The sequence below is a fragment of the Kitasatospora sp. NPDC052896 genome (genome assembly GCF_044547075.1).
GTDB lineage: Bacteria > Actinomycetota > Actinomycetes > Streptomycetales > Streptomycetaceae > Kitasatospora.
Genome location: NZ_JBITZU010000001.1, coordinates 758,851 through 814,534, shown reverse-complemented (window position 1 = coordinate 814,534; position 55,684 = coordinate 758,851). Strand labels below are relative to the sequence as shown.

The window sequence follows — 55,684 nt, the reverse complement described above, 5'->3', positions numbered from 1 at the left end:
CCGCGGTGATGATCAGAGCCGGTGGGAGACCGGCCAGTTGGTGCGGTTCGGCGCGCAGCGGAGCCGCGGTCGGCTCGTCCCGCAACGCCGGGTCCGGCACGTACTGCTGCCACAACCACCGCAGGTAGTCGGCGCTCTGGAAGTACCCTCGCGCGAACTGCCGGTAGGAGGGGGTGTCGCAGTCCGCCGACAGGGGCGGGTAGAACAGCACCTGCTGGACGAAGGAGAACTCGCCGTGCTCCTTGGCCAGCAGGGTCAGGGCGGCGGCCAGGTTTCCCCCGGCGCTGTCGCCGACCACGGCCATCCGGGCCCCGTCCAGGTCCGCCGCGGCACCGTGGCGGGTGACCCAGCGGGCCACGGAGCGCGCCTGCTGGAGGGCGGCGGGGTAGGGCGCCTCCGGGGCCCGGTCGTACTCGACGAAGACCACGGCCGAGCCGGTCCCCGCCGCGAGTTCGCGCAGCAGCCGGTCGTGGCTGGTCGCGCTGCCGGCGATCCAGCCGCCGCCGTGCAGGTAGAGGATGACCGGCAGGGGGCCCGGCAGTGGTTCGGCGGGCCGGATGACGCGCACCCGTACCGGTGCGCCGGGGCCGGGCACGGTCAGGTCCTCGACCTCGGCCCCGGGGCGTCTCACGTCCGCGCCGGACTGCGCCCGTTCCAGGCGGGCGCGGATCTCCGACACGGGCAGTAGGCGCTGGTCGGGCCCGGCGGCGGCCCGGTCGGCGAGTTCCTGCGCGGCCGGGTCGAGGACCGGCGGCGGCAGGTCGGGCACGTCGGACATGGCGGCTCCTCCGAACACTTGGTGGCGGCGGCCGGCGCGGGTGCGGCTCCGCGCCGGGCCGCCGGCCGTGGGTCAGTCCTGCGGCAGCTGCAGCGGGATGAGCGGGACGATCGACTCCTCCACGACCAGGCCCGCCGCGACCGCGGGCAGGGTGGCGAAGATCTCGCGGGCGGCCTCCACCGACTCGGCGTCCACGATCAGGGCCGCGCCGACGAGGTCCGTGCGGTGGTAGCCGTGCACGATCACGCCGGCCTCGACGAGCTCCTTGGCGCGGGCCAGCTCGGCGTCGATGACCTTGGCGAAGTCCGCCTCGGTGGCGTGCGCGGCTGCCGCGAAGGTGGCGAGAACGCTGGTCTTGGGCTGGTCGGACATGGTGATCACTCCTGGTGGTCTCGGGCGGGGGTCGCGTGACGAGGGGGCGTGGACGCCCGCCCCGTGCGGTGTGACCTCATCCTGCGAAATCCGACAGCCATCAGTCCAAGGAATGTTTTCTATCAAACCCATATGCTGAACACATGGCTACTCTGCGACAGCTCGAATACCTCGTGACCATCGTGGACGAGGGCTCGTTCACCCGCGCCGCCGAGTGCCTGCACATCACCCAGCCCGGGCTGTCCCACCAGTTCCAGGCCCTGGAACGAGAACTCGGCGGGCCCCTGCTGGAGCGCCTGCCGCGCGGCGTGCGGCTCACTCCGGCCGGCCGCGCCATGATCCCGCACGCCCGCGCCGCCCTCGCCGACGCCGAGCGCGCCACCAGCGCCGCCCGTCGGGCCACCGGCGTCACCGACGGCGAACTCCACCTCGCCACGCTCTACTCGATCAGCTTCGGCGTGCTCCCCTCCGCACTCGGGATCTGGCGCGGCGAGCACCCGGGCGTGCGGGTCCGCCTGTTCGAACACCGGCGTACGGACGACCTGATCGCCGCCATGACCGCGGGCCAGGCCGACATCGCCCTCGGTCCGCCGCCCACCGGCTGGGAGGGCCCCACCCGCTACATCGGCACCGAGGAGTTCCTGGTCGTCACCCACTCCGGCGACCCGGCGGCCGCCTCGGAGCACGCGCCACGGATCCGCCTGACCGACCTGGCGGACCGCGAGTGGGTCCACTTCACCCCGGACAGCGGGCTCGCCGACATCCTCGACCAGGCGTGCGCCACCGCCGGATTCCGCCCGCGGATCGCCGTACGCACCGAGCAGGCCCCCGCGGCGGCCAACTACGCGGCGGCGGGACTCGGCCCCACCCTCGTCCCCGCCAACACCATCCCGCCGCACTTCGGCGGCATACTCCTGCGCCCCGACCCCCCGGTCAGCCGCCCCCTCACCGCATACACCCGGACCAGCCCCGACCCCATCGCCACCGCCTTCATGGAGACCCTCGCCGAGCAGGTGCTCCTGACGCCGCCCCACGTCCACAACCGCCTGCGCCAGGCGGCCCGCCCGGCCTAGCACCGCGCGGGGGCGAGGTCTTGCCCGTCGTCGGCGACGCCCCTTCGCTGGCTTCCTTCGCGTGGACGGCGGTCAGGTCGGCGTGTGCGGCCATGGCAGGTGATGCGCTGGTACCGGCCTGATTGCGGGGCTGTGGCAAGGAGCGTGCGGATCCTGATGCCGCGATCTCACGCGCTCTCATATGAGTGGTAGGGAGGAGCGCGCCCAACCATTCAGAGGCCGAAAGTAGTTGACGGCTCCCGCCCCGGCGCGGGCGGCTTCGTCTTCAGCCCCCTGGACGCGCCAGTGCGCCCTTGACGGTGCCGTGCCGCTGGGCAATGGTCATGCAAACAAGCGCAACTGGCCTGCCGCGCGAGGTCGTTATGGCACTACGGTTCACGGGCATCGGTCCGAACACGCCGAATGGTCGGATGATCCCGACTCGGAGGAAGGAAGATGGCCGTCTACGGGCCGGCCGCGAAGGACATCATCACCGCAGCCATCGACACCCTCGGGTGAAACCCCGCAATCGGGTGCAAGTGCGTTGAAGGGGAGCATCGTTGCTTCCTACCGTCATCGCCATGGCGGACACTGCGGCGCTCGCGCAGCCGCAGCCCCCCGACGGGCTGCCGCTCGCAGACACCCGACCTACGACCAACTGCACGAACGAGCCTGCATCGAGTGCGCCAGCACCGAGGCTCCAGCGGTCTGTACGGCGTGCGGCCGGCGGAGCGGGTACCGGCTGAGCTCCTCCGCCGGACCGCCACCGGTCGGGGAGCGGCCGCACGGTGCCGCCGGGGCGGCCACCTGACGGCGGGGGCGCGAACGGAACTCCGCTGCTCCCCGCCGTCACCTCCCCGCGCCGTCGGCCATGCCCAACCCGACTCGTACCGCGCGCTCCACGGGGGAGTGGGCACCGTCGCGGCGGTCCAGGTCGAGCAGGCCGGTCGGCATCAGCGGGGGCTGGGCGATGAACCTGGCGGCGCTGCCGAGGTTGGGCTGGGCGGCGTGGATCAGGAACGGGTGGCACAGGTAGACGTCGCCGGCCCGGCCGGTGGCGAGTGCGGTCGGCCGATCCGGAGCGTCGAGCCGGCCCGCGGCGTCCATGGTCCCGCAGAGGTCGAAGAGGTCCCTGCCGCGCTCGCCGGCGGCCTCCAGGAAGGGTGGGACGTCGAGGTGCGAGCCGACCTTGATCCGGGTCGGTCCGTGGGCGGCGTCGACGTCGGAGAAGAGGAACAGCATCAACAGCGCCCGGTCACGGGACCGGAGGTTGACCCGGTAACCGGCCTCGCCCTCGGGGGTGTAACTGCCGTCCAGGTGCCAGCCGGTGTCGCCCGGGTCGTCAGGATGCGGGAACCGGATGGGGAAGGTGCCCAGGCCGGTGCGGGGCACCCAGCGGCCCGTGCCGACGAGTTGGTCGAAGGCGCCGTGCAGGCGGGCGGTGGTCGCCGCCCGCTGGAACGGCTCGTCCCCGTAGCCGTCGAGCCTGATGACCGGCTGGGTCCAGGTCGTGGGGTCGTCGGGATCGAGCCCGGTCTCGCGCCACAGGAACGCCCGGCACTCCTCCGCCAGCGCGCGTGGGAACGCCTCCGGGAGACGGACGAAGCCATCGGTGACGAACCGCTCGATCTCGTCCGCTGTCAGCACTTCACGCATGCCGGTGATTCTCGGCGGGCTGCCGGGAGCCGGCAACCGAAATTCCCGCAGCCGGCCCGGGCCCGGGCGCTAGGCTCCTCCGCCGGACGACCACAGGATGGGGAGAGAGCACGTGCCACAGGCGAGACCGCTGCCGAACGTCACCGATGAGCGCCTCTGCTGGCTCGTCGTGCGTGACGAACTCCACAAGAAGAGCAGCAAGTTGGGCGTCTTCGGGTGGATCACGATCCTCGGCGGCGGACGGCGGGGCGGGGCCGCGCTCGGCGGGGACCTCAGGCGCGAGCAGGCGTCCGGCAGGATGGGCGACTACGCGCTCGCCGTGGACGACGCCGCGAGCACCCTCTCCGCCGACGAGCGCGGGCACCTGCGGGCCACCGGACAGGTCCCCGAGTGGTTCATGGCCGACGTCGAACGTCGCTACCAGGAGATCCACCGACGGCGTTGATCGCGACGGGCGCAGAATGAGTCGCATGACGACGAATCAGTCAGGCGACCCCGACGCCACCACCGCCGACGCCTGGGCCGCCCTCGGCGGTGCGCCCGGGCTGGCGGACGGAGTGGCCTACCACGGACCAGGCGGTGCGCTGCCCTCCCGCCTCCCGGTGCGCGAGCTGGCCCGGGCGACGGTCGGGGTGTGCTCGCTGGCGGCGGCCGAGCTGCTGGCCCGGCGCAACGCCGGCTCGGTGCCCGTCGTGCGGGTGGACGAGGGTGCGGTGGCCACGGCGTTCGTCAGTGAGCGGCACCTGCGGATCGAAGGCGCCCCGGTGACCACCTTCGCGCCGCTCTCCGGCTTCTGGCCGACCGCGGACGGTTGGGTCCGCACCCACGCCAACTACCCCCACCACCGCGCCCGCCTGCTGGCCGCCCTCGGCCTCCCGGACCTGGGCGAGCAGGGCGACGAGGAGAAGACGGCGCGGCGGCTGGCCGCCGAACTGGCCGGCCGTCGGGCCGTCGAGATCCAGGAGACCGCCTACCCGGCCGGCGCGCTCGCCGTCGCCGTGGTGCCGCCGCCCGCCCCGGGTCCGACGCACCCGCTGGTGGAGCGCCACCCCGCCCCCGCCGCCGCCCGCCCGCTGCCGCCCGCCGGGCTGCCCGCCGCCGGCGTCCGGGTGCTCGACCTGACCCGGGTGATCGCCGGGCCGGTGGCGACCCGGACGTTGGCCCTGCTCGGCGCGGACGTCCTGCGGATCGACTCGCCGCGCCTGCCCGAGAGCGCCGACGCCCACGCGGACACCGGCTTCGGCAAGCGCTCGACCCGCCTCGACCTCGAACTCCCCGCCGACCGTGCGGTGTTCGAGCAGCTGCTGGAGACGGCGGACGTCGTGGTCAGCGGCTACCGCCCCGGTGCGCTGGACCGGCTCGGCCTGGGCGCCGACGAACTGCTTGCTCGACGACCGGAGTTGGTGGTGGCGCAGCTCAACGCCTGGGGCTGGCACGGCCCGTGGGCCACCCGACGCGGCTTCGATAGCCTGGTACAGGCCGGCGTCGGGATCGCCGCCCTGGAGGCCGGCCCGGACGGCCGCCCGGGGGTGCTGCCCGCCCAGGCGCTCGACCACGGCACCGGCTACCTGCTGGCCGCCGCCGTCCTGCGCGCGCTCACCGACCGCCAGGAGACCGGTGCCGGCGCCCGGCTCCGCCTCTCGCTCGCCGGCACCGCCGAGTGGCTGCGCGAGCGGATCGAGCCGGTGGGCGGCCGGCCGTCCGGTCGGGCGGACGAACCGTACGACCCCGCGCGCTGGCTGGCCGAGACCCGGACGCCCTACGGCCTCCAGCGGTACGCCCTGCCGCCGATCGGCTACCCGGGCGCCCCCGCCGCCTGGGCGCACGGCCCGGGTCGCTGGGGTGTCGACCGCGCGGAGTGGAAGACGCGGTAGCAGGCCCCGCCGTCCGCGCCCGGGCTCGGCGCCGGGCAAACCCTTTGCCCGGCGCCGAGCCCGGTCCTACGCTCGCCGGATGACCGAGCGATCCACCGACCACCTCCACCACGTGCTGACCGAGCGTCTGGAGCTGCGTGCCGTCCGCCTCGACGACCTCGACCCGCTCCACGCGATCAACTCCGACCCGGACGGTTGGCGCCACCTCCCCGAGGGCCGGCACGCCGAACCGGCGGTCACCCGGGACTGGATCGAACGGGCCCGGGCCCGTTGGGCGGACGGGCTGAGCTACTGGGTCGCCCGGCTGCGCACCGACGGCACGGTGGTCGGCGTCGGCGGGGTCCAGCTCACCGGGCGCGGCTACTGGAACCTCTTCTACCGGCTGGCCACCGCGCACTGGGGGAACGGCTACGCCACCGAGCTCTCCCGAGCCGCGCTGGCCGCCGCGCACGAACACTCCCCGGAGGTCCCGGTGGTGGCCTGGATCCACCAGCACAACGCGGGCTCCCGGGCGGTGGCCGAGCGGCTCGGGCTGATCGACCACGGCGTGCGGCTGGACCCGTTCCACCGCGACATGCTGTACCAGTACGCGGACCGCGCGATACCGATCGTGGACTGACCACCCGCCAACACCCGTGCGGCCCGGGCCGGATGGGGCGTGGCGGCTGGGAGTTTCCGGTGAACCCGCTGCCGGGCTCCCAGCTTGGTCCGCTAGGGTCCGCCCGAACTGTCAGCCGCACCGGTCGCCCCGGCGCGGCTGAGACACCGTCGCGCTTCGCCGGGTCCCGGGCCGGGCGCACACCCTCGTGAGGTGCTCACCCCATGCGTCGCAGTCTCGCCCTCGCGGCCGTCACCACCCTCGCCTCCTCGGTCGTGCTGACGGGGGCCCAGGGTGCGCTGGCCGTGACCGGCACCTCGCCGTCGGCCAAGCCGTCGAACGCGCGGCACGTCGCGCCCACCGCCGCTCCGTCGCTGTCGGCCGACGCCACGCCGGGCCCCGACGCCTCGCCGACCGCGGCCGACGCGGGCACGCCGGTGACCGCCGAGCCGACGCTCAAGGTCCAGGGGCTGGCCCGGCAGGTCACCGCCGGCGGCGGCGCCACCGAGTTCAGCGTCTCGCTCACCAACCAGACCGGCTCCGACCTGGTCTTCTACCCGACGGTCGGGCTGGCGACCCGGGACGGCCAGCTGGACCTCAGCACGCTGAGCCTGGACTACCGGTACCGCAAGGGCGGCTGGCGGCCGGCCACGATCTCCCCCAACGACTCCGAGCTGCTGGTGCTCGACTCGCTGGACGACAGCGGCGAGCCGGCCGGGTCCGGCCTGCAGTTCGTCCCGGCCGGGCAGTCCATCACCATCCAGCTCCGGCTGAAGCTGCCCGCGGACGCCCGGACCGGTCCGGCCGCCGCCTCCTTCGTGGCCTACTGGGCGCCGGTGGACGCCCAGAAGCAGCCGACCCAGGCCGGTGAGCTGACCTCGAGCAGGCCGGACTTCTTCTGCATCCTGCCGCCCCACAAGCCGCACCCGCACCCGACCGGCACCCCGACCGGCACCGGCAAGCCCTCGCCCTCGCCCTCCGCGAGCACCTCGGCCCCGGCCAGCCCGTCACCGACCGTGACCGGTTCGACCGGTCCGACCGGCCCGGCCAGCCCCTCGCCGACCCAGAGCGACTCCACCCCGCCGTCGGCGAGCCCCAGCGCGAGCGGCAGCACGAGTGGCGCGCCGACCACGACCGCGCCCGGCACCCCGGCGCCGTCCTCCTCGTCCAGCACCGACCAGCCGGTGCCGTTCCCGGTCACCCCGCCGAAGTCGACCCCGCTGCCGATCGCCTCGGGTGCGGTGCAGAGCGCCAAGGCCGCGGCACCCGGCAACGACCAGCAGAGCCTGGCCTTCACCGGTGGTGGCGGGGACGCGATGCCGCTCACCATCGGCGGCGCGGCGGCGCTGGTGATCGGTGCGGGCACCCTGGTGGCGCTGCGCCGCCGCAGGGCTGGTGACCACGCCTGACGGCCACCCCGCTGACCTGCTGTCTCCTCTACGTTGGCCGGCCGAAGGCCCGACGTCGGCCTGTCGTTCCTGTTGATCGCATAGGATGTTCGGCCGAGGGGGCCGGTGCGGGGAAGAGGAACAGGTGCGCGAAGCCAGCGAAGAGGAGGCGACGACCGACTACGGTGCTGACACCGGTCGGATCGCGAGTCTGCCCGTCCGCCGTCATCATGCGCTGCTCACTCTCTGGACGATCATCTGGTTCGTGATCGTGGAGCCGAGCGGCGGCGTCTCCTGGCACTACCTGCGCCAGGGCGAGCAGCTGCTCTTCGCCAACCAGCCGGACGGCGGCCTCTCGCTCTACGCGCACCACCCCGAGCTGCAGATCGGCCCGGTCAGCCTGGCCGCGGCCAGGCTCTTCTCGCCGTTCCCGGACAAGATCGGCCAGATCCTGGCCGAGGGCACGATGTCCGCGCTCGGCCTGATCATGCTGGTGCTGGTCGGCCGGACGGCTGCCTGGTACTACCGCGGCACCGGGACCAACCACCGCCGGCTGCAGCAGCGGATCCTGATCGCCGGCCTGGCCTTCATCCCGATGTGGGTGGAGGTCTCGGTCCGCTTCGCGCACCTCGACGACGTGCTGGCGCTCTTCTTCACCACGCTCGCGGTGCACGCCCTGGTCCGCAACAAACCGACCGCGGTGGGCATCTACCTGGCGCTCGCGGTCGACTCCAAACCGTGGGCGATCTCCTTCGTGCCGCTGATCCTGGCCCTGCCGCGGCCGGTCTGGCTGCGCACCTTCCTCTGGATGAGCGGGCTGGTCGCGGCCGCCTGGCTGCCGTTCTACCTGGGCAACCTGGGTTCGATGGCGGCGGCCAAGTTCACCATCCCCAACCAGCCGGCCTCCTCGCTGCGCTGGCTGGGCGTCTCGGACCCGTCCACGCCGGTGTGGGACCGGCCCGCCCAGTTCGCGATCGGGATGGGCCTGGGCACCCTGGCGGTGCGCCGCGGGCGCTGGCCGGCCGTGGTGCTGGTCGGCGCCAACGCCCGGATCCTGCTCGATCCGAGCGTGTACACCTACTACACCGCCTCCATCCTGCTCGGCACACTGCTCTGGGACGCGGTCGGCCAGCGCCGGCTGGTGCCCTGGTGGAGCTGGATCGCCCTGTTCTCGCTCTACGGCGGCACGCTCTTCATCCCGTCCGACGCGGCGCGCGGGTTCGTCCGGCTGGCCTTCGTGGTGATCTCCACCGCGTACGTGCTGCTCTGGCCCAGCAAACCGCCGCGTCGCGGCCGGGGGAGTACGGGGGGCCGGGGCGGTGGCCGCCGGCGCGGCCTGCCGAGGGCACGGGACGAGCACACGCTGGCCACCACGCCCGGCTGAGGTCCGGCACGGCCGCCGCTTGACCCTCACGTGACGTCAGGGTCGAGGGTGGTGCTCGAGCAAGGAGGGAGCACCCCGATGAGCGGTTCCACCGGCCTCCGGACGGCCGGCTACTCGGTCGGCGAGGTCGCCCGGGTGGCCAAGGTCACCGTGCGGACCCTGCACCACTACGACCGGATCGGTCTGCTGTGCCCCGGCGGGCGCACCACGGCCGGCTACCGCCGGTACGACGACGCCGATCTGGGCCGGTTGCAGCGGATCCTGTTCTACCGCGAACTCGGGTTCTCCCTGGAAGAGGTCGCGGCCATCCTCGACGACCCGGGCACCAGCCCCATCGAGCACCTCAGACGCCAGCGTCGGCTGCTGCGGGAGCGGATCGGTCGCCTGGAGGAGTTGGCCGCGGCCGTCGAACGCGCCATGGAGGCAGAGAAGATGGGCATTCAGCTGACGCCGGAGGAGAAGTTCGAGGTCTTCGGCCCGGACTACCAGGAGAGCTGGGAGGGCGAGGCCGAGCAGCGCTGGGGCGGGACCGCGGCCTGGCAGGAGTCGCAGCGCCGCACCGGCCGCTACACCAAGGAGGACTGGCAGCGGATCCAGGCCGAGACGGACGCCCTCACCGGGCGGATGGCCGCCGCCGTCGCCGCCGGCGTGGCACCCGACAGCGGTCCGGCGATGGACCTCGCCGAGGCCCACCGGCAGCAGATCAGCGAGTACTACTACGACTGCGGCCACTCGATGCACCGCTGCTTGGCGGGGATGTACGTGGGCGACCCGCGGTTCACCGCGAACCTCGAGAAGAGCGCGCCCGGCCTGGCCCGCTGGCTGCACGACGCCGTCGTCGCCAACGCCGACCGGGCCGAGGCCGCCGGCTCGGCGCGGTAGCTTCGGGCCGCCCGAGTACTCAGGCCCCGGGCCCTCGGGCCGCCCGGGTCCTCAGGCCACCCCGCGGCCGAAGGTGCGCCGGTAGGCCGTGGGCGAGGTGCGCATGGTGCGGCCGAAGTGGTGTCGGAAGGTGGCGGCGCTCTCGAAGCCGACCGCGGCGGCGATCTCCTCGACCGTGCCGTCCAACGACTCCAACAGCGGCAGGCTGGCCGCGATGCGCTGGGTGACGACCCAGCGCATCGGGCTGGTCCCGTTCCGCGCGGTGAAGTGCCGCAGGTAGGAGCGGTCGGACATGCGCGCGGCACGGGCCAGCAGCGAGATGGTCAGCGGTGCGGAGAGGTGGTCCAGCGCCCACTGCATGCTGCGGGCGATCCCGTCGTCCTCCTCCTCGACCGGCTTGACTGCGGCCTCGATGAACTGGGCCTGCCCGCCGTCCCGGTGCGGCGGCACGACGAACCGGCGGGCCACCGTGTTGGCGACCCGGGCGCCGTGGTCGCGCCGGATCAGGTGCAGGCAGAGGTCGATGCCGGCCGCGCTGCCCGCACTGGTCAGCAGGTCGCCGCCGTCCACGTACAGCACGTCCGGGTTGACCCGGACCAGCGGGTGCCGCTGCTGGAGGAGTTGTGCGTAACGCCAGTGCGTGGTGGCCTCCCGGCCGTCCAACAGGCCGGCGGCGGCCAGCGCGAAGGCGCCGGAGCAGATCGAGACGATCCGGGCGCCGCGCTCGTGCGCCGTGCGGAGCGCCGCGACCAGGCCCGGGGAGACCTCGCCGCCGAACGGGTTCGGCACCCCGGCCACGATCACCGTGTCGGCGGCGGCGAGTTCGTCCAGACCGTGCTGGGCGACCAGCGAAAGGCCACCCAGGGCGGCCAGTTGGGCACCGGGTCGGTCGGCGCAGACCTTGAGGCCGTACCAGGGGGTGGCCAGCAGTCCGGCCAGTTCGGGCCGGGCCAGCGCGAACACCTCTACCACCACGCCGAGTTCGAACGGCGCCATGCCGTCGAAGGCGTACACCGCGACGGTGTGCACCGGCTCGGGGCGGCGTCCGATCGTCACCGGGACGGGCTGTGGGCTGCGCGGTTCGGCCATCGGTCCCCCTGAGGCACTTGGCGGGATGTTGGCGAGTGTAGTCGTTCCCGCCACTGTCCCGGCCGGGCGGCCGGGCCGGATGATCAGGGCATGGCCGGAGCGTGCCGGCAACCGCCCTCCAGGAGAACGAAGATGACCACCGTCAGCGCCAACTCGCCCGTTACCGCGATCCCTTCGCTCGCCCCCGAGCGCGCCTTCGCCTTCTTCGCCGAGCGGCTCGGCTGTCAGGCCGACCCGGCCGACGTCTGGTACGCGCTGCGCGACGGACGGCGGGACTTCACGCTGCTCGACGTCCGCGCGGAGGGCGCCCACCGCCGCACCCACCTGCCGGGCGCGCTCAGCCTGCCGCTCGCCGGGCTCACCGCCGCGAAGGTGGCCGAACTCCCGCCCGGCCTGCTGGTGGTGTACTGCTGGGGGCCGGCCTGCAACGGCTCGACCAAGGCCGCGATGCGGCTCGCCGCGCTCGGCCGGGAGGTCAAGGAGATGATCGGCGGCCTGGAGTACTGGATCCGCGAGGGCTGGCCGACCGAGGGCCGCCGCCCGGTCGACCCGAGGGCCGCCACCCCGGCCGACCTCGGCCTGGTCTGCTGAAGCCCGCTCCGCCGAGGCCCGGTGCGTTGCGGATTGGCCTACTGGGGCCATCAACGGCGCTGCCGCCCACGGGAGTTCACCCGTGGGCAGCAGCGGTCGCGAACTCAGGCGGTCAGGCCGGCCATCCAGGCCTCGACCTCCTCGGCGCGGCGCGGCAGCGCGGCCGAGAGGTTCTCGTTGCCGTCGGCGGTGACCAGGATGTCGTCCTCGATCCGCACCCCGATGCCGCGGTACTCCTCGGGCACCGTGAGGTCGTCCTGCTGGAAGTACAGTCCGGGCTCGACGGTGAGGCACATCCCGGGCTCCAGCAGCGCGTCCACGTAGTCCTCGCGGCGGGCCTGCGCGCAGTCGTGCACGTCGAGGCCGAGCATGTGACCGGTGCCGTGCAGGGTCCAGCGGCGCTGCAGACCGAGCTCCAGCACCTTCTCCACGTCGTACACCGCCGGGTCCAACAGGCCCCAGGCCAGCAGGTGTTCGGCCAGCACGCGCTGCGCGGCGTCGTGGAAGTCGCGGAACCGCGCACCCGGCTTGACCGCCGCGATGCCCGCCTCCTGCGCCTCGTACACCGCGTCGTAGATCCTGCGCTGCAGCGGGCTGAAGCCGCCGTTGATCGGCAGCGTGCGGGTGACGTCCGCGGTGTAGAGCGTGTGCGTCTCCACTCCGGCGTCCAGCAGCAGGAGTTCGCCCGGGCGGACGTCGCCGTCGTTGCGCACCCAGTGCAGCGTGGTGGCGTGCGGGCCGGCGGCGCAGATCGAGCCGTAGCCGATGTCGTTGCCCTCGACCCGGGCGCGGCGCCAGAAGGTGCCCTCGATCCAGCGCTCCGAGGTGGCCACGGCTTGGCCCAGCTCGCGCACCACGTCGGTGAACCCGTTCACCGTGGAGGAGCAGGCGGCGCGCAGCTGGCCGATCTCCCAGTCGTCCTTGACCAGCCGCAGGCCGCTCAGGAAGGTCTTCAGCTGCTCGTCCCGCTCGGCGCTGGTGAACGCCTCGACGGCGGCCTCCAGACCGGCGTCGTAACCGCGCACGATCCGGGTCGGCACCGCCGGGTCGGCGGCGGCCAGCTCCTCGGCGGCCTTGCGGACGTCCCGGGCCGCCAGCCCGAGCAGCTGCTCGGCCTCGGCCAGGCTGTTGCGCCGGCCGACCCACAGCTCGCCGTGGCCGTCCAGCCAGAACTCGCCGTTCTCCCGGTTGGAGCGCGGCAGCAGGTAGATCGTCTCGGTGTGGCCGCCGTCACGCGGCTCCAGCACCAGCACGGCGTCCTCGCTCTGGTCGCCGGTGAGGTGCACGTACTCGCTGGCCGCGCGGAAGGAGTACTCGGTGTCGTTGGAGCGGGTGCGCAGGTTGCCCGCCGGCACGATGATCCGCTCGCCGGGGAACGCGGCGCTCAGCGCGGCCCGCCGCCGGGCGGCGTACGGGGCCTGCTCGACGGGCCGCAGGTCGCGCAGCTCGGTGTCGGCCCAGCCGGACTTCATCGAGGCGGCGAGCTCGTCGGACACCTCGGAGTAGAGCCCGTTCTTGCGGCCCTTGATGGGCTGCTCCTCCTGGCCCTCCTCGATGCCGGCCCCCTCGGGGTTGTCGGCCGCTGCCGGGGTACGGTCCTCGGTCACGTACGTCGCCTCCTTGCGAGTCTCGCCGCCCCGGACGCATCGGATCGCGACGCGGTTGGGCGGCCGTCGGTCCCATGGTACGGGCGCCCGATCAACCGTTCGGAGACTACCGAAACCCGCCGTCCGCTACTCGAAGCGGACGGCGAGCAGGACCAGGTCGTCGGTCGCGTGGCCGGCCGGCCCGTCACCGGCGTCCAGGCAGCTGGTCAGCAGGTGGGCGCAGAGCCGGTCGGGGTCGCCGCGCAGCTCGCGCGGGGCGTCCGCGGCGGTCTTGCGCAGCCGGGCCTGCCCGGCGTGCAGGGTCGGGCCGCAGCGTCGGGCCAGGCCCTCGGTGTAGAGCAGCAGCAGGTCGCCGCGGTCGGCGGTCAGCTCGACGCCCGGTGCCTCCCAGCAGCTCAGCATGCCGAGCGGCGCGGAGAGCGAGGTCTCCACGAAGCCGGCGCCGTAGCGGGTGACCAGCACCGGCGGGCAGTGCCCGGCCCCGGCCAGGGTGACCCGCCGCTCGGTGGGTTCCACCCAGGCGTAGACCGCGGTCGCGGTGCGGGCCGGCTCGGTGGTCTTCAGCAGCAGCTCCAGGTCACCGAGCACCGAGACCGGGTCCTCGCCCTCCAGCACCGCGTAGGCCCGCAGCGCCGCCCGGACCCGGCCCATCGCGGTGGCCGCGCCCGGGGCCGAGCCGGGACCGGCGCCCGGGCCGTCCCCGGAGACGCTGCCGACGGTCAGCCCGATCGTGCCGTCCGGCAGCGCGATCGCGTCGTACCAGTCGCTGCCGGCCGAGAGGTCGAGACCGGCGGGCACCCAGCGGGCGGCCAGCCGCACCCCGGCGACCTCGGGCAGCCGGTCCGGCAGCAGGCCACGGCGCAGCGCGTCGCTGGCCCGCCGGCGGCGCTCCGCGAGCAGCCGGCCGGCCAGCAGCGGGGCGGCGAACGAGCAGTACCTGCGGGCGAGTTCCTGCTGCTCGGCGGTGGGCTCGGCGGGGCCGTCGAAGAACCAGACGGCGGCGCCGAGCGGGCCGTCCTCGGCGGTCGCCAGCGGCAGCGCGTAGCAGGCACCGAGGCCGAGGGCGGCCGCCACCTCGCGGAACCGCGGACCGAGGGCCGGCTCGGCGGCCAGGTCCGGGTGGAGCAGCTGGCGCGGGCGGCCGAACGGGCGCAGCAGTCCGGCGAACGGCCCGTCCTCCATCGGCACGGTCTCCAGCGTGCCGAGCGCCGCCTGGTCCAGGCCCAGCCCGACCATCGGCCCGTAGCCGGCCCGGTCCGGCCCGTCGAGGTCGTCCGAGCCGTCCGGGCCGCCGTACGGGCCGCGGCCCGCGCCACCCGCGCCGCCGTCGGTGCGCTCCCGGGCGACCGGCACCAGCAGCGCCCGCCGGGCGCCCAGCAGGTCGGCGCCGGACTCCAGCAGCGCGGTCAGCGTGCCGGCCAGGTCGCGGGCCTGGGCGAGTCGCTCGGTGTGCCGGCACAGCCAGTCGAGCGCGGCCAGCCGGTCCGCGGGCCGGTAGGCGGTGGCGGGCTGCGGCGGCTCCAGCAGGGTGGCCAGCCCGCCCGGCCCGGCTGGCGCGGGCTCGGCGCCGCCCTCGGCCTCGGCGGGGTCGCCCGGCCCGGGGCCAGTGCTGCGGTCGGCGGCGGACGGAAGGTTGTCACTCATGCCGCAACTCCCAGCACTGGTACGTGTCGCCCGGCACCCGGGACCCGGGTACGGGGTCCTGCCAAACCGCTCATAGTGCCCCACTTCTACACAGGACGGTCGGGACATGTCCAGGATCGGCCCCCTGCCGGATGGCTGGTTCTGCGTCGGCCCGGTGCGGCCCGTCCGGGAGTGGAGCACCCGGCCAGCGGGCAGAAGCCAACCAGAGCAGAAGCCAACGGAGTGGTGCCGGCAACAGAGCGGCGCCGGCCAACGGAGCAGCGCCGAACAGGCCGCCGGACCCTGCCCGGATCCTAGGGGTCCCCCCGCCGGCGACCTCGCTGACCAGAAGTCACTCACTCGTACGGTGGAACCGGTGGACGCCGGAGCGCGTCCATCCGGTCGCATGAGGGATTCTCGTTCCACGGTCGTGCCCAAGGCCTGCCCGGTGCGCGGCCGACGTGGTACCCCCGGGCCCGGTCGGCGCCCGAGCGGTCGCTCTGAGCAGGCCTGCGGCTCCCCGGCCGTGTCAGGTCAGGTCTCGATGGTCTCGATGGTCTTGATCCACCCGGTCGCGGAGAGGAACGATCGTGATGCGTGAGAAGCCCGGAAAGCACCGCAGGACCCGGCAGGCGCTGCTGCAGGCGGCGCTGACCTGTGCCGAGCGGTGGCGCTGGCCGGTGGTGCCGGGAGCGGTGGTGGTGGAGCGGGCGGCGGCCGGCGCGCCGCCGGAGGTCTCCTGCTCCTGCGGCAACCCGCTGTGCGCCGTGCCCGGCGCGCACCCGGCCGACCAGCCGTTGTTGGCGGCCACCACCGAGGCGCGGATGGTGCGTTGGTGGTGGGAGCAGCACAGCCCGCAGGCGCCGGTGCTGGTGCCGACCGGGCGGGTGGTGTCGGCGGTGAGCCTGCCGGCCGCGGCCGGGGCGCGGCTGCTGGCGTACTTCGACGCGCTGCGGGTGCCGACCGGCCCGGTGCTGGCCACCCCGACCCGGTACGCGCTGCTGGTGGCACCGTTCTCCTACCCCGAGCTGGCCGAGCTGCTGGCGGCCCAGGAGCCCACGCTGCGGCCGGGCGGTGCGCCGGGCGAGGTGCCGACCTCGGTGCGCTACCACGGGCCGGACGGCTATCTGGTGCTGCCGCCCTCGCGGATCGGGACGGGCGGCGCGGCGGCGGTGCGCTGGGTGCGGCGACCGGTGGCGCGGCCGGAGGGGGGCGTTCGGCTGCCGCGGGTGGCGAGCCTGCTGGAGGCGCTGGTGGCGGCCGGAACGGCGGCGCCGGACGACAGCCGGCTGGCCTACTGAGGGGGTGTCCGGCGGCCTTGTCGGGCGGCTCGACGGGCGACCCGGCCCCGGAAATGGAAGATCCGGCCGCTGGCGACGGGGGATGCACCAGCGACCGGACTGTTTAGACAGTAACAAGGATTGGCGCTGTAGCCAATTTCCCTGCACGGCCCGACGCCCCGGAACCCGGGTTATCGGGCCGGAATGTGATCGGAGTCATACTGCGGCCGGTCAAACGATCTTGCCGGCCCAGTACCGTTCAGTTCAGGGTGACCTGACGGTTCACCAGATTCGCCCGGGCCCGCCGCTCGTCGCCGGAGAGCTCCGTGCGCACCGCCAGGGCGCCGGCCAGCCGCTCGGCGAAGGCCGCCGCGGGCTTCTCGCAGTCGGCGGCCGACATCTGCGTCGGCAGGTCCCAGACCGGCACGGTCAGCCCGTGCGCGCGGAACGAGCCGACCAGCTTGGTGCCCTCGCCGAGCGAGGCCTCGCCGGCCGCCGAGAGCCGGGCCAGCGCGTCCAGCAGTTGCTCCTCCGGCACGGTCATCACCCAGCGCAGGTGGTTCTTGTCCGGGGTGCCGCACCAGTAGGCCGAGTCCACGCCGGTCAGCTTCTCGGTGGGGATCGCCGAGGCGTTGGCACGCTCCAGCGAGGCGGCCACCTCGCCGGTGGCGGACTCCGCGTCCTCCAGCCAGAACTCGAAGCCGGTGTGCACGGCCGGCGTGAACTCGGCCTTCGGGTCGAGGAGTTCCTGCAGTCGACGGCCGGGCGCGGCCCGCCGGGTCGGCACCGGGCTGCCGGGCTCGGTGACCAGCGCCTGCTCCAGGGCGTCCGCCAGGTCACGGCTCAGGTCGCCGGAGGAGGACTGGGTCTGCAGGCCGAGCAGGATCGAGCCGTCCGGGCGGCGCAGCGCCGGCCAGGCGAGCGGGAGCACGGTCGCCAGCGTGACCGACGGCACCTCGCCCTCGGCGCTCTCCAGCACGCCGGCGGCCAGGGTCAGCTCGACCGTGGCCGCCGGCACCAGCTCACGCAGCGCCACCCAGTCGGCCTCGCCCGGCAGTCCCTCGAACGGACGGTGCACCAGCTCCTGGACGGCGTGCGCCGCCTCCCGGCCGTGGCAGGCCTTGTAGCGGCGGCCGGAGCCGCAGGGGCAGGCCTCGCGGGCCCCGACCACCGGGACGCTGCCGGCGGACGCGCCGGGACGGCTGGGCTGGGACGACTTCTTGGCGGCCTTCTTGGCCATGGTGCGGCTCTCCCGGGAACGGTGGTGTCTTTTGTCTCCCGGGCAGCCTACTGAGGTTTCCCCCGCCCGCCGTGCCCTCGAGGACTCCCCGCGGCCCCCGTGTTCCACCACGGTCCGTCAGGCCGACCGGGCGTGCTCGGTGTACGCGGACAGCGCGGCCCAGACCGTCACCTCGCCCGGCGCGTCCCGCACCCCCCAGTCGGCGGCCAGCCGGCCGACGATGCTCAGCCCCCGGCCGCCCTTCGCGGTGAGCGAGGGCCGGGCCGGCTGCGGCCGGGTGGCCGCGCCGCCGTCGGTGACCTCCAGGGTCAGCCGCCCGTCCGGGTGCACCTGCCAGCGCACCAGGACCCCGCCCTGGTCCTCCGGCGCGCTGGGGGCGCGGTGGGCCGAGTGGGCGCCCCGGGCGTCCGCTGCCCGCCGTGCCGCACGCCGGACCGCGTGCCGGGCCCCGACCGGCGCGCCGACCAGCAGCGCGTCCAGTTCGGCCGCCTCCGCCGCCTGCGCCGCGGCGTCCGTCTCGTTCGGTTCGGATTCCGCGGAGTTCCGCAAATCATCCGACCGCTCCAGGAATTCCTCCCCGACCCCCCCGTCGAGATCCAGCAACGGAGCAAGCGGCCGCGCATAGCGGCAGGAATTGCTGAGCAGTTCGGAAAGGATCAGAACCGCGTCATCGATGACGGTGTCGGGCACCTCCCGGTCGCCCAGATCCCGCCTCAGGCGGCGCCGTGCGGCCCCGACACTGGCCGGACCGTGCGGCACCGCCATGGTCGATGAAGTCGGCACTTCGCGCGCCACCATCAACGCCACCCCCGGACCTCCTTCAGCGTTTGCCGAGGGATGGATGCCCCGGGGGAATGGGCCGGAAACAGACGGCACCGATCGTGGCCGGTCAATTGTCGAGTTACCTCGAGGGCGGCGACACGCTGTGCGCAAGTGGTGATTAACTGATTACGCTGCGTCGATCAGGGGAGCGGGATTGCGCACGCCGGGTCCGCCGCGCCACCCCCGCCCGCGCCCCGCGTACGCCAATTCGCGGCACGGGAGCCCTGCCGGAGCGGCTCGGCGGCGGGCTCCGCCGAACGACTCAGCGGCCGAGCTGGGCCAGCACCTCGCGCGGCCGGTTGGTGATGATCGCCTCCACCCCGAGGTCCAGGCAGAGCTCGACGTCCTTCGGCTCGTCCACCGTCCACACGTGCACCCGGTGGCCGGCCGCTCGCAGCCGGGGCACCAGGTCGGGCTGCCGGCGGACCAGCTCGATGCCCGGTCCGGCGATCGCGGCACCCGCCGGCAGGCCCGCGCCGGGCCACAGCCGCAGCGGCAGGGTGTGCTCGAAGAGGAAGACCCGCGGGTAGTCGGGGGCCGCGGCCCTGACCCGGCCCAGCGCGGTCGCCGAGAAGCTCATGATCCGGGCGTGCGGGCGCTCGTCGTCGCTCGGCGCGGCCGCGATCCCGTACCGGTCCAGGGCGCTCAGCAGCTTGGCCTCGACCCGGCCGGCGAAGCGCACCGGGTGCTTGGTCTCGATCGCCAGATCCACCCGGCGCCCGCAGTCGGCGACCAGCTCCAGCAGGCTCTCCAGCCGCAGCAGCGGCTGCCGGGCCGGGCCGCCCGCGGCGTCCGCCTTCCACGAGCCGAAGTCGTACGCGGACAGCTGGGCCAGGGTCTGCCCGGAGACCGTGCCGCGGCCGTTCGAGACCCGGGTGACGGTCCGGTCGTGAACGCAGACCAGGTGGCCGTCGGCGGTCACCCGGACGTCGCACTCGACCGCGTCCGCGCCCTCCGTCAGGGCCCGCTGGTACGCCGCCAGGGTGTGCTCGGGCAGGGCGGCGGAGGAACCCCGGTGGGCCACCACCTGGACCGCGGAGGGGGTGCGGGAGGGGTCGGTGCGGGAGAGGTCGGGAGTTGTCACGGCCCCAACACTAGGACGTCCGGGTGGATCGAATGCAACGGCCGTGCGAACCACGGGCGCCGGCGGGCCCTACCGCGCGGCGGGGCGGACCAGCAGGTTGAGCAGCCAGGTGGCCAGGCCGGCGACCAGGAAGGAGAAGAGCGAGGCCGAGGACCACTGCTGCGGGGTGAAGTGGGTCAGCGACTGGAGGTCCGTCCAGATCCCGGTCCACCAGCCGGCGATCGCGGTGGGCGCCAGGAACTGGTAGACCGCGAAGCCGAGCGCCCACGGCAGCAGCATCAGCGGCCGGGCCGGGGAGTCCTGCGAGAGGTCCCAGCCGCGCCGGCCGTGGCCCAGGAAGAAGTCCACCGCCAGCACCGCGAGCAACGGCACGAAGACCGAGCCGATCAGGCCGAGGAAGTTGTAGTACGAGTCGGTGAACTGCTTGATCTGCAGCGCCAGCACGGTCACCAGCACGCCGATCCCGCCGGTCAGCAGCCGCCGGTCCACCCGGGGGAAGAGGTTGTGCACCGACATCGCGGTCGAGTAGACGTTCGCGAAGGACTGGTCCGCCTCGCGCAGCACCAGCACCAGCAGGAACGCCCAGCCGGCCGCCACCCCGGTGAAGGAGTCCAGCAGGTTGTCGGCGTTGCCGTGCGACTGCAGCAGTGCGATCAGGCCGAGCAGGTAGCACCAGACCTGGGCCACCGTGTAGCCGGAGAAGGTGCCCCAGAACGAGGCGCGCGGGGTGCGCGAGTGCCGGGTGTAGTCGGCGGCCAGCGGGACGAAGGAGACCGAGACGGCGATGATCGCGTCCGTCGCCTTCAGGAAACCGTGCCAGTTTCCCGCGCCCGGATCCGGGAAACCCTTGCGGCCGAGCTGGACGGTGAAGTAGACCATCGCCACGCCGACCGCGATCGCCACGTACTTGCGCAGCGCCGCGATCGAGCCCAGCGGCCAGATCGTCAGCACCGTGGTGAGCACCCCGGCGAGCAGCACGAAGAGCCAGCGCCAGCCCTGGGTGCCGGAGACCGTCTGGGCGCCCCAGGCGATCACGGTCAGCTCGTACACGCCCCAGCCGACGCACTGCAGGACGTTCAGCACGGTCGGCAGGTACGACAGCCGGGTGCCGAACAGCCCGCGCAGCACGGCCATCGCGGGCGCCCCGGTCCGGGCGCCGATGAGCGCGGCGACCGCGAGCATCGCGGTGCCGATCACCGTGCCGGCCACGATCGCGGTGGTCGCGGCGGCGAACGACAGCTCGCTGCCCGGCTGGCCGAGCACGGTCGCGGCGCTGGTGAAGCCGATCAGGCTGATGCCCAGGTTCGCCCAGAGCGCGAACTGGTCGCGGAAGCCCAGGGTGCGCGGCGGCGCGGTGTCCAGCACCAACGGGGCCTCGGCACGGGCCGGCCCGTCGCCGTCGGGGCGATCCAGCGTCGCCGTGCCCGAGGACGGGGGTGGCGTCGAGGACGGGGAAGGCGTCGCAGCCGTCATGGCAGACTCCCTACGCCGGCATTACCCGGACAGGTTCCGGCGGTCAGCGCTCCCTCGCCCGCACCGGCTCACTCGCCATGGCGTACGGTCGACCAGCGCACTCTCAGCCTGGTGGGTCCAAGCTCCCGCGTGTCAGATGTGGCAGTCAGGGTAGCCCGGCGTGTGGATTACGCCAAAGCGGGGAGGCGCGCCGTCCCGGATCGCGGAACTTCTGTCGGGGGAGCCCGGCCGGGCGCTGGTGCTGTCGGGTTGACCTAAGGATTCTTAACAGTTCTTCAGGCAGCTCCTTACGGCAACCAGATCGGGCATAGGAAAAACTATGGGCCAAGGTCCTGTCAGCTATGGAGGTCGTCCGTGAGCACCGAGCACGAGAGTGGCTCCACCGGGCCGCAGGGGGAGCAGCTCTCCAGCGGTACCGGTGAGCCGGGGGGCACGCCGTCGGTAGGTGAGTCGCAGCCGACCCTCGCGTTCGCCAAGCTGAGCGGCGAGGAGCCCACACCGGCGCCCGCCGCGCCCGCCGCCCCTGTTGCCCCCGCTCCTGCCGCCCCCGCCGACGCCGAGCCGACCACGGAGCTGCCGGCCGCCGCGCCCGCCCCGGCTCCGGCTCCCGCGCCGAAGTACCTGGACGCTCCGCCGCCGGTGCTGCCCGCCCCGCCGGCCGCTCCGCCGGCCCCCACCCTTGCCGAACCGCCGGCCAACCCGTACGCCGCGCCGACGCCGCCGGTCGCCCCCGGTGCGCCGGCCGGTGCCGCCGCGCACGCCGAGCACCACCCGTTCGGCGCCGGTCACCCGGTCGGCGGCTGGGGCGCCGGCCCGGGCGAGCCCGGCGCGCCGGGCGGCCCCGGCTACCCCGGTGGCTACCCGGGCGACTACGGCACCCCCGGCCAGCCGCCGAAGAAGCGCGGCGGGCTGATCGCCCTGGTCGCCGCCGTCGCGCTGGTCGCGGGCGTGCTGGGCGGCGTGGTCGGCGCCGCGGTCAACGGCGACTCGTCCGGCCCGTTCAGCTCCGGCAGCAGCCACAGCAGCACCACGACCACCGTCAGCGACAACACCAAGGCGCTCAACCGGGCCCCCGACTCGATCGCCGGGATCGCCGCCAAGGCGCTGCCCAGCACCGTCACCATCAAGGCCGACGGCAGCCAGGAGTCCGGCACCGGCACCGGGTTCGTCTTCGACACCCAGGGCCACATCATCACCAACAACCACGTGGTGGCCCCGGCCCAGGGCGGCGGCAAGCTGACCGTCAAGTTCTCCGACGGCTCCGAGTACTCCGCCTCGGTGGTCGGCCAGGCCAAGGGCTACGACATCGCGGTGATCAAGCTGGACAACCCGCCGGCCGGCAAGCTCGTCCCGCTCCCGCTGGGCGACTCCGACCAGGTCGCGGTCGGCGACGCCGCGATCGCCATCGGCGCGCCGTACGACCTGGAGTCCACCGTCACCTCCGGCATCATCAGCGCCAAGAACCGCCCGGTCGCCTCCGGCGACGAGAGCGGCGTGCAGACCTCGTACATGAACGCGCTGCAGACCGACGCCTCGATCAACCCGGGCAACTCCGGCGGCCCGCTGCTCAACGCGAGCGGCCAGGTGATCGGCATCAACTCGGCGATCCAGTCGAACTCCAACGGCTCCGGCCAGGCCGGCAGCATCGGCCTGGGCTTCGCGATCCCGATCAACCAGGCCAAGCGGGTGGCCCAGATGCTGATCCAGACCGGCACCCCCGTCTACCCCGTCCTCGGCGTGCTGCGCAACGACCAGTACAACGGCGACGGCGCCCAGATCTCGCCCACCGCCATCCAGGGCACCCCGGCGGTCACCCCCGGCGGCCCGGCCGACAAGGCCGGCCTCAAGCCCGGCGACGTGATCACCAAGCTCGGCGGGGTGCTGATCGACAACGGTCCGGCCCTGGTCAGCGAGATCTGGACGCACGCCCCGGGCGACCAGGTCCCGGTCCAGTACACCCGCAACGGCCAGACCATGACCACCACGGTCACCCTCGGCAGCCGCACCGGAGACCAGAACTGACCCCACCCCCCAAACTGGTGCCCCACACCCCCTCCGACCCGTTAGGCTGACCTCCGCCTGGAGAGCTGCCCGAGCGGCCTAAGGGAACAGTCTTGAAAACTGTCGTGCGGTGACCCCGTACCGTGGGTTCGAATCCCACGCTCTCCGCTGGTGGGGAAAGCCCAGATCAGGGCGGGTATCGGCTACATGCCGATACCCGCCCTTTTCGATTCCGTCCCACGCTGTCCCACCTGAATGCCGTGGTGACCCAGTACGTGTGGAACACCCGTGGAACGGATCGAGGGTCTACACGGGCGGTTCCTCGCCGTCCAGGAATCGCTCAATCAGAGTGTTCGCGCGCTCCTGGCGACCGTTGATGATCTTCGCGTAGAACCGGAGGAGGACGGCGACGCTGTGTCCGGCTCGGCGGGCCACCTCGGTCTGGTCGACCCCAGCGGCCAGCCAGCCGGACACGGCGGTGTGCCTGCACGAGTACGGCACGCTGGCGAGCGCGGTGGTCACCTCCTCCGGCGCCAGCGCGAGCTTGCGGGCCTCCTTCCACACGGCTGCGGTTTCCTTGGTCAGCAGCCGGCCGCCCTCGGTCGCACGGAACAGCCGGCCATCCGGTGCGGTCCCGAACTCAGCGACGTGTTCGCGCAACAGCTGAACCAGTACCGGAGGGATCGGAACCTCCCTGGTGGCCTTCCGCGCCCGGCGCTTCAAACTCCGCTCCTCGTGCGACTGCCCGTCGTCGGTCCACCGAGAACCGACCCGGGGAGAGCTGCTGCCGAGGACCAGCTGACCCCACCCGGTCTCCGGCAGGGCGCAGTCAGCGAGGCGGAGGTTCGTCCCCTCGGCCGGGCGCGTCGCGGCGTACAGGATGCACCCGTAGAACGCTTTCAGGTGCCGGCCCCGGTCCGAGACCTTCGCGGCGGCTTCCAGCAATGCCTGGCCCTGTTGCGGGCTCGGCACCCACCGGAAGTCGATTTCGTCGTCAGTCTCCGGTGGCGTCCAGTCGATGAATTGCAGCGGGTTACCGGGCAGGCGGCGGCGCTCCACCGCGTACCGCAGCGCGTTGTTGAACACCATCCGCTTGCGGTTGATGGTGTTCTCAGCCGCGACCTTGCCGTTCAGCAGCCGGGCGATGGCGTCCAGGGCGATACGGACGGTTTCGGAGTCCTCCAGCCGGCCCAGTTCGATGGATTTCGTGGTGATCCAGGCGAGCGCGGTGGTGATCTCCTCAGGCGGTTCCGGCTGGTGCTCCGAGAAGTTGAACGCCCAGCAGGAGAGCGCACGGCGGAGTACCCGCCGATCCGGCTGCCCCCGGCGATCGGTCACCAGCACCTCGGTGATCGTGGCGAGTGCATCGGCACGTGTGGCGCGGTTCTTCGCCGATGACCTCGGCCACTTTGCCTCGGCGTACTGCTTGGCGTGGGCGAACCACGTCACCTGGTTGAGCTTCCGCAGCTCGGAAGCGGGCAAGCCGGTGTCCACGTCGAACGGCTCGCCTTTGCGCTGAGCCGTCATCAGCTCGGACCGCCGGCCGTCCGCGAGCGCGTTCGTGGCGAACGTCTTGGAATGCGGCTTCTGGCCTACTCGCCAGCGGAGCTGATGGGGCTTCCGCCCGCGGCCGAGGTCGCGCAGGCCGTAGATCTGTACTTCGAAGGTGAGCAATCGGGCTCCAGAAATGGAGGGAGCCCCGGTGTTGGCCGGGGCTCCGAGAGGGGATGTGGCGAGGTCAGGCGACGGGGTCCAGCTCCTGCGCGGCCCACCAGTCGTCGAGGGCGCTCCGGCGGATCCGGATCTGGTTGTTGGGGAGCTTCATGATCTTCGGTCCCTTGCCCCGGGCGACCATGCGGTAGAAGGCGGAGCGGGACATGTCGATCTCTTCGAGGACGGCGCCAAGCTTGAGCTTCGGGTCCTGCGTGGGCATGGTGCTTGCTCCTCCCGGGTCAGCAGGTGGGGTGTTTGCGGGCGCCGACGGCGGCGAGCACAGCGCTCAGCGGGGTGTGGCAGACCGTGCAGAGGGGGTGCGGTCCGGAGATTGGCTGCAAAACAGCGTCCGCAGCGTCCGCAGCGTCCGCATGGGGGTTGCGGTGCTGGTCAGGGGTGGTGTGGGGTGCGGACGCTGTGGCGGGCTCAGCGTCCGCATTAGCGTCCGCAGCGTCCGCAATCGGGGGGTGCGGACGCTGTGGGGGGTCGTTGCGGACGCTGTCGGGTGGGTCAGCGTCCGCAAGAGTGGGCTGGTCAGCGGTGGTTGCGGACGCTGCGGACGCTGCGGACGCTGAAATCCCGCTGTCTCTGATGACGGTGAGGGTGATGAGCTTGGTCCGCTTGCGGTCGGTGGCGCGGCGGGTGTCGTCGTACCCGATCCCGACCGACCGCAGGATCGGGGCGATCCGTTTCAGGTGGCCGCTGACCCGGGTTGCGTCCTTGGGCCACTTCGGGTGGAACCCGTCCGGTGGGGGCACGAGTTCGAGCAGCCGCGTGGCGCTGCCGGTCCAGGTCGCCTGTTGCTCGGCGAACGCGGCCACGGCCGAGCCGAACGGGTCTCCGTCCAGGGCGTCCGCGTTCACGTCCGCCGCACCGACCGTGTACGAGTGCAGGGTGTTCCAGCCCTGGATCTTGTCTACGGCGGCCAGTACACGGGCGAAGTCCGCCATGCGCGGCATCCGGTCCAGTCGGAGCCCGGGCAGGACCTTCAGGACCTTGGCGAGTAGGTCCAGCAGGGCACCGATGATCGCCGGGCGAGCTTTGCGGAACGCGGTGTCTAGTTCCTCCTCGCTGCGGCGGTTCTCTTCGTCGATGAGCTGCAGGTCGAGCAGGAGCATGCGTTCGGCGAGGTCTCCGGCGAGTGCTCCGGCGTCGATGGTGGTCATGGCCAGCACTCGTCGGAAGGTGAGCACGACGACGTCGTCGTCGGTGTACAGGGCTCGGTCCACGATGCCGTCGCCGGTCACGGCCTTGCACAGGGTGTCGGACAGCCAGGGCTGGATGTTGGAGACGTTGTCCAGGCACAGGGCCCAGGAGTTGAAGGCCTGGGTGGCCCACGCCTTCACATCCCGCGGCTGGGAGCGCTTCGTCGCCGGGGAGGGGTCAACCAGGTTGACCACCATCTGTGCGGCGTTGGACTTGCCGGTGCCCTGCTCGCCCTTGAACGTCACGACCGGGTGGGGGATGTGCGGGATCCACGCCGCGACCAGCCAGGCAACGAGCTGGTGGAACGCGTCGTCGTCCATGTTCAGCAGCCCGTGCAGCAGCGACAGGCCGTCGTCACTGCGGACGGGTTCGGGCATGGGGGACATGGCCCCGGAGCGGCGGAACAGCACTGGGGAGGCGGCCTGGACCTGCCAGCCCTCGGAGGTGACGACCACACACCGCCCGTCGGCGGTGCCCAGGTCCAGCACCACGCGCCCGGGGCCGCCGGCCACCCGCAGGTGGACCGGCACCGGGTCAACAGCGCTGGCGATGCCCTCCAGCACGGTCATGGCGTCCGCCAACGCGGACTGAGAAGGCACCTGCCCGTCGTTGACGTCGGTGAACAGGCGCGCCAGCTGGGAGCGCAGCCCCGCCTTGCCCCGCAGGGGCAGCACGACCGCGGGGCCGCCGATCCGCACACCGTAGGGGCGCCCGTCCTCGGACATCACCAGGTCGTAGCGGGACCGAGCGAGAGCAACCAACTGGGACGCCTGCGAGGGCCCCTTGCCCTCCGGGGCGCTCAACGGGTGCGTCCGGCGTTGCGGCGAGCACTGGCGATCGTGGCCACGGCGCCCCGCTCCGGGTGCCCCTTGGCCACAGCCGCATCCAACAGGACCTGTTCCACCCGGCAGGGGTCGATGCCCGCGGCGAACGCCTTGCACGCGGCCCAGAACAGACGGTTGTTCAACTCCCCCTCCCCAGCGTCCAGAACGACCCCCTCAAGGGCCGCAAGCCGCCCCTGGCCGCTTGATCCCCGAACCGCCTGCACCCGGCGCTTCGGCTCGGCCGGAGGGGGCGCCAGCAACGCCAACAGTCCGACCGGGGCGGGGGCGATCCGCGCGGGGTCGGTGCCGAGCGCGAACGTGTAGCGGCCGGCCGAGCCGAGCGAGCCGGGGCCGACCAGGTAGCCGCCGGTACCGCGCACGTCGATCCCGGGGCCCAGCTTGGATGCGGAGTTGGCGACCCGGACCCCAGCGGGGGCGGTGAGCCACAGGTGGAGCCCACCGGACGGGGTGGCGACGGTAGCCGTGTCCGGGACGACGAAGCCGTGCTGCTCGGCCAGCGCCTGCAGGGCGGCCACGCCGTCCAGGCCGTTCTTGCGGTCCAGGTCCACGCCGATCAGGTGGTGCGGGGTCTGGCCGCAGGCGATGCCGTAGCCGGTGGCCCAGGGGGCGGCGGCGAACAGGGCACGGATGCGGTCGAGGTTGGTGGTGGCGTCGTGGACGCCGTGCCCGATCTGCCCGCAGTCGCCGGTGCAGCGCTGGTCGGGCTGGTCGCGGTGGGCGCCGGGGACGGCGGGGAGCTTGATCCGGGAGAGGGGGAAGGTGTGCAGGCCACGGCCGGCGGCGGCCAGGGCATGCGCACGGGCGGCCCGCCAGGTGGGCGCGGGCCCACGGTGCGGGGGCTGTGCGGTGGTGCGGGGAAGGGTCATGCTGGTGTCTCCTGTCTCCGATGTCGGTGCAGGGCAGTGGGAGCGGCCGGGGTCCGGGCTAGGGAGCCGGCCGCTCCCGCACGTGCTCGGGGGCTCAGCGCGCGGCGGGCCGGTTGCGGCGCCACCGGCGCGGGCTGGTGGTCAGGTCGGTGGCGGGAGTGTGGAGTTGCCAGCCGGAAAGGCCACGCTTGGCCGCGTACATCGCCGTGTCCGCAGCGCCGAGTGCGGCGCTCACGGTGGGTTCAGGCAGGTCGGCGAGCCGGACGGCGCCGATGGACGCGCCACGCGGGATCCGCTGCCCCTCCCAGGTGAGTGGCTGGTGGAGCGCGCTGGTCAGGGCGTCCAGGCGCTCGGCCAGCCGGTCCGGGGGCAGGGTGAGGATGGCGGCGAACTCGTCCCCGCCGATCCGGGCGACCACTCCAGCGCGGCCGGTCCAGCGCTCCAAGGTGTGGGCGGTGGCGAACAGGACGGCGTCCCCGGCGCGGTGACCGTGCTGGTCGTTGGCCTGCTTGAAGTGGTCCAGGTCGATGAACACCACCACGGCGTTCGGGCGGGTGGCGATCTGCTCGGCCTGGGTGAGGAAGCCCTCGCGGGTGTGCAGGCCGGTCAGGGGGTCGCGGCGGGCCCGGTTCAGGCGACGGCGGTAGACGGTGGTGTGGGCGGCCCATCCGGCGATGGGCAGGGCGGCGGCGAGCAGGGTGGTGCGGTGGTGCGCGGGCAGGGTGATCGGGTGCATGCTGGTGGTTCCTCGTCTCGGTCGATGCGAGCGGGGGAACCGGAGCGGCCAGGGTTCTTCGCGGGAGCCTGGTCGCTTCGGGCTATGCGGGGTGCTGTGGGGCGGTCAGTTGCCCTGGTAGTGGGCGATGTAGCCGGGGCACTGGCTGTCGGGGCAGTCGCAGCCGCCGCACTCGTTGCACATGTCTTCGCCGCACTCGGTGCAGTACTCGTGGCCGAGGCAGTATTCGCTGGCGCAGTCGTCGCAGTAGGGCACGGGCTTGCCTCCTGTGTTGGGTAGGCGGTCAGGCAGCGGCGGGTGTGGTGTGGGCGAGGAGTTCGACGGTTGCCTGGCGGCCGATGAGGTCGGTGTAGGCCGGCGGGATGGCCTGGCGGCCTTCCTTGTTGGTCATCCAGGTGCAGCCCATGGCGTCGGCGAAGGCCCGTTCGTCCTTGTGGGCGAAGGGCAGAAGCGCGCGGTGGTCGCATGGGGCGGTGAGCTGGGCGGCATGCCAGGACGTTTCGAACAGTCGGTGTCGGCGCACGCGCAGGCCGAACATGGAGCCGCACAGCAGGAAGTCGGCTCGCAGCGGGGCGCCGGGGACGTTCTCGATGACCCAGGGGCGGCCGGTGGTGGAGAGAAGGGTTCGGGTGGGTGCGATCAGGTTGGGGTGGCTGTCGGCGTTGCCGCGCCACCTGGTGACCCGCGCGTAGTACTGGCAGGGCGGGGAGGCGTGGACCAGGTCGAAGCGGTGGGCGTGCTCTTGGGCGTACTTCAGCGCGTCGCCTTGGACGAAGGTGAAGGGGTAGTTGGGCTGAGGCTGGATGTCCACGCCGGTGACGTCGAATCCGGCCAGGTGGTAGCCCATGCCGGCGCCGCCCGCGCAGCAGAACAGGTCGAGAACCCTCAACCCGTTCCAGGGCCGCGCAGGCAGGAGGCTGGTCGTGCGTGCGGTTGTCTCCACGCGGGTCCTCCCGGGGTCAGGCGGCACGACGGCGGGTGGTCAGGTCGGTGACGGTGGCCAGGCGCATGACCGGGGCAGGTGCCGGTTCGGGGGCGGGTTCGCGGTCGCCGGGCGGGGTACCGCCGCCGTCGGTGGCCTGGGTGGCGGCGCGTTCGGCGGCGGAGTCGGCCAGGACCTGGCAGACGGCGGCGGAGTCGGAACGGCTGCCGCGCCAGGTCCAGGCGATGGCTCCAGCGATGACCGTTTCGGGGCCGAACAGGACAGCGGCAGTGATCAGGTCGGGCGTGGTGCTCACGGGGTCCTACCTCCGGTGCGGGTGGCAAGGGAGAGAGCGTCCAGCAGGTCGGTGCCGAGCAGGCCGAGCCGGTGTTCGATGGCCTGCCAGGACTCGGCATCGATGTGCATGAGGGCGGCCAGGGCGGCGGCGGGTTGGCCGTCGGCGGCGGCGGTGAGGGCTTCGCGTAGGTGGACCGCGGCGAGCGGCCGGATCCCGGGTGGCGCGGGTGGGTTGGTCGTCATGGTGTCGGCTCCCTGCTGGGTCAGTGGCCGAGGGTGTGCACGAGGGAGGTCAGCAGCTGGTTGACGGGCCCGGCCAGGCCGGTGCCGGCGGTCTCGAAGCCGCACAGGAAGACGAGCAGGGCGGATCCGGCGCTGACGCGGTTGAACCAGAGCAGGGCGGCGGTGATCGCGCCGAAGAGGAGGGGCAGGGCGATGGTGACGGGCACGGGACGGGCTCCTTCCTGGGAGCGGAGTTCAGTGGGTGGCGTCGTCGCGCAGACGGCGGGCACCTTCGGTGGCGCGGTTGCCGTGGTGGTGGAGGCGGCGGCCGATCCGCAGGCGCAGCCCGGTGCCGTCGCAGCGCCGACAGGTCTTCGGGCGGCGGATCAGGCGGCCGGTGCGGGGCTGGTGGCCGAGGCCGCTGCACTTGCGGCAGCGGCCGAACGGGCTGATCGCACACAGCAGGCCGTAACCCAACGTGACGACGAGCGGGCAGGCGAAAGCGAGGGTGGGGAGGGTCACGAGGGGGCTCCTGACACGGTTCCGTGGGCTTTTGCGAGGTCAGGCGCTATCCGCTAGCCACCTGATCAAGTGGGGTTCTGGCCGCTAGCAGGGCCGCTAACGTTAGCGGGGTGTGCCACTAGCGCTAGCGGCCCCGGGATGGGTCAGGCGGGCCGCTTGTCGTCACGCTTGGTGATTGCTTCCTGGATGTCCTTGCGCTCGAAGCCGCGGCGGTTGACGACCTTGCCGTCCACGCGGCGCCCGACCTGGACCACGCCGACGCCGTACGGCTTGAGCGCGGAGGAGAGCTGTTCGGCTTCCCATCCGCTGTACCGCTCCTCATTGAGTGCGGCGAGGGCAGCGACCAGCGTTTCGGACCACACCTTGGCCTCGGCCGGGGGCCAGATCGAGATCAGGTCGTCCAGGATGCTGCTCATGCTGTTCTCCCGCTCCGGGGCCTGACCGGCGGCGGTGCCACTCAGGGTGCCGGCCGCGATGCGGGCCGCGCGGGCACGGTCGCAGATCCGGTCGGCGGCCGGGTTGTCGAGCAGGTAGGTGCGGACCACCTGCGGTTCGTCGCCCGCGCCGACCAGATAGCCAATGCCCTTGTCGGGCTTGGTGAACGTGGTCGCGCGCAGGCCGTTCTTGTAGGCGCTGGTGCCAAGGATCATGTCGTTCTCGGTCTGGCCCATGACGCGCAGGCAGAACCGGGTGCCGACGTTGGCACTGATCGCGGTGGGCAGGGACTCGCGGTCCGGGCGCTGGGTGGCCAGCAGCAGGATCACCCCAAGCGCCCGGCCGCGCTTGATGATGGCCGTGCACAGCTCCCCGGCTTCCTTGCCGAACTCGGCGTGGGAGAAGAGTTCCTGGCACTCGTCGATGCCCATCACGAGCGGGTGCAGCCCTAGTTCGCGGCGTACGGCGAGGGCGGCGGTGACCTTGTTCTCGGGGCACTCGTGCTTGGGCAGGGAGCTGATGACCTTGGCGCGGCGTTCAAGCTCCTTGTGGACGTAGCGAATCGACTCCAGCGCGGCCTTGATGGTCCGGTCGTCCGGGCCGGACCCGTAGTCCGCGGTCACCTTCTCCAGCGGGGACAGGTCGCCGGTGCCCTTCAGCTCCCACACCAGCAGCTCGGCCGTCACGTCCAGGGCAGCGGCCAACAGCAGCGGGCGCAGGCTGAAGGTCTTCCCCATGCCCGGCATGGCCCCGATCAGCACGTTGTCGTACATCAGCGAGATGTCCACCGGCCGGCCGCGCTGGTCGGTGCCGAACGGCACGGGCTTGAACAGCGAGAACTGACCGCCCTTGACCAGCGGCCCGGACACCGGCGGGGTCTGCGACATGTCCTGATCGCCGACCCACAGCACCAGCCGTCCGGCGTGCTCGCTGTGTGCGGGCTCCGGCCACACACAACCCATCGGCCTGCGCAGACCCGAGGCCAGGCGGTCCCGGCGTTCCATGATGTCCACCGCCGTCACCCCGTACGGCAGGTCGATGTCCGCGCGCCACCCCGGGCCGTCCCGGGTGATCGGAGCGGGGAACGTGATCCCGCTTCCCCCCTTGGCCATCGCCTTGTTGATCTCGGCGATACCCATCGCACCGAGCGCACGCACCACAATGTCCGAGGTCAAGCGCTGCACCTTCGTCGCGACCACCGCGCGGTCGATCAACGGCGCATCCGCCTGCCCACCGGCCGTGCCCAGCGCCATGGCGAGTGCGGTGAGCACGGCGAGTTGGGTCCATCCGGGGGTGGCGACCAGCAGCACCGCCACGAACGCGATGCCCAACGCGGAGGCGAGGAACAGCAGCGCGCCCCGGGCCCGCACCCGCGCATCCCGCCGACGGGACAGAACCAGGTACTGCGCCACGTCTTCCCGGCGGACGGCGGCGGCCCGCACCGGACGCCCCTCGGCGTCCGTCACCCACCGGCACACCCCGCCCGCCAGACGAGCCGTGCCACGCGGCGCCCGGACAGCCAGCCGGGCGCCGTACAGCGGGGAACGAACGGCGTGGTAGCCGATCGTGTGGGCGACGTGCTCCCCCAACCACCGGGCACCAGTGACCAGTTCGGCCTTCGACTTGGCCCAGGCGGGGATGATCGGGCGGCGGCGGGCCGCGCGCATCGTCACCCACCGGTCCGCCAGTACATCGCCCTTCGGCGCCGGGGCATCCACGTAGACGGACGGGCCGCCGTCGGGGTCGTCGCCCGGGGCGGGGGCGGTGTCCGGGCGGCGCTCGGTCCGGGCCTTGTCCAGGTCCACCACCGCCGCCCCACCGGTCGGGCCGTCCGGCTCGGCGTCGGCGGGAACGTCGGCGGCCATGTCCGCCTCCAAGCGGGCGAACAGGTCCTCGTTCGGTTCGTGCTCTTCGTGGTTCACTGAGACTCTCCTCGCAGAAATGTGCAGGTAGAGCCCGGGGCGGCCGGTCGATGCTTGGCGGCCTTGGACGGCCGTCCCGGGGTGGAGCGGGCGCCGTCGTTCAGTTGCGGCTGACCCGGGAGCCCTCGACCTTGCCGCCGGGCTCCTGGGCCAGGGCGGCGGCCTCGGCGGCGGCGCGGATCTCCGTGGCGGGGATGCCGGCCGGGCCGGGACCGTGGATGGGGTAGTAGGTGACCAGGTCACCGGCGGTGGTACGGACGTGGATTTCGGCGGTGTAGTACTGGGTGTCGGTCATCGTGGCTCTCCTGAGGTCGGGTTACTGCTGGGCGAGGTGGGCGAGGGCGCGGGCGATCAGGGGCCGGTGGGCGGCGTACAGGGTGCGCCCGGCGGCGGCGATGGCGCTCTCCAGGGCGGCCATCGAGCCCGCCGGGTACCAGGTGGCGTCCAGGGCGTCATCGCTGCCGACAGCGGGCACCGTGGCGGGCAGGACGTACAGGGCGGAGGTGCTCGCCACCCACGCGTGGTCGGACTGGCGCCAGTCGTCCACGATGCCGCGGCCCAGGATCGTGGGGCGGTGGTCGGTGAGGTCGACGCCGGTCTCCTCGCGCAGCTCGCGCACGAGTGCGGCCGGGGCGGTCTCGCCCGGGTCGACCATGCCGCCCGGGATGGCCTCCACGCCGATGTCGCTGCGGGTGATCAGCAGCACGTGCCGCTGCTCGCCGGTGCCCGCGACCACGATCGGGTCGGCGGCCGCGTTCTCCCCCCATCGGCCGAGGTTGCGGCCGGTGCGGCCGGTGCGGCCGGTACGGCCGAGGGGGTGCAGCGGCCAGCCCCGCTCGTCGCGCTCGAACGGCACGAGCGCGGTGGCCTGGCGCTGCTCCCAGTCGTGTACGTCGGCCGGTGTGGGCGCCGCCTCGGCCCAGTTGGGCACGTGGTGGGCCAGCGCGGAGGGCCGCAGCTCCGGCGGGGTGATGTCCACGGGCGTGTACTTCGGCCAACTCGCCGACCAGCAGCGCCGTTCGGTGGGGACGGGCTCAGTGCTCTCGCTCATGAAGGATTGCTCCTGATCTCGTGTTCGGGAGGGAGAGGGGGCGGCCACGACGGTGCCGTCGGCGCAGGGCAGGCAGGTGCCCAGGTGGGCCGGGAGCACGTACCCGGCGTCCCGCCCGCAGGCGGGGCAGGTGCGGCGGGCCCTGTTCGCGGCGGCCAGGGCCGCACGTCTGGCTGGGGTCATCGGTCGGACGGGCTTGGCCAGGTCGAGCCGGTACAGGTACGCGGCCCGGGGGCCGGTCTTGGTCTTGCGGGAGCGCCAGAGGATCTGTGCGGCGACGTCCTGTCCGCCGGGACGCAGGCCCCGCGCCCGAAGCTGACGCCTGGTCAGCAGGTGTCCGGGGGCCATGCGCCACGGGTAGGTGGGGATGCCGCCGTGCCGGGACCCGTCCGGGTCCCAGAACCGCGGCCGGCTCACCGCTCGTCGGGCTCGTCGTCCGGCAGGTCGTAGTAGCCGACCAGTTCGGCCGGGACACCGGCGAAGCTTCCGGAACCCTCCAGCCAGGCGGTACCGCCGTACTCGTCGGCGTCGATCGTGGCCGGGTTGATGTCCAGCACCTCACGCCAGCGCTCGAACTCGCTCAGCGACCGGTGCACGGCCACGTACATCCCCCAGACCCGCTCAAGCCGGCCGGGCACGGCCAGCAGCCGGAAGGAGACGCAACCGGCGGAGAGTTCGGGGTGCGCGGACAGCAGCGCCATCGCCGCCCCCACCGCGTCCAACTGCGTGGAATCGGTACGGATCTCGGTCGTCACGATGCCCTCTCCTCAGGCTCAGTGGTCTTCTCGTTCTCGGACTGCTCGGCGTCGTTGACGACGTGCAGCGGCACGCGCTGGCCCTGCTCGGCCTTGCACTCCTGGTAGCGGGCCGCGATCCAGCCGGCCGACCAGCCGGTCAGCTCCACCGCCGTGCGCTGCGCCAGACCCGCAGCGAAAGCGGCCTGGGCGATCGCGCGGGCCCGGTCCTCGGGCAGACGCTCGGCCGCGGGACCACCCGCCAACAACTCCCGACGGGCCTGCTCGGCAGCCTCCCGCTCACGCCACTCACGGCCGCGGTGTTCCTCGCGCTCACGGCGCTCACGCTCGCTCACCTCCCGCTCACGGCGCTCACGCTCGGCCCGCTCGGCACTCTCCCGCCGGGCCCTCTCCTCCCGCTCCTCACGCAGCATCCGTGCCTCATGCTCACGCTGCTCGCAGGCGAGTTGGGCTTCGTGCTCACGGCGCTCACGCTCCCTCCGCTCGGCCGCGTCCCACTCGGCCATGCGCTCCTCCCGGGCCCGCCGACGCTGTTCCTCGGCGCGCTGCTCGCGCTCGGCCCGCTCGGCCCGCTCAGCGGCTTCACGAGCGGCCAGTGCGGCGGCGATCGCCCGCCGGTAGGCCAGGGATGTTTCCGCCGTGACGATCAGCAGCAGCGGCGCCACCGAGTGGACAGCCACCCCCACCAGATCGCCCTTCAGGGCGGACAGACCCACGTTGAGCAGCACGGTCATGACGCCGGTCATCCAGCGCAGCACGGCCGGCCATCGGCCACCGTCACCGCCGAGCCGGGCGAGCGTGCTGTCCATGCGGACCACGATCACCACCGCCGCATCCACCACCAGCGGCAGAATCGGCGCCGTCCACCGCCACCCCGCAGGGGTGTGTCCGGACATCAACGGGGTCACCGTGAGCACGCTGTACAGCACCGCGCCGAACGTGATCGCCCACGTCCCCACACTCAGTGCCCGCTCCGCCGACCGCACCTGCTCCGCATCAATCGGTGCCCTCAGCATGGCCACCGCCCCCACCGCGATGAGCGGGCGATGAGCACGGCCGCGTAGGCCGTGAGCGCGGTGAGCACCACCTGTCCGGTCACGGCAACCGGGACCACGCCGAGCGATCCGGCTCGCTCACGAGCCAGCCGCGCCGCCTCGGCGGCAGCGGCAGCCGCCTGCCGGGCCACCTCGGCAGCGGCAGCGGCCTGCGCGGCCTGTTCACGGGTTTCAGCGCTCACGCGGCCACCCCCGCCCGCCCGGACCGCCGGCCACCCGCCATGCGGCGGATCGGCACCGGAGCCGAGCGCAGCAACTCCGCGGCCACCGCAGCGGACTCCGGGTCCGTCTCCCACAGCTCCGCCAGCACCTCCCGCGCCACGTCTGTCCGGGCCGCCCACTCCTCCGGCGACTCACCCCACACCCCGGCGAACAGGGCGTCGAACTCCCGCCCGTCCACGCCGAGCGCCAACTCAGCGAACTCGAAGGCCGAACCGGCCCTCTGTCCTGCAACAATCAACTTCACGGGTCTACCTCTCACGGGTTGGTGGGCCCGCAGAGGCCGCCGCGCGATCCTTGGCCGGAACGCGGCGGCCTCGTATCAGGGCCGGACCACTCGTCTCGTCACGAGTAGCCACGGACCACGACGTACGAGGCGCCCACCAAGGGCCACACACGCCGGGGACCGTGATCGCTGGTAAGCGACCAGTGCGGGAAGCCTCACCAGCCGGTAGCTCGGTGAGGCGATCTATGGGACTCGCGGACTGTCAGGCACATCAGGACCTCCTCTAGGTCGAGCAATCGGGAAAACTCACTGCATGGGGGGCGTAACTTGCCCCCACCCTCCGGCCGTTGATCGCGGTCACCGGGCCACCTCGCCAGTCAGGGCCGAAGCCCCTGTCCTCTGGCCTTTGCGGACTTGCAGCGTCATCCGCCTCAGCTGTGGTGCATGTCCGGGCAGCCCAAAGAAGGCCTATGGACACGGAGTTCTTGATCACCGCTCGTGACGGGCGGTGGCTGGGCCATAGGAGCTGCCTCAATCGGCGGCTCCTAACTGGTGCGCACCAGTAGTCTGCAACTGGTGCGCACCAGTGTCAAGCTTCTGCTGTCAGGCCGTCAGTTCTGGCCCTGAGTCCATGGAACGCCTCACGCCAGCGCGTTGGTAGCCAGCAAGGGTTAACCCGGTTTTGTTAACCCCCTGTGAGCTGCGCAGAGTTGATGCATGCTGGTCAGAACGCCAACGCTCCAGCAGAGGTGGGCAGATGACGAGTCGTCTACGGCAGGCCAGGACCGAACGCAGGTGGTCCCAGGATCGACTGGTACGCGAGATCTGCGAGTACGCCCGGAAGCACCTGGTCGACGTGGCATCCCCGGCCAGCCTTAAGGTCTACGTCTCCGAGTGGGAGAACGGCCGACGCTCGGTCTCCGGTCCATACGCGGCGATTCTTCGGGCTTTACTGGGCAAGACCGACGACGAGCTGTTCGGCTCGCCTACCCCCGCCAGCTCGCTGATCGCCGACGGATACGACGACCTGCTGGGCCGGATCGACTCAGCCCGCACCCTCAGTCTGAGCATGGTGGATTCGTTCCTGGCTCAGACTGAGCTGCTCCGCAGTTTCGACCGGCAAATGGGTGCGGCCGGGCTGGTGGACCAGATGCGGGCACACCTCGACTCGCTGGAGGACGCTCTGACCTTCGCGGTGCTTCCGGACGCGCGACGCCCAGTGGCGACGGCGCTGGCTGGAGCGGCCACCCTGGCTGCTTGGCAGGCCCTGGACGTCGGTGCCGTTGAGCGAGCTTGGCGGCACTATGAGCTGGGCAAGAGGGCCGCCACCGAGGCAGAGGCGCCCATGTACCTGGCGCATGCGATGGCAGAACAGGCCTATGTGCTCTCGGACGCTGGCCGCGCGGAGATGGCGGTTGACCTGGTGCGTGAAGCTCAGCGCATCGGTGGCTCGAAGGTGTCGCCGCGGCTCGCTGCCTGGCTCTTCGCCGCTGAGGCGGAGCTGTGCGCGAAGGCCGGGCTGGCGGAGGACTGCCGCCGTGCGCTCGATCAGGCCGATGCCGCGCTCCCGTCCGGGAACGAGATGCGGGACCCGGACATGCTGAGCATCTTCCTCAACGCCAACCACCTGGCTCGTTGGCGCGGCAACGCACTGGCCATCCTCGGCGAGGATGAAGCAGTAGCGGAGCTGTACCGGGCGCTCGAAGGGATGGACCCGGCGTTCACGCGGGCGACGGCGGGGCTCCGGTGTGACCTGGCACAGGCCCACCTGGTCCGGGGGGAGTTCGGCCAAGCCAGGGAGCATCTGCAACAGGCCCGCCTCCTGGCGAACCGGACGGGGTCAGTTCGACACAGGAGGCGGATCGAGCGCCTTACCGAGGGCTTGTGACGCGGTGCTGGTTGGACGCCAACAGGTGGAGCAATGCGACCAGCGTGCCGGAGCCCAGTAGCTGGTCATCCGCCATGAGTCGCGGCACTTCGGAGAGCGGGATCCACTCGATTCGGCCAGCCTCTTCGGCGTCCGTCGGCTCACCGACGAGAGTTGCCCCCCGCGCTACGAAGATCTCGTGTGGTGAGTCGACCATCCCGACCATCGGTTGGTACGTCACCACGTGTTCGATGGTCCCTGGGCGCCAGCCGGTCTCTTCCTCGACCTCGCGGGCCGCCGCTGTGGCGGCATCCTCCCCGGCGTCCACGTTGCCCCCGGGAAGCTCCCAGCCGAACCGCCCAGGGACGAACCGGTAGCGCCAGAGCATCAGTACCCGGTCCTGCTCATCCACCACGGCCGTGATGGCGACGTGCTGGAGCCGGACGACGTGGTGCTCGAATCGCTCGACACCGGGCGGCTCGACGTCCACCAGGGTGAGCTTGACCCACTGGTTGTCGTACACCGTCCGCTCACCGTGAATGCGCCACGGCTCCAGCTCTCTCTGTGGCTCGCTCACGACCTGGCGTGCTGAGGGCGCACCGGCGCTCACGTAGTAGCCGCTCCCGTGCTGGGCGACGATCAGTCCCTCGGCAGCGAGCTTCGAGAGCACGAGCCGGACCGTCGTCCGGCCGGCCGAAAGGTCCGCCGCCAGCGTTCTCTCGGAGGGGAGCTTGTCGCCGGCGGTCAGCTCGCCAGAGCTGATCAAGCTCCGGATCCTCTGCTCGACCTGTTCGGTCTTACCGCCCATGCTGTCGTCTGCTCCTCTGCTCTCGGGCACTGCTCCCGACCAGCCTAGGTTCAGATTCAATGGTTGTGGAGCCTCCTCAGCGCGTCTGACAGCCAGCCCCGGGACAGTAGGGGAGCCGGGCTGTGGAATATCTGTGGAACGCTTGACTCGCTCCGAGACTTCTCGAAGCGCTTGAGAGCAGGTCAGCCGCCGCGCAACGATGGAATCCCCTAACGCCCTTGAAAACTGTCGTGCGGTGACCCCGTACCGTGGGTTCGAATCCCACGCTCTCCGCTGGTGGGGAAAGCCCAGATCAGGGCGGGTATCGGCTACGTGCCGATACCCGCCCTTTTCGATTCCTGTGCCGCTGTGTGCCCCCGTGTGCCGGCTTCGGCCAGTCCGTGTGGACCAGCCGTGGACCAGGACCACGGGCTACTCCGGGCCGTACTCCGCCGTGAGGAACCGCTCGATCAGGGCGTTGTCCTGCTCCCGCCGGCCGTCGAGCACCTTCGCGTAGAACTTGTAGAGCACGGCCACGCTGTGCCCGGCCCGGCGGGCCACTTCGGCCGGTGGGACCCCGGCCGTGATCCAGCCCGACACGCACGCGGCCCGCAGCGAGTACGGCACGTCGGCGAGCGGGGTCTCCACCTGCTGGGGCGGGAGCACCAGCTTTCGGGCTTCCTTCCAGACCGCGGCGTATTCCTTCGTGGTGAGGAGGCCGCCCTCGGCGGCCCGGAAGAGGTGGCCGTCCTCGCCGAGCCCGAACTCCTCCACGTGCTCGCGGACCATCCGTACGAACACCGGCGGGATGGGAATGTCCCGGGTGGCGCCGCGGGCTCGCCGCTTGAGCCCGCGTTCCTCGTATGACTTGCCGTCGTCGGTCCAGCGTGAGCCGACACGCGGAGAGCTGCCCGGAGCCACGATCAGCCCCCACCCGGTACCCGGCAGCTCGAAATCCGGCAGCCGCAGGTTCATCGCCTCCGCTGGCCGGGTGGCAGCCCAGTTGATGCATCCGTAGAACGTGGCGAGGTGGCGCCCACGAGCGGAGAGACCACGTGCCGCCTCGATGAGGTCGCGGCACTGGCGTGGGTTGGGCACGTAGCGCCAATCGATCTCACTGTCGATCTCTGGCGGTGTCCAGTCCACAAATTTCAGCGGGTTCGCGGTGAAATAGCGCTGCTCGATGCCGTAGTTGAGCGCGTTGCTGAAGGTCGCGTACTTCCGCCGGATGGTGTTGTCCGCCGCCCGGCCCCCGTCCAGCTTCAGCGATATGGCCTTCAGGGCGTTCCGAATGGTGTCGGAGTCCTCCAACTGCGAGATCGGAAGCGATTTCTGCCCGATCCATACGAGGGCCTCGGCGATGGGCTCCGGCGGCTCGGGGAGGTGCTCGGAGAAGTTGAACGCCCAGCAGGACAAGGCCCGCCGCAGGACCTTCGGTGATGGTGTCCCGCGGTGATCGGTGACCAGAGCGGGGGTGAGGGTGGCCAGACCGTCCGCCCGTGCGCTGCGCTCCTTCGCCGACGACTCTCGCCATTTCATCTCGGCGTACTTCCTCGCATGGTCGAACCAGGTCGGCTCCGCGTCCTTCCGCAGCGCCTCCAACTCGGAGACCGGGAGCCCGGTCTCCTCGTCGAACTGCTCGCGCCGACGGGCGGCGGCCATCAACTCCGCCCGCCGCCCGTCGGCCTGCGCCTTGAGCAGGTAGCTCTTGGAGTGCTGCTGCCGACCCACCCGCCACCGGACCTGGAAGGGCTTCGCTCGCCCGGGCCGGTGGCGGGTCTCGTACGGCACGAACTCGTGTGTCAGCACGGCCGGTCCTCGTGGTCCGTCAGCCAGGTGTCGAGGTCGGTGCGGCGCACTCGGAGTTGGCCGTTGGGGAGCTTGATGCACCTCGGGGCCTTGCCGCGAGCCCGCATGCGGTAGAACGCGGAGCGGGACATGCCCAATTCAGTGAGCACCTGGCGGAGTTTCAGCTTGTCTGTGGTGTCCCGGCTGGGGCGGCTCGGCGGACGGGTTCTGGCGTGGTGCATGCTTGGAGCACCTCCTGTTTCCTGCACGGGGATTGGAGGCCGGGGCAGCGGGCTTCTGCGCAGTCGACCGCTGCCCCGGGCAAAGCTACGAGCGCTCGGTGCGGCGCCATGCCAGGTATTCCTGGCGGACGTAGGCGCGGTAGCCGGAGCCGATGATCGGGTCGGAGAACCGGATCGATCCGGGGCCGGTGTGGCCGCGGTCGGTGCTGTGCTTCTCGTCGTACTCGATGAGTTGGAGCGCGGCCTCGGAGGCGACCTGGAGGGTGCCCTCGATGTCGTCCAGGCCGTACATGGCGGTTTCCTTGAGGGCGATCCGGTCCACGACGGCGGCCTTGCGGAGCAGGAACTCACGGCCCAGCGTCTGGCCGAACGGGCGGCGGGCTGCTTGGTCGGCGACCCAGCTGATTTCGGCGGGGATGCTCGGGGCATCGGCGTAGGCGGCTTCGGGGCGCGGGAAGTCGCGGCAGTCCGTCACTGGTCCTCCTCGGAGGTCTGGTTGGCGCGGGCGGTGAGGATCAGGAAGTTCATGGCGCCTTCGGCGCGCTCGCCGTACGCGTAGGCGCAGTCGGCGAGGCCGGCGGCCAGCTCGGCGGTGTCGTAGAGCTCGGCCACCTCGTGGTCCCACAAGTGGCGCTGCTCCTCGGGGCTGTTGAGCGTGCGATGAGCCTGTTGGCGTTCGTTGAGCTGGTTGCGGAGTTCGGCGAGCCGGCGGACTCCGGGCCAGCGGCCGAGCGCGGGCGTGAGGTCGGGCAGTGGGGTGTCGGAGAGGACGTACTGGTGGTTGTGGCGGGCCAGTTCGACGAACCGGGGCTGCTCGCCCCTGATCAGGGCCTGAAGGACGGACGCGGTGCCGTGGGCGTAGGCGAGGGCGGCGTTCTCGTAGAGGTCGCGGGTGCGGTTCTCCACGGCCCGGTAGAGCTCTTCGAGCCGGAAGAGCGCGTTGTAGTGGGGCGAGAAACGTCCCTTGCCCGGCACGTTGAGTGCCCCGTCGACGGGGAGCAGGCGGGCCGGTTCGATGTGCCAGGTGGCGGACCGCGCTGCCTCGTTGGCGGCCCGGTACTCGCGGGCGGCGGCGCCGAGTGCGAAGACGCTGTCGGTCAGGCTGTGGAACCAGATGGGACCGTTGGTGGTCATGGCGGAGCCCTCCGTTCTCGGATCAGTGGAAGGCCGCGACGACGGCGGCCATGAGGGCGTGGATGGGTCCGGCGACCACGGTCGCCGCGGCGGTGAAGCCGGACAGCCACACGATGAGGGCGGCGAACAGGCCTAGGCGGCGGGCCCAGAGCAGGATCACGGTGCCGAGGAAGAAGATCACGGCGGTGGAGATCGTGACGAGCATGGTGGAACTCCCTTCACGAGGGCGGGGATCAGCGGGCGCCGCTGCCGATGCGGCGGGCGAGGTGGTAGAGGTGGCGGCCGACGCGGATCCGTGTGCCGATGCCGTCGCAGCGGCGGCAGTGCTTGCCGCGTGTGGGTCGTCCGCGGCGGTCGTGGGCGAGCTGGAAGCCGAGTCCGCGGCACTTGCGGCAGGTGCCGAACGGGCTGGTGGCGCAGAGCAGCGCGTAGCAGATGGTGACGAAGAGGAGGCCGGGGCTAGCGGTCAGCAGGGCGTTCAACACGGTTGGCTCCTGGGTGCTTTCGGGCTGCCGTGGCGGAAGGATGCTAGGCGTTAGTTGCCTGGCAGGGGCGCAGTTGCCGCGCTAGCGGGGGTGCTAGGTCTAGCGGGGGTCGGCGCTAGACCTAGCGCCGGTTCGTGGCTAGCTCGTGCTGCGTTTCTTGTCACGCTCGGTGGTGGCGGTGACGATGTCGGCGCGGGTGATGCCGCGCCGGTTGGCGCCCTTGCCGTTCTCGGCGGTGCCCCAGACCTGGCCGGTGCTGATGCCGTACGGCCGCACGGATGCGCTCAACTGGTCGGGAGCCCAGGCGCCGTAGACTTCCGGCCGAAGCTCCGCCAGCCGGACGATCACAGTCTCCGACCACACCTTCGCCTCGGTAGCCGGGACGACCGCGAGGATGTCGGCGAGCAGGTCATAGGACGGGCCCGGCTGCGCGTCGGTGTCCTTTCCGGCGGCGTAGCCGGTGAGCAGCCCGGCCTTCTCCCGCACTGCGCGGGCTCGGGTGGCGATGGTCTCGGCCGTGGGTGCGTCGATGTTCACCGCTCGCACGATCCGGGCGTCGGCACCCTCGCCGACGAAGTAGGCGATGCCCTTGTCGGCCCACGCGAAGGTCGTTGCGCGGATGCCGTTCTTGTAGGAGCTGGTGCCGAGGACCATGTCGTTCTCCAGCTGCCCCATGACCTTCAGGCACAGCCGGACGGAGGCGTTGGCGCTGATCCCGGTCGGCAGCGACTTGGCGTCCGGGCGCTGCGTGGCCAGGAGGATCACGATGCCGGTCGCCGGGCCGCGCTTGACCAGGTCGGTGCAGATCTCTTCCAACTCGCGCCCGTAAGTTGGGTGTTCGAACCACTTCTGGCACTCGTCCACGCCGATGACGATCGGGTGCAGCCGCAGGGACTTCTTGTCGGCGAGTTCGCTGGTGACCTTCGACTCCGGGCAGATGTCCCGAGGCAGCGAGCGGATCACCTTCGCCCGGCGCCGCAGCTCCTTCCGGACCTCCCGCATGTCCTCCAGGGCGTACCGGATGTCCTCGTCGTCCTCGCCGGCCCGGTGGCGGTGGGAGACCTTCTCGCCAACCGGGTCGAGGTCACCCGTGCCTTTGAGGTCGTAGGTGTGGAGCTCGGCGCGCGGGTCCAGGGCTGCGATCAGCAGGAGCAGACGCAGCAGGAAGGTCTTGCCCATCCGGGGGATCGCGCCGATCACTGCGGCGATGTACATCAGGGTGACGTCGACCCAGCGTCCGCGCTGGTCGGTGGCGAAGGCGGTCGGCCGGAACAGGTCGACGCGTCCGAACTCCAGCAGCGGCCAGGCGGGTTGCCGGGTTTTGTTCATGTCCTGGTCGCCGACCCAGAGCGCCATCATGCCGGGATGCTCGTCCGCCTTCGGTTCTGGCCAGACGCACCCAAGCGGACGGCGCAGGCCCGAGGCGAGCTTGTCGCGCTTGTCCATCACCTCGCCGACCGTCACCCCAGGCGGGAGCTGGACGTCGGCGCGCCAGCCAGGGCCGTCGCGGGTGATAGGGGCGGTGAACTCGATCCGGCCGCCCTTGGAGAGGTACTGCGTGATGCCGCTGACGGCCAAGACCGACAGGGCCCGTTCGACCATTTCCGAGGTCAGCCGCTGGATCCGCGCTGCCACCACGGCGCCGGGGATCAGCGGCTGGTCGGCCGGCGATCCGGCCACTCCGAGGGCAAGAACTCCGGCGGTGGCCAAGCTGATCAGGGCCCACCCCGGCGCCTTCAGCACCAGCGCGGGAAGCAACAGAGCCCCGAACGCCGATGCCATCGCGGTGAGCCAACCCCGGGCCACCACCCGTCGGTCCCGGAGCCGGGACAGCTTCAGGTACAGCTCGGCGTCCTCCCGAGCGACCGCGTAGGCCCGGACCGGTTCCCCTTCGAGATCCCGCGTCCAGCGCCGGAACTCCCGTAAGGCGCGAGCGGCACCCCGGGGGGCACGAGCCGTCAACGTGCCGAGGTAGCTCGGTAAGCGCACAGCGTGGAACGCGGTCGTGTGGGCGTAGTGCCCGGCCAACCAGTTCACCGCGTCGCGTAGTTCGGTCCGGCTCCGGAGCCAGACCGGGAGCACCGGGCGGCGCTTCTCCGCGCGGATCCGCTCCAATAGGCCCGGCCCGGCGGGTGTCGGTCCGTCCACCGGCACCACGGGCCCGTTCTCGTACACCGACGCGTCGTCCACCGGGGCGGCGTCGGCCACATCCCGACCATCGGGGTCGGTGTTCATCTCTGCTTCGAGGCGCGCGAACAACTCGCGGGCTGCGTCGTCCTCCTCGTGGTTCACTGAGGTCCCTTCCTCGCACCAGATGGGATGAAGGTGACCCGGGGCGCGCCATGCTGGCAGGCGGGTGCGCGCCCCGGATGTCGATCGAGCAGCGGTCAGACCCGGATGCGCCGCGGGGCCGTCATCCGCAGGCAGAGCTGAAACGCGCCCATGACGGCCGAGGCGGCTCCCAGACCTGTCAGGACGGCCAGTAGCCAGCCCCCGCCCGTCCCCATCTCCGCCCCGCACCCGACGACCGCGGCGAGGACGGCAACGAGCATCACGGCCACGGTCACCAGGTTCCGGGCGGCGGATGCCGGCCTGGAGCACCGGCCGACCACGTCCAGGTCCACGGGGCTGATGCGGCGCAGCTCCCCGTCGGAGAGCTGAACCACCACCAGCGTGTCGCCTGCCTGGTTGGCGATGCCGGCTACCGTGCCGAGCGTCATGTCGCTGCGGTCACGGACCACGTCATCGATCGCGAGCTGCATCGGGTCCCCCCTCGGGAGCAACGGCGAAAGGCCAGGAACGGGCGCGCCCGACCTCGGCAACTCCTCAAGAGATCAGCTCCTCAAGTCCTCTTTAGGAGTTGCTTGCCGAGAACTATGACGTGGGTCTCCTCAACTCGTCAAGTCCTCTTGAGGACTCGTATGCTGGGGATCGCCAGACGACCAGGACGGTGATCACCCATGGCGAAGGTGTACGAGCGGATCGCGGACGACCTCCGCAGGCTCATCCGCGCAGGTGAGCTCAAGCCCGGAGACCGTCTGCCCGCCGAGACGACCCTCGTCGACCAGTACGGGAAGAGCCTCCCGACCGTCCGTCAGGCCCTCGCACTCCTCCAGGCCGAGGGGCTGATCGAGAAGCAGCACGGCCGCGGCAACTTCGTGCGCCGTCCCCGCAAGCTGGTCCAGCGTTCGAACGACCGCCACCAGTGGGAGAAGGACCGGGCGCGCGAGCCCCTGGAACACCGCGCGCAGACCGGCGCCACCGAGCGCGACACCGGGCTCCAACTGGATGACCTGGTCTTCTCCGCCAAGTACCGCGAGACCGCTGCGGATGCGGGCATGGCGACGGCCTTCGACGTCCCCGAGGGGACGGCCCTGCTGGAGCGGACGTACCGCACCCGCTACCGCGCGGAGCCGGCCCCCTTCAACCTGACCCGCTCCTACCTCGTCCGGGACGTCATCGCCGGCAACCCCGAGCTGCTGGACGAGACGAAGGAGCCGTGGCCCGGCGGCACCATGAACCAGCTCCACACCGTCGGCATCGAGGTGGACCGCGTCGTGGAGAGTGTCACGGCCCGACCTCCGACGGCCGAGGAGTCGGAGGAACTGGACCTCCCGCCCGGGACGGCCGTCGTGATCCTCCGCAAGACCTCCTACGACACCGACGGCCGCGTGGTCGATATCGCCGATGTCACGCTGCCTGGTGACCGCACGGAACTGACCTTCACCACCCGACTGGAAAGGTGGTGAGGGCCGTGGAGCGGCGCATCATCATCGTGACCGCCGTCCACCCGCCGGCCGCCCTGCATCTCGCCGACGCCTACAAGTCCATCAGCGAGCAGGAACTCCCGGAGGGCTGGGACTGGCGCTGGGTCGTCCAGGAGGACGGCCTGAGCCACGAGGTCGTCACCCACCTGCCCGAGGACGACCGCATCAGCTTCCGGCAGGGCCGGGCCGGCGGAGCGGGGATGGCCCGGACGATCGCGCTGGCGCGGGCCGACGGCGAGTACGTCAAGGTGCTGGACGCCGACGACATGCTCGCCCCAGGGGCTTTGGCGCGGGACGTCGCCGCACTCTCCGCCGACCCCACGATCGGCTGGACGACGTCACGGGTGCTGGACCTCCTGCCCGACGGCTCCACCGTCGGGTTCGGCCAGGACCCGGAGGAGGGGCCGATCGAGCGCGGAGCCGTGCTCGACCACTGGAAGGCGCACGACTTCCGGGCCCAGGTGCACCCGGCAACCCTCTGCGTCCGCCGCGAGCTGCTGCTCGCCCTCGGCGGCTGGATGGCCCTGCCGGCCTCGGAGGACACCGGCCTCCTGCTTGCGCTGAGCGCCGTCAGCCGCGGTTGGTTCAGCGTGGAGACCGGCCTCTACTACCGCAAGTGGCCCGGCCAGGTGACCAGCCAGGCCGCCCACACCGACCCCGCCGAGCGCGACGCGCGCATGGCCGTCGTGGAGAGCCGAGCCCGCTCTCTGACTGCCTCTGGCTGGCGCTACCCGGCCGGTAGCTGACTTGGCGTTGGGCATAGAGAAGCCCGGACGTCCCTGAGCGGGACGTCCGGGCTTTCACTGATCTGGTGGGTGATGGCTGCCCCGCGAGGTGGCCCGGTCGGTCTCCGGCCGATGAAGGGCCGGAGTGACTGCTCTTCCTCGCTATGGCGATCCGTGGGCGACCACCCCACGGTTCGTGGCCGGTCAGTGGGCGCGACCACCCCGGTCTTCCGGTGGGTTGGCGCGTGAGATCTTCAGCCGCCGCGTCTCCCCGGCGAGAGTGAACCCCAGGGACAGCGCCCCGGAGTCCAGCAGCCTGATCACGTTCTCCACCGCATGCGGGCCGGTCAGGAACAGCTGGTAGGCAAGCATCGTGAAGTCGTCCAGCGGCAGGTGCCTCATGGACGCCCACAGCGCGTCCATGGAGACGGACAGTCGGCCGAACACGGTCGGCGGTGTCACGCCCTCGATCTCCACGACGACGGGGATATCGATCGCTGCGCTCGCATCCGCCGGTGCCTGGTTTTCGCTCATGACCGGATCCCGCCCTCCGGGGCCACCAGGGCCCAGACAAGTTTTCCCACGCCCAGGCGCGGGCCGTATCCCCACTCCGAGGCGAGCCCCTGCACCAGGCACAGGCCCCGACCCGATTCGTCCTCGCCCAACGCCGCTTGGATTTGCGGCACTTGAGTGCTCGCGTCGTGCACCTCGATCCGGAGAAACCCTGAAGCGAGTTCGAACCGGACCTGGATCAGCCGATCTCGCGGGACACGGGCATGCTGAACGGCGTTGCACACCAGCTCCGACAGCACCAATAGCCCGGCATGCAACCAGCGTTCACCGCCCCGCTGGGCTGCGAGGAAGTTGCGCAGCAGGTCCCGGGCTGCCGGAACCGACGCCGTGCGATGCGGCAGCCAAGCCGCCCTGCTATGTGCGTTCTCCGCGCTCTGCGCCAAGAGCTGTGTCATCGGCCACCCTCCGTACCGGAGAGAACTCCCCTGGCGAAGCGGATGGCCGAACGATCACCAGGGAGCACGAGGAGCGCGCCCAGCACCACGTGGCCGGCGGAGTCGGTCGATGTGCGCTCAATAGCCAGGACGGGCATCCGGGCACCGATGCGAAGCACCTCGGCTTCTTCGGCAGTCGGGAAGCGCGTGGTGACGCGCTCGGCAGTCGTCACGCACTGAATGCCGCGCGCAAGCAGATGAGCTTGGACGTCGTCACCCCACGGTGACCACGGGGCTTCCGGAAGGGGCGCATCCAGCGCACGCGGAACGTACACGCGCGCCAGGCTGCACGGCAGGCCCGCCTGCTCAGAGAGGTAGACGCGCTCAACCAGCGGCGTCCTGGCTCGAACCTGCAGCAACGACTGCAGCTCGCCATGTGCTTTCACCTCGCTCACGCTGACCTCGATCCGCAGCGGAGCTGAGCAGGCCAGTGGCGCGGCCTGTGTGTAGTGCCCGCCGGGGTATGTGATCGGTTGGACCGGCCGGCGGACGAAATTCCCGTTGCCGTGGACCTTCTCGATCAGCCCTTCGGACTGCAGCTCGTCCAGTGCCCGACGCAGGGTCGGTAAGCCGACTTCGTAGGTGGCGGCGAGTTCCCTCTCCGGGGGCAGTTTGCTGCCGGCAGCGAGTACACCGGAGCCGATACGGCGCCGGAGATCATCTGCCACGCGCGTATACCGAACGGCCATGGCCCGCTCACCGCTTCCGCTTGTCGTCGGCGGAGCGGCAGCACGGCTGAGCCGGGTCGTGACAGGCCGCAGAGACGGCGACATGACGCCTAGCCAGCGCAGCGGCCAGGCGGATAGGGTCGAACATGCTGATCAGCTCCCATTTAGCTGACGGCACTGCCCCGCGACGGCGACTGCATCGTCCGTCGCGGGCGCTTCCATGTAGACGGCGGCCCATGCGATCAGGCCGCGACTGGCACTGCTGACAAGCCCGAACTGGTCGGCCGTCCCTAGCAGTGCCACGAGAACTCCCCACGACTCGGCCGTAGCCGAGCCCGACACCTCCATTGCCATGCAGACGCGATTGCCGTGATCCGTTACTTCCGGATCAAGCCCGAGAGCCATGAGGCCAGCAGCGATGTGATCGACACGTGCCTGATCACACGAGGACACAAGACACCCTCCGTAGGTACTTGGCCACTCAGAGCGAAGCTCGTTAACGAGGTTAGGCCCAGCGCACTAAATTGTCCATATGCGTGAGCAACCCCCGTACCTGCGCATCGCAGACGCCCTACAGCGCCGCATCGACAGTGGCGAATGGTCACCGGGGGACCGCCTGCCCTCTCAGGCTGTTCTCGCAAGGGAGTTCGGCGTAGGTGACAACGTGGTCCGCCGCGCAGAGGCGCTTCTGATCCTCCAAGGCGCCCTGGAAGGGCGTGCAGGCTCAGGCACTTTCGTCGCCGCGCCGCGGGAGCGGGTACGGCTGGTCCGGTCCCAGGCGCGCGAGGAACGCAACGGCTCGCCCTTCCAAGCCGATATGGCAAGTCTCGGTCGACGGGGGACCTGGGAGAGCCGCACCGACGCCAAGGTGCCAGCGCCAGCGGACATCGCGGCCCGCCTCGGCATCGCCAAGGACGACCTCTGCGTCCGCACGGCGTACGAGTACTTCGCCGACGACAAGCCCGTCCAGCTGTCCACCAGTTGGGAGCCCTACGCCCTCACGGCCGGCACACTCGTCGTGCTCCCCGAGGGCGGCCCGCTCGCCGGCCGCGGCGTGGTGAACCGCATGGCGGAGATCGGCATCACGGTCAGCCGCCTAACCGAGCAGCCGGAGCCTCGCCGCGCGAGCGACGAGGAAGCAGCGCTTCTCGGTGTTCAGCGCGGCTCCTTCGTCACTCACATCCGACGCACGTACTTCACCGATGATGGCCTCGCAGTCGAGACAGCCGACATCATCATCCCGGCAGCGCTCTGCGAGCTGGTCTACGAGGTACCGATCCACCCCTGAACAGCGGGCCGCCTCACGTCACCAACTGAGCTGAAGCATCAGGGCGTGTCACAGCTGTCATAGCGTCACATCATGTCGCTGAGTCCCTGGGCACCGCAGCTTGGCGCATCCACCGCCCCGCCCATGTTCAGCACCTCGGCCAGGCGCCCACCGGGCGGGCATGATCCAACTCAACCTGCCATCAATCCCGTTGGGAGGGACACGAGCCCTTCCCAGCTCATAGACTCCAAGACATCAAGAGAACTTCATGTCTTGGAGGGACCGGTTGGCGGCTGTCGACCAGCTCGTGACGATCGGCGCCGTCCTGGTCGGCGCGCTCACCACGCATCTCACCAACCACTCGATGGAGCGGATGCGCAAGCACCACGAGCTGCTGACGCGGTGGGATGACAAGAAGCTCAACGCCTATGAGGGCTACATAGACAAGATCAGGGCCGGCATATTCCATGCCGTCCAGCTCTACGAGCATCGCGAGGGCGTCCACGCGAGCAGCAAGAGCGATCACGACTTGTTCACCGAACTGTCTGACGCCAGCTGGCAACGCGGCCGTGCCTTCGAACGAATCATGCTGCTCGGCGGCGACCACGTCGTAGAGGCAGCCCATCAGCTGAACGTCGCAGCCGTCGAAGTCGACTGGCAGGCCACCGGCAAGATCCACGGCACCCTGGACGAGTGGCGCGCCCGCAACCGCGCAGTCTTCCGTGCCATCAACGAGTTCCACGACGCCGCCCGCCAAGACCTCGGAGTCCAGGGCAACGTCACCGGCGAACAGCACCCAGAGCGGGACCTTCTGCTTCCCCCGCCTCGGAGCGAAAGCGGCAGTGTCGCGACCGGCGAAGCTGGGCTGTCGCAGACCGGTCCTGCTCTGTCGGGGGGAGAACAGCTGCCTTCGTGAGTTCTGTAACGTGCCAAGAATGCCATGGAGGCGCTTGCATCTGTTCCTTACGGCAGCGACGTTCGCTGGCTGGCATGTGCACTGAAAATGGCCAACTGCAACGGACTAGGCCAATCTTGCCAAACCTGAGACATGCTGGCGTACGTCCCCTAGGCTGTAGCTCTCGTCAACCCTCTGGATGGCAGAATATGGTTGTTCCATCAAAGAGTGAGATTCGCAAGAGCGACATTGCGGCTCTCGCGGCCCGGGTGAATAAGAAGGCCTACGATAAATACCTTAGGCTCATTAGGATCGTGAAACTCAGGGGATTCACGAATCAGGAAGTAACATTTGATTTTCCGGTTACGGCGCTAGTAGGGCCAAACGGATCCGGGAAGACTACAATCCTGGGCGCGGCGGCCCTTATTCATCGCACCGTCCCGCCAAGGCAGTTCTTTGCCAAGAGCGGCAAGTATGACGAGGCGATGAAGAATTGGCGAATTGAATACGAAATCCTCGACAAGCGCGATCAGAGTAGCCCGAACATCAGCCGCACGGCCAGCTATCTCAAGGCTAAGTGGAATCGTGATGCAGTCGAGCGTGAGGTTCTCACGTTCGGGGTCAGCAGAACCCTTCCGGCCAGCGAGCGGAAGGAGCTTGCCAAGTTTATTGGCAGCAGCTTCCAGGGATTTTCGGAAGAGGAGTTGACAGGGCCTGTAATTGAGGCTGTTGAATCGATCCTTGGTAAGGATGCAGCCAGCTACCTGCGAATTAATGCTGCCCGAGGTGAAGATCTCTCCATTTTTGCCTCCCAGCCCACTGGAGGGGTTGATGGGTACTCTGAGTTTCACTTCGGAGCTGGTGAGGCGAGTGTAATCAGGATCGTGTCCCAGATTGAGGCAAGTTCGGACAATGCCCTGATCCTGATTGAAGAGATTGAGAACGGGCTGCATCCTGTAGCGACGCGACGACTTGTCGAATACCTTCTCAAGGTGGCTAAGAGGAAGTCGTGTCAAGTAATCTTTACGACACACTCCAATGATGCACTTGCATCGCTTCCTAATGAGGCCGTATGGGTGGCCTACCGTGGCGAGATCAAGCAAGGGAAGCTGGATGTCACCTCACTTCGGGCTCTCACTGGGCAAATCAACGCTCGTTTGGCTGTATTCACCGAAGACCGTTTCGGTGAGATCGTGGGTGATGTGACACTTCGAGCGTACTGCCAGAAGCATGGCTTGGACCGGTCGGGAATTGAAATCCATAAGCTCGGCGGCGCTTCCCCTGCTCGGGACCACACCCGATTCCATAATTCCAGCCCAGTGCGTCGCTTTCATGCCATTTCCCTGCTTGATGGAGATAAGCGCAGCGAATCAGGCTTTGAGGCGCGAAAGATCGAGCTCTCCGATTCGGACCTAGATGAGGCCGTCGATCTGCTGACGGATGATCTGATCTATATTCCGGGCGAGGAGTCACCTGAGGCGCATGTCATTGACAGAATCCTGGAATGATTTGACTCGGTTCCGAATCTCCTTGGAAAGCTGACAATTTCGCTCCATCTCGATTCTTTCATGCAGGAGCGGGTCAAGTCATCGGTTGCTCAGCGCGCGTATACTAACCATGATCGGCATAATATTTTCGCCCAGATCGGAGAAGATCTGGATTTCCTCTCGGAGGAACTTGTTCAACGCGCGTTTGTTACGACGTGGGCTTATGCCTTCCCGGGTGATGTCGAATCGATCTGGGGGCCTTCCCACGACCTTCTTGCTCAGCATGACTAGGAGCTGCCCCAGGTACAGGGCTTCTCGCATGTGGACTGGGTGGCCTTCGCGATCTCGGTTCTGGTTTCGTTCAGCCACTTGCTGGGGTACGCCGTGCTGTCGCCCCTGGACCCCACCGGTTTTGTCCGCTGGCCCACTGGACAGTGGAGCGAAGACATAGAGGGCGGGTGCACGTGTGGGCTAGTGCAAGGAGTGGCCCATGGACCAGCTGTGGACCGGCGGGTGTGTGCTGGCTGGTATCGCTGCCCTAGTACGGCTAGGAGGCCAGCAGGTTCCCTTGAGTTTTCAGTCTTGAAAACTGTCGTGCGGTGACCCCGTACCGTGGGTTCGAATCCCACGCTCTCCGCTGGTGGGGAAAGCCCAGATCAGGGCGGGTATCGGCTACGTGCCGATACCCGCCCTTTTCGATTCCTGTGCCGCTGTGTGCCCCCGTGTGCCGGTCTCGATCAGCGTTCCGGGGCCAGGCGGGGGCCAGATCCGGGCTACTCCGAGGGGCTGCCCGGGTGGTCCAGGGCCTCGTTCAGCGCCCGCTCGATCTTCTCGTTGGCCTGGTCCCGCTTGCCGTCCAGCACCTTGGCGTAGAACCGGTAGAGCACCGCCACGCTATGTCCGGCCCGGCGGGCCACCTCGGTCGGGTCGACCCCGGACACCAGCCACAGCGAGATGCCCGCGTGCCGCAGCGAGTACGGCACGTCGGCCAACGGCGTGGCGGCCTGTTCCTCGCTCAGCGCGGCTGGTTCAGCGCGGAGACCGGCCTCTACTACCGCAAGTGGCCCGGCCAGGTGACCAGCCAGGCCGCCCACACCGACCCCGCCGAGCGCGACGCGCGGATGGCCGTCGTGGAGAGCCGTGGCCGCCAACTGGCCGACATGGGTTGGCACTACCCAGCGCACAGCTGATCGCTGATCCGAAGACAGCAGCAGCCCCACCGAGGATCATCTCGGCGGGGCTGCTCAAATCGACTCCCGGCCTGGGGATACCCGCTGGGCAATCAGGGCGGCACTAGCTCCGACAGTCCGGTGCTTCCTTGTGGCGGTCAGTCCACGAGGTCCGACCAGATGTTGAGGTTCCCGTCATCCACGACGAATTCGTTGTAACCGAACCTCTCGCCGAGCTTGTTGAACCGTTCCCACCGGGCTTCGCTGATGGGCACGAAGTACACCTTCATGGCCCGTAGGAAGAGGCGAAAGCCGAGGTCGGGGTCGATCTCGGTGACTGCTCGGAGCGCCGGCACCACATCCGGGAGGGGCGCTGGGTAGGTGCTGGTGACAGCCTTTTCGGTCAGGGCAGGTGCGGCCCCCCGGATCTCCTCCAGGATGGCCTCCCGAAGTCCCGTTTCCGGTGCCGGGACCAGCACGGTGGAGACGAAAGTCGGGTCGTCTTGCCGGATTCGGCCGATGCAGACCTCCGCGATCCGGCTCAGCCAGGTGCGGATGTCGAGCCCTTCGCCCGCCGGGTCGAAGTGCGCCCCCGTCGCGGCGAGCCACAGGGAGTTGAGCACCTCGTCCGGCAGTGGTGCTGCCAGCAGCCGCTGGATGTCCCTCAGTACCTCCTCGGCATAGACCCTTCCGTACCGCTCTGCCAGATCGCCGACAAGGTCGAGGACCGCAGTCTCGCTTCGGGTGACCCACGGCGAGCGGACGTACTTGGTGAGCCCACTGAGTCCGAAGTCCTCATCAAAGTCGTCTCGCGGCTTCATCGTGATCGCTGCCCCTTACTGCGGGTACGACGTGTAGACGACGTACCTGTCGGTGTGACCCTTCACGTACTTCAGCCAGATCAGCACTGTCTTGCCGGTTGGGGTGCCGCCCTTGGGACCACCCTTCGTGAACACTTTGCCGAGCTGGTCTTCGTCTCGCAGCTCCCATTGGATCGGCAAGAGGTCAATCCTAGGATCGAAGGCGCCACGTCGTTGAGCTTGCTGCGTCAGCCAGTTCGCAAGCCTCTTCGCGTTGCCGCCCCGTTTGGCCCATTGCTGGAACGCCTTGTTCACGGCCCGGACAGCGGTGGCCTTATCGGTCCATGCGGTCGCTGTTCCGAGCTTATCCGCCCTTGTCTGCGCATCGTCGTCGCTGAGGACGTGATCTGTGAGGGTGTGGGCACCGCTCACGCCCTCGTCAGCCAGCAGGTCGAGGCAGTTGTGGACCAGCAGGTCCTGTGGGCGGGCACCGGCGGTGCGCACGTAGAAGGTGTGCAGGCCGTCGACGGTTAGGTCGTAGACCTGCTGCGGCGCGAGACTGTCGCGGCTGCGGAGGCCGCTGATGGAGTGCGGAGATCCGTCCGCTGCGCGCAGCAGATCACCGGCGTGCAGGTCCGAGACGTAGGTCCAGCCGCGCTGCGCCACGTACACCCGGTGCCCAGCGGTGCTGGTCAGTTGGCCGCCATCGGTGAGAGTGATGTCCACCAGACGTTCGGTGCTGTGGGCGAACGCGGCGGTGACCGGTTCGGCCTGTGAGGCGCCGGTCTGCGGGTCTGTCGCCAGTACCTGGTCGCCTGTGCGGATGGCGCCGATCGCCTTGTACGTGCCATCGGCGAGCAGGACCTGGGTATCGCTCGGGAAGCTGTTCACGCTGCAGCTGGCGAAGGCCTGCTCCGCCGCGGTCAGTTCCTCTTCAAGTGCCTCACGTGTCGGACCTTGCAAGTCGGCGATCTTGACGGCGGCGAGGGCCTTCTCCAGGTCGACGCCGGTGGTAACGGCCTTGTCGACGTCGAGGGCCATTTCGGCGGCCTTGGCGACTTGGCCCTGGGGAAGGAAGCTCAGGCCGGTGACGCAGCTGGGTGAGGTGCCGTTGCTGCGGCTGCACTCATCGCTGTCCTTCTGGAGGCTCTGCGCCACACTTTCGATGACGGCCTTGCTGAGCTGCCACACGATCTGCACGGCGGTGAATCGCTGGGTGAACTTCCGGTCCACCTCGCTGGTCTGGCTGCCGAGCCAGAGGATGTCGTAGGACGCGGCGGGTCCCGGAATGTCGGAGCTCTGGGTCGGCTCGGGCAACTGCATGTAGAAGTCGACCTTCACGCTGAAACGGAGGGTGAAGGTGACATCGCAGAAGCTGGTGAGGGTCGTGAGCTTGCACTCGTTGTCGGGTGTGGGATCGCCGATCGGGGTGACCTGCTGCTGGGTGAACACCCCGGGCAGGCCGGTGGCACCGCCTGTGTTGGCGGCGGCCTGCTGAGCCAGTGCCTCCTTCTCTGCTTCGGTACGGGCGGCGGCTTCCTGGTCGGCGGCGGCGAGCTTCTCCGCGTTGACGGCGGACTGCTGAGCCGCGGCGGCCTGGGCCTCGGCGTCCTTGGCTGCCGCAGCCGCCGCGGTGGCGTCCTTGTCAGCCTGGGCGGCGACCTCACGGGCAGTGGCAGCAGCGGCCTGCGCGCTGCCGGCGGCGGCCCACGCCTTGCCGGCGTCGTCGGTGGCGGCGACGGCCGAGTTGTGGGCGTCGGTGGCGTCACCGGCCGCGCCCTGGGCCGCTGCTTGGGAGGCGGCTGCATCG

59 protein-coding genes, 2 tRNA genes, 2 pseudogenes and 1 riboswitch (2 of these 64 running past the window's edge) are annotated in these 55,684 nt (G+C 70.8%); of the genes and pseudogenes, 19 read left to right on the top strand and 44 right to left on the bottom strand.

Translation table 11 applies throughout. The features are described 5' to 3' along the window. Positions 1-778 carry the 5' portion of an alpha/beta hydrolase gene (locus ACIGXM_RS03865; RefSeq protein ID WP_396556477.1) on the bottom strand. It extends 209 nt beyond the left edge of the window, so the window shows 778 of its 987 coding nt (coding positions 1-778); the start codon lies at positions 776-778; the stop codon falls past the left edge of the window. A gap of 72 nt (positions 779-850) precedes the next feature. Next, positions 851-1,150, bottom strand: a complete 300-nt coding sequence (locus ACIGXM_RS03860) for a YciI family protein (protein ID WP_396556475.1) — start codon at positions 1,148-1,150, stop codon at positions 851-853. A gap of 143 nt (positions 1,151-1,293) precedes the next feature. On the opposite strand from ACIGXM_RS03860, the gene ACIGXM_RS03855 reads away from it, so the two are divergent. Next, the gene (locus tag ACIGXM_RS03855) at positions 1,294-2,223 is read left to right on the top strand and encodes a LysR family transcriptional regulator (protein WP_396556473.1); all 930 of its coding nucleotides are present in this window, start codon (positions 1,294-1,296) and stop codon (positions 2,221-2,223) included. 828 nt (positions 2,224-3,051) lie between these two features. Here ACIGXM_RS03855 and ACIGXM_RS03850 read toward each other — a convergent pair. Beyond that, entirely contained in the window at positions 3,052-3,858 is an 807-nt protein-coding gene (locus ACIGXM_RS03850; protein ID WP_396556471.1) for a phytanoyl-CoA dioxygenase family protein, read from the bottom strand. A 112-nt stretch (positions 3,859-3,970) separates the two neighbouring features. Between ACIGXM_RS03850 and ACIGXM_RS03845 the strand changes: the two genes are divergently transcribed. The 6 genes from ACIGXM_RS03845 (at position 3,971) to ACIGXM_RS03820 (ending at position 9,984) form a co-directional block, all read left to right on the top strand. Continuing rightward, positions 3,971-4,303, top strand: coding sequence for a hypothetical protein (locus ACIGXM_RS03845; RefSeq protein ID WP_396556469.1), 333 nt, complete (start codon positions 3,971-3,973; stop codon positions 4,301-4,303). A gap of 25 nt (positions 4,304-4,328) precedes the next feature. After that, positions 4,329-5,732 carry a CoA transferase gene (locus ACIGXM_RS03840; RefSeq protein WP_396556467.1) on the top strand — a complete coding sequence of 468 codons (1,404 nt, stop codon included), beginning with the start codon at positions 4,329-4,331 and terminating at the stop codon, positions 5,730-5,732. 79 nt (positions 5,733-5,811) lie between these two features. Beyond that, positions 5,812-6,351, top strand: coding sequence for a GNAT family N-acetyltransferase (locus ACIGXM_RS03835; protein WP_396556465.1), 540 nt, complete (start codon positions 5,812-5,814; stop codon positions 6,349-6,351). 203 nt (positions 6,352-6,554) lie between these two features. Further along, on the top strand, positions 6,555-7,739 hold the full coding sequence (locus ACIGXM_RS03830; RefSeq protein WP_396556463.1) for a hypothetical protein: 1,185 nt from the start codon (positions 6,555-6,557) through the stop codon (positions 7,737-7,739). Between the two features lie 124 nt (positions 7,740-7,863). Further along, positions 7,864-9,102, top strand: a complete 1,239-nt coding sequence (locus tag ACIGXM_RS03825) for a hypothetical protein (protein ID WP_396556461.1) — start codon at positions 7,864-7,866, stop codon at positions 9,100-9,102. Positions 9,103-9,180: 78 nt separating this feature from the next. After that, positions 9,181-9,984 (top strand): MerR family transcriptional regulator, encoded by an 804-nt coding sequence (locus tag ACIGXM_RS03820; protein ID WP_396556459.1) that lies wholly within the window; start codon positions 9,181-9,183, stop codon positions 9,982-9,984. Between the two features lie 51 nt (positions 9,985-10,035). Here ACIGXM_RS03820 and ACIGXM_RS03815 read toward each other — a convergent pair whose 3' ends face one another. After that, a complete protein-coding gene (locus ACIGXM_RS03815; protein ID WP_396556457.1) occupies positions 10,036-11,073 on the bottom strand; it encodes a helix-turn-helix domain-containing protein in 1,038 nt (345 codons plus the stop codon). A 132-nt stretch (positions 11,074-11,205) separates the two neighbouring features. On the opposite strand from ACIGXM_RS03815, the gene ACIGXM_RS03810 reads away from it, so the two are divergent. Beyond that, positions 11,206-11,664: a rhodanese-like domain-containing protein gene (locus ACIGXM_RS03810; protein ID WP_396556455.1), complete on the top strand. Its 459-nt coding sequence runs from the start codon at positions 11,206-11,208 to the stop codon at positions 11,662-11,664. 104 nt (positions 11,665-11,768) lie between these two features. On the opposite strand, the gene ACIGXM_RS03805 is transcribed toward ACIGXM_RS03810, so the two are convergent. After that, positions 11,769-13,271, bottom strand: coding sequence for an aminopeptidase P family protein (locus tag ACIGXM_RS03805; RefSeq protein ID WP_396556453.1), 1,503 nt, complete (start codon positions 13,269-13,271; stop codon positions 11,769-11,771). Between the two features lie 126 nt (positions 13,272-13,397). Then, complete coding sequence (locus ACIGXM_RS03800) at positions 13,398-14,915, bottom strand: PP2C family protein-serine/threonine phosphatase (RefSeq protein ID WP_396556451.1); 1,518 nt, start codon at positions 14,913-14,915, stop codon at positions 13,398-13,400. 572 nt (positions 14,916-15,487) lie between these two features. Between ACIGXM_RS03800 and ACIGXM_RS03795 the strand changes: the two genes are divergently transcribed. Beyond that, complete coding sequence (locus ACIGXM_RS03795; protein WP_396556449.1) at positions 15,488-16,195, top strand: bifunctional DNA primase/polymerase; 708 nt, start codon at positions 15,488-15,490, stop codon at positions 16,193-16,195. 238 nt (positions 16,196-16,433) lie between these two features. Here the strand turns inward: ACIGXM_RS03795 and ACIGXM_RS03790 are convergent, their stop codons facing one another. From ACIGXM_RS03790 to ACIGXM_RS03775, 4 genes are all read right to left on the bottom strand, one after another. Continuing rightward, the gene (locus ACIGXM_RS03790; protein ID WP_396556447.1) at positions 16,434-17,414 is read right to left on the bottom strand and encodes a DUF5926 family protein; all 981 of its coding nucleotides are present in this window, start codon (positions 17,412-17,414) and stop codon (positions 16,434-16,436) included. 117 nt (positions 17,415-17,531) lie between these two features. Next, the gene (locus tag ACIGXM_RS03785; protein WP_396556445.1) at positions 17,532-18,221 is read right to left on the bottom strand and encodes an ATP-binding protein; all 690 of its coding nucleotides are present in this window, start codon (positions 18,219-18,221) and stop codon (positions 17,532-17,534) included. A gap of 277 nt (positions 18,222-18,498) precedes the next feature. Beyond that, a complete protein-coding gene (locus tag ACIGXM_RS03780) occupies positions 18,499-19,320 on the bottom strand; it encodes a glycerophosphodiester phosphodiesterase family protein (protein WP_396556443.1) in 822 nt (273 codons plus the stop codon). Positions 19,321-19,389: 69 nt separating this feature from the next. Then, positions 19,390-20,793, bottom strand: coding sequence for a purine-cytosine permease family protein (locus tag ACIGXM_RS03775; RefSeq protein WP_396556441.1), 1,404 nt, complete (start codon positions 20,791-20,793; stop codon positions 19,390-19,392). After that, positions 20,784-20,932: riboswitch (TPP riboswitch) on the bottom strand. Its footprint overlaps the gene before it by 10 nt. A 215-nt stretch (positions 20,933-21,147) precedes the next feature. Here ACIGXM_RS03775 and ACIGXM_RS03770 point away from each other — a divergent pair. Next, positions 21,148-22,815, top strand: coding sequence for a S1C family serine protease (locus tag ACIGXM_RS03770; RefSeq protein WP_396556439.1), 1,668 nt, complete (start codon positions 21,148-21,150; stop codon positions 22,813-22,815). A 59-nt stretch (positions 22,816-22,874) separates the two neighbouring features. Next, positions 22,875-22,962, top strand: a tRNA-Ser gene (locus ACIGXM_RS03765). Between the two features lie 138 nt (positions 22,963-23,100). On the opposite strand, the gene ACIGXM_RS03760 is transcribed toward ACIGXM_RS03765, so the two are convergent. The 19 genes and pseudogenes from ACIGXM_RS03760 to ACIGXM_RS03670 all read right to left on the bottom strand — a co-directional run bounded on the left by ACIGXM_RS03760 (position 23,101) and on the right by ACIGXM_RS03670 (position 35,807). After that, the gene (locus ACIGXM_RS03760) at positions 23,101-24,468 is read right to left on the bottom strand and encodes a tyrosine-type recombinase/integrase (RefSeq protein ID WP_396556437.1); all 1,368 of its coding nucleotides are present in this window, start codon (positions 24,466-24,468) and stop codon (positions 23,101-23,103) included. Positions 24,469-24,532: 64 nt separating this feature from the next. Beyond that, positions 24,533-24,727: a helix-turn-helix transcriptional regulator gene (locus ACIGXM_RS03755; protein WP_396556435.1), complete on the bottom strand. Its 195-nt coding sequence runs from the start codon at positions 24,725-24,727 to the stop codon at positions 24,533-24,535. Between the two features lie 19 nt (positions 24,728-24,746). Further along, positions 24,747-26,474, bottom strand: coding sequence for an ATP-binding protein (locus tag ACIGXM_RS03750; RefSeq protein WP_396556433.1), 1,728 nt, complete (start codon positions 26,472-26,474; stop codon positions 24,747-24,749). 38 nt (positions 26,475-26,512) lie between these two features. Next, the gene (locus tag ACIGXM_RS03745) at positions 26,513-27,424 is read right to left on the bottom strand and encodes a bifunctional DNA primase/polymerase (RefSeq protein WP_396556431.1); all 912 of its coding nucleotides are present in this window, start codon (positions 27,422-27,424) and stop codon (positions 26,513-26,515) included. Between the two features lie 94 nt (positions 27,425-27,518). Further along, positions 27,519-28,160 (bottom strand): GGDEF domain-containing protein, encoded by a 642-nt coding sequence (locus ACIGXM_RS03740; protein WP_396556429.1) that lies wholly within the window; start codon positions 28,158-28,160, stop codon positions 27,519-27,521. 105 nt (positions 28,161-28,265) lie between these two features. Continuing rightward, complete coding sequence (locus tag ACIGXM_RS03735; protein ID WP_396556427.1) at positions 28,266-28,415, bottom strand: hypothetical protein; 150 nt, start codon at positions 28,413-28,415, stop codon at positions 28,266-28,268. A gap of 28 nt (positions 28,416-28,443) precedes the next feature. Continuing rightward, positions 28,444-29,103 (bottom strand): DNA cytosine methyltransferase, encoded by a 660-nt coding sequence (locus tag ACIGXM_RS03730; protein WP_396556425.1) that lies wholly within the window; start codon positions 29,101-29,103, stop codon positions 28,444-28,446. A gap of 16 nt (positions 29,104-29,119) precedes the next feature. After that, positions 29,120-29,398 (bottom strand): hypothetical protein, encoded by a 279-nt coding sequence (locus tag ACIGXM_RS03725; protein ID WP_396556423.1) that lies wholly within the window; start codon positions 29,396-29,398, stop codon positions 29,120-29,122. After that, entirely contained in the window at positions 29,395-29,622 is a 228-nt protein-coding gene (locus ACIGXM_RS03720; protein WP_396556421.1) for a hypothetical protein, read from the bottom strand. Before ACIGXM_RS03720 ends, ACIGXM_RS03725 begins: the two co-directional genes overlap by 4 nt. Positions 29,623-29,642: 20 nt before the next feature. Then, positions 29,643-29,828: a hypothetical protein gene (locus ACIGXM_RS03715; protein ID WP_396556419.1), complete on the bottom strand. Its 186-nt coding sequence runs from the start codon at positions 29,826-29,828 to the stop codon at positions 29,643-29,645. A gap of 28 nt (positions 29,829-29,856) precedes the next feature. Beyond that, positions 29,857-30,123 (bottom strand): hypothetical protein, encoded by a 267-nt coding sequence (locus ACIGXM_RS03710; protein ID WP_396556417.1) that lies wholly within the window; start codon positions 30,121-30,123, stop codon positions 29,857-29,859. Positions 30,124-30,266: 143 nt separating this feature from the next. After that, entirely contained in the window at positions 30,267-32,480 is a 2,214-nt protein-coding gene (locus ACIGXM_RS03705; protein ID WP_396556415.1) for an FtsK/SpoIIIE domain-containing protein, read from the bottom strand. A gap of 100 nt (positions 32,481-32,580) precedes the next feature. Next, a complete protein-coding gene (locus tag ACIGXM_RS03700; protein WP_396556413.1) occupies positions 32,581-32,775 on the bottom strand; it encodes a hypothetical protein in 195 nt (64 codons plus the stop codon). A gap of 21 nt (positions 32,776-32,796) precedes the next feature. Beyond that, positions 32,797-33,531, bottom strand: coding sequence for an NUDIX domain-containing protein (locus ACIGXM_RS03695; RefSeq protein ID WP_396557366.1), 735 nt, complete (start codon positions 33,529-33,531; stop codon positions 32,797-32,799). Between the two features lie 60 nt (positions 33,532-33,591). Continuing rightward, positions 33,592-33,948 (bottom strand): annotated as a pseudogene (locus ACIGXM_RS03690) (RRQRL motif-containing zinc-binding protein); the annotation flags it as partial. Then, positions 33,945-34,286, bottom strand: a complete 342-nt coding sequence (locus ACIGXM_RS03685) for a hypothetical protein (protein WP_396556411.1) — start codon at positions 34,284-34,286, stop codon at positions 33,945-33,947. The pseudogene ACIGXM_RS03690 and the gene ACIGXM_RS03685, both read right to left, overlap by 4 nt. Then, positions 34,283-35,287 (bottom strand): DUF2637 domain-containing protein, encoded by a 1,005-nt coding sequence (locus ACIGXM_RS03680; protein WP_396557364.1) that lies wholly within the window; start codon positions 35,285-35,287, stop codon positions 34,283-34,285. Before ACIGXM_RS03680 ends, ACIGXM_RS03685 begins: the two co-directional genes overlap by 4 nt. 8 nt (positions 35,288-35,295) lie before the next feature. After that, positions 35,296-35,523, bottom strand: coding sequence for a hypothetical protein (locus ACIGXM_RS03675; protein ID WP_396556409.1), 228 nt, complete (start codon positions 35,521-35,523; stop codon positions 35,296-35,298). After that, on the bottom strand, positions 35,520-35,807 hold the full coding sequence (locus tag ACIGXM_RS03670; RefSeq protein WP_396556407.1) for a hypothetical protein: 288 nt from the start codon (positions 35,805-35,807) through the stop codon (positions 35,520-35,522). The genes ACIGXM_RS03675 and ACIGXM_RS03670 overlap by 4 nt, the downstream gene beginning before the upstream one ends. Before the next feature lie 736 nt (positions 35,808-36,543). Here ACIGXM_RS03670 and ACIGXM_RS03665 point away from each other — a divergent pair. Beyond that, positions 36,544-37,674 carry an XRE family transcriptional regulator gene (locus tag ACIGXM_RS03665; protein WP_396556405.1) on the top strand — a complete coding sequence of 377 codons (1,131 nt, stop codon included), beginning with the start codon at positions 36,544-36,546 and terminating at the stop codon, positions 37,672-37,674. Here ACIGXM_RS03665 and ACIGXM_RS03660 read toward each other — a convergent pair. The 9 genes from ACIGXM_RS03660 to ACIGXM_RS03620 all read right to left on the bottom strand — a co-directional run bounded on the left by ACIGXM_RS03660 (position 37,658) and on the right by ACIGXM_RS03620 (position 44,851). Further along, positions 37,658-38,461 (bottom strand): GntR family transcriptional regulator, encoded by an 804-nt coding sequence (locus ACIGXM_RS03660; protein WP_396556403.1) that lies wholly within the window; start codon positions 38,459-38,461, stop codon positions 37,658-37,660. The genes ACIGXM_RS03665 and ACIGXM_RS03660 overlap by 17 nt on opposite strands. Positions 38,462-38,872: 411 nt before the next feature. Further along, positions 38,873-40,249 carry a site-specific integrase gene (locus ACIGXM_RS03655; protein ID WP_396556401.1) on the bottom strand — a complete coding sequence of 459 codons (1,377 nt, stop codon included), beginning with the start codon at positions 40,247-40,249 and terminating at the stop codon, positions 38,873-38,875. After that, on the bottom strand, positions 40,243-40,470 hold the full coding sequence (locus tag ACIGXM_RS03650) for a helix-turn-helix transcriptional regulator (RefSeq protein WP_396556399.1): 228 nt from the start codon (positions 40,468-40,470) through the stop codon (positions 40,243-40,245). The genes ACIGXM_RS03655 and ACIGXM_RS03650 overlap by 7 nt, the downstream gene beginning before the upstream one ends. An 85-nt stretch (positions 40,471-40,555) precedes the next feature. Beyond that, complete coding sequence (locus ACIGXM_RS03645) at positions 40,556-40,945, bottom strand: hypothetical protein (RefSeq protein WP_396556397.1); 390 nt, start codon at positions 40,943-40,945, stop codon at positions 40,556-40,558. Further along, the gene (locus ACIGXM_RS03640) at positions 40,942-41,604 is read right to left on the bottom strand and encodes a hypothetical protein (RefSeq protein ID WP_396556395.1); all 663 of its coding nucleotides are present in this window, start codon (positions 41,602-41,604) and stop codon (positions 40,942-40,944) included. Before ACIGXM_RS03640 ends, ACIGXM_RS03645 begins: the two co-directional genes overlap by 4 nt. A gap of 22 nt (positions 41,605-41,626) precedes the next feature. Continuing rightward, entirely contained in the window at positions 41,627-41,809 is a 183-nt protein-coding gene (locus ACIGXM_RS03635; protein ID WP_396556393.1) for a hypothetical protein, read from the bottom strand. Between the two features lie 28 nt (positions 41,810-41,837). Continuing rightward, positions 41,838-42,089 (bottom strand): hypothetical protein, encoded by a 252-nt coding sequence (locus tag ACIGXM_RS03630; protein ID WP_396556391.1) that lies wholly within the window; start codon positions 42,087-42,089, stop codon positions 41,838-41,840. A 138-nt stretch (positions 42,090-42,227) separates the two neighbouring features. Continuing rightward, on the bottom strand, positions 42,228-44,381 hold the full coding sequence (locus tag ACIGXM_RS03625) for a cell division protein FtsK (RefSeq protein ID WP_396556389.1): 2,154 nt from the start codon (positions 44,379-44,381) through the stop codon (positions 42,228-42,230). Positions 44,382-44,476: 95 nt separating this feature from the next. Next, a complete protein-coding gene (locus tag ACIGXM_RS03620; protein WP_396556387.1) occupies positions 44,477-44,851 on the bottom strand; it encodes a hypothetical protein in 375 nt (124 codons plus the stop codon). A gap of 198 nt (positions 44,852-45,049) precedes the next feature. Here ACIGXM_RS03620 and ACIGXM_RS03615 point away from each other — a divergent pair, with 198 nt between their 5' ends. After that, complete coding sequence (locus ACIGXM_RS03615; protein WP_396556385.1) at positions 45,050-45,838, top strand: GntR family transcriptional regulator; 789 nt, start codon at positions 45,050-45,052, stop codon at positions 45,836-45,838. Between the two features lie 5 nt (positions 45,839-45,843). After that, entirely contained in the window at positions 45,844-46,602 is a 759-nt protein-coding gene (locus tag ACIGXM_RS03610; RefSeq protein WP_396556383.1) for a glycosyltransferase family 2 protein, read from the top strand. A gap of 183 nt (positions 46,603-46,785) precedes the next feature. Here ACIGXM_RS03610 and ACIGXM_RS03605 read toward each other — a convergent pair whose 3' ends face one another. The 3 genes from ACIGXM_RS03605 to ACIGXM_RS03595 are packed head-to-tail and all read right to left on the bottom strand — an operon-like array spanning position 46,786 to position 48,256. Next, on the bottom strand, positions 46,786-47,115 hold the full coding sequence (locus tag ACIGXM_RS03605) for a hypothetical protein (protein ID WP_396556381.1): 330 nt from the start codon (positions 47,113-47,115) through the stop codon (positions 46,786-46,788). Next, complete coding sequence (locus ACIGXM_RS03600) at positions 47,112-47,549, bottom strand: ATP-binding protein (protein ID WP_396556379.1); 438 nt, start codon at positions 47,547-47,549, stop codon at positions 47,112-47,114. The genes ACIGXM_RS03605 and ACIGXM_RS03600 overlap by 4 nt, the downstream gene beginning before the upstream one ends. Continuing rightward, complete coding sequence (locus ACIGXM_RS03595; RefSeq protein WP_396556377.1) at positions 47,546-48,256, bottom strand: GntR family transcriptional regulator; 711 nt, start codon at positions 48,254-48,256, stop codon at positions 47,546-47,548. The genes ACIGXM_RS03600 and ACIGXM_RS03595 overlap by 4 nt, the downstream gene beginning before the upstream one ends. A 532-nt stretch (positions 48,257-48,788) precedes the next feature. Here ACIGXM_RS03595 and ACIGXM_RS03590 point away from each other — a divergent pair. From ACIGXM_RS03590 to ACIGXM_RS03575, 4 genes are all read left to right on the top strand, one after another. After that, positions 48,789-49,544: a GntR family transcriptional regulator gene (locus ACIGXM_RS03590; RefSeq protein ID WP_396556375.1), complete on the top strand. Its 756-nt coding sequence runs from the start codon at positions 48,789-48,791 to the stop codon at positions 49,542-49,544. A 265-nt stretch (positions 49,545-49,809) separates the two neighbouring features. Further along, positions 49,810-50,439, top strand: a complete 630-nt coding sequence (locus ACIGXM_RS03585) for a hypothetical protein (RefSeq protein WP_396556373.1) — start codon at positions 49,810-49,812, stop codon at positions 50,437-50,439. Positions 50,440-50,732: 293 nt separating this feature from the next. Next, positions 50,733-51,926 carry an ATP-dependent nuclease gene (locus tag ACIGXM_RS03580; RefSeq protein WP_396556371.1) on the top strand — a complete coding sequence of 398 codons (1,194 nt, stop codon included), beginning with the start codon at positions 50,733-50,735 and terminating at the stop codon, positions 51,924-51,926. Between the two features lie 529 nt (positions 51,927-52,455). Beyond that, positions 52,456-52,542, top strand: a tRNA-Ser gene (locus tag ACIGXM_RS03575). Between the two features lie 136 nt (positions 52,543-52,678). On the opposite strand, the gene ACIGXM_RS03570 is transcribed toward ACIGXM_RS03575, so the two are convergent. Beyond that, positions 52,679-52,888: a hypothetical protein gene (locus ACIGXM_RS03570; RefSeq protein WP_396556369.1), complete on the bottom strand. Its 210-nt coding sequence runs from the start codon at positions 52,886-52,888 to the stop codon at positions 52,679-52,681. Between the two features lie 30 nt (positions 52,889-52,918). Between ACIGXM_RS03570 and ACIGXM_RS03565 the strand changes: the two are divergent. Continuing rightward, a pseudogene (locus tag ACIGXM_RS03565) lies at positions 52,919-53,095 on the top strand (glycosyltransferase family 2 protein); the annotation flags it as partial. Positions 53,096-53,232: 137 nt separating this feature from the next. On the opposite strand, the gene ACIGXM_RS03560 reads toward ACIGXM_RS03565, so the two are convergent. After that, entirely contained in the window at positions 53,233-53,895 is a 663-nt protein-coding gene (locus ACIGXM_RS03560) for a contact-dependent growth inhibition system immunity protein (protein WP_396556367.1), read from the bottom strand. Between the two features lie 15 nt (positions 53,896-53,910). Beyond that, on the bottom strand, positions 53,911-55,684 hold the 3' end of the coding sequence (locus ACIGXM_RS03555) for an RICIN domain-containing protein (RefSeq protein ID WP_396556365.1). 3,209 nt of this gene lie beyond the right edge of the window; 1,774 of the gene's 4,983 nt are visible here — the last part of the coding sequence; its start codon lies off the right edge, out of view; its stop codon occupies positions 53,911-53,913.

Coding starts and splice junctions, on each gene's coding strand:
- ACIGXM_RS03860 (WP_396556475.1), bottom strand. CDS start 1,150: ATGTCCGACCAGCCCAAGACCAGCGTTCTCGCCACCTTCGCGGCAGCC.
- ACIGXM_RS03855 (WP_396556473.1), top strand. CDS start 1,294: ATGGCTACTCTGCGACAGCTCGAATACCTCGTGACCATCGTGGACGAG.
- ACIGXM_RS03850 (WP_396556471.1), bottom strand. CDS start 3,858: ATGCGTGAAGTGCTGACAGCGGACGAGATCGAGCGGTTCGTCACCGAT.
- ACIGXM_RS03840 (WP_396556467.1), top strand. CDS start 4,329: ATGACGACGAATCAGTCAGGCGACCCCGACGCCACCACCGCCGACGCC.
- ACIGXM_RS03835 (WP_396556465.1), top strand. CDS start 5,812: ATGACCGAGCGATCCACCGACCACCTCCACCACGTGCTGACCGAGCGT.
- ACIGXM_RS03830 (WP_396556463.1), top strand. CDS start 6,555: ATGCGTCGCAGTCTCGCCCTCGCGGCCGTCACCACCCTCGCCTCCTCG.
- ACIGXM_RS03820 (WP_396556459.1), top strand. CDS start 9,181: ATGAGCGGTTCCACCGGCCTCCGGACGGCCGGCTACTCGGTCGGCGAG.
- ACIGXM_RS03815 (WP_396556457.1), bottom strand. CDS start 11,073: ATGGCCGAACCGCGCAGCCCACAGCCCGTCCCGGTGACGATCGGACGC.
- ACIGXM_RS03810 (WP_396556455.1), top strand. CDS start 11,206: ATGACCACCGTCAGCGCCAACTCGCCCGTTACCGCGATCCCTTCGCTC.
- ACIGXM_RS03800 (WP_396556451.1), bottom strand. CDS start 14,915: ATGAGTGACAACCTTCCGTCCGCCGCCGACCGCAGCACTGGCCCCGGG.
- ACIGXM_RS03795 (WP_396556449.1), top strand. CDS start 15,488: ATGCGTGAGAAGCCCGGAAAGCACCGCAGGACCCGGCAGGCGCTGCTG.
- ACIGXM_RS03790 (WP_396556447.1), bottom strand. CDS start 17,414: ATGGCCAAGAAGGCCGCCAAGAAGTCGTCCCAGCCCAGCCGTCCCGGC.
- ACIGXM_RS03775 (WP_396556441.1), bottom strand. CDS start 20,793: ATGACGGCTGCGACGCCTTCCCCGTCCTCGACGCCACCCCCGTCCTCG.
- ACIGXM_RS03755 (WP_396556435.1), bottom strand. CDS start 24,727: ATGCCCACGCAGGACCCGAAGCTCAAGCTTGGCGCCGTCCTCGAAGAG.
- ACIGXM_RS03745 (WP_396556431.1), bottom strand. CDS start 27,424: ATGACCCTTCCCCGCACCACCGCACAGCCCCCGCACCGTGGGCCCGCG.
- ACIGXM_RS03740 (WP_396556429.1), bottom strand. CDS start 28,160: ATGCACCCGATCACCCTGCCCGCGCACCACCGCACCACCCTGCTCGCC.
- ACIGXM_RS03720 (WP_396556421.1), bottom strand. CDS start 29,622: ATGACGACCAACCCACCCGCGCCACCCGGGATCCGGCCGCTCGCCGCG.
- ACIGXM_RS03700 (WP_396556413.1), bottom strand. CDS start 32,775: ATGACCGACACCCAGTACTACACCGCCGAAATCCACGTCCGTACCACC.
- ACIGXM_RS03695 (WP_396557366.1), bottom strand. CDS start 33,531: ATGAGCGAGAGCACTGAGCCCGTCCCCACCGAACGGCGCTGCTGGTCG.
- ACIGXM_RS03665 (WP_396556405.1), top strand. CDS start 36,544: ATGACGAGTCGTCTACGGCAGGCCAGGACCGAACGCAGGTGGTCCCAG.
- ACIGXM_RS03660 (WP_396556403.1), bottom strand. CDS start 38,461: ATGGGCGGTAAGACCGAACAGGTCGAGCAGAGGATCCGGAGCTTGATC.
- ACIGXM_RS03650 (WP_396556399.1), bottom strand. CDS start 40,470: ATGCACCACGCCAGAACCCGTCCGCCGAGCCGCCCCAGCCGGGACACC.
- ACIGXM_RS03640 (WP_396556395.1), bottom strand. CDS start 41,604: ATGACCACCAACGGTCCCATCTGGTTCCACAGCCTGACCGACAGCGTC.
- ACIGXM_RS03635 (WP_396556393.1), bottom strand. CDS start 41,809: ATGCTCGTCACGATCTCCACCGCCGTGATCTTCTTCCTCGGCACCGTG.
- ACIGXM_RS03620 (WP_396556387.1), bottom strand. CDS start 44,851: ATGCAGCTCGCGATCGATGACGTGGTCCGTGACCGCAGCGACATGACG.
- ACIGXM_RS03615 (WP_396556385.1), top strand. CDS start 45,050: ATGGCGAAGGTGTACGAGCGGATCGCGGACGACCTCCGCAGGCTCATC.
- ACIGXM_RS03605 (WP_396556381.1), bottom strand. CDS start 47,115: ATGAGCGAAAACCAGGCACCGGCGGATGCGAGCGCAGCGATCGATATC.
- ACIGXM_RS03600 (WP_396556379.1), bottom strand. CDS start 47,549: ATGACACAGCTCTTGGCGCAGAGCGCGGAGAACGCACATAGCAGGGCG.
- ACIGXM_RS03590 (WP_396556375.1), top strand. CDS start 48,789: ATGCGTGAGCAACCCCCGTACCTGCGCATCGCAGACGCCCTACAGCGC.
- ACIGXM_RS03560 (WP_396556367.1), bottom strand. CDS start 53,895: ATGAAGCCGCGAGACGACTTTGATGAGGACTTCGGACTCAGTGGGCTC.